The organism is Bacillus stratosphericus (genome assembly GCF_020524495.1).
GTDB lineage: Bacteria > Bacillota > Bacilli > Bacillales > Bacillaceae > Bacillus > Bacillus stratosphericus_B.
The window spans coordinates 1-57,671 of sequence record NZ_JAIVLB010000020.1 but is presented as its reverse complement, the minus strand read 5'-3'; the positions used below and the strand labels follow the sequence as shown (position 1 = coordinate 57,671).

Here is a 57,671-nt window from a genome sequence, read left to right as displayed (position 1 = left end):
CACCTGCTCATGACCCGAATGACTTTGAGCTTGGAAACCGCCATCAACTAGAACGAATTCTTGTGATGAATGAAGATGGTACAATGAATGAAAATGCAATGCAATACAAAGGGATGGACCGTTTCGAATGCCGTAAACAGCTTGTGAAAGATTTACAAGATGAAGGTATTTTGTTCAAAATTGAGGATCACATGCATTCAGTTGGTCACAGTGAGCGGAGCGGAGCTGTTGTTGAGCCATACTTATCTACACAATGGTTTGTAAAAATGCAGCCGCTGGCGGATGAAGCCATCAACCTGCAAAAAGGTGATGAGCAAGTCCAATTTGTCCCTGATCGATTTGAAAAGACGTATTTACACTGGATGGAAAATATCCGCGACTGGTGTATTTCTCGTCAGCTATGGTGGGGACACCGCATCCCGGCTTGGTATCACAAAGAAACGAAAGAAGTATACGTTGGGCTGGAAGCGCCAGAAGATATCGAGAACTGGGAGCAGGATCACGATGTCCTTGATACATGGTTTAGTTCAGCGCTTTGGCCTTTCTCTACAATGGGCTGGCCGGATGCAGACAGTGAAGATTTCAAGCGTTACTATCCAACAAATCTGCTTGTAACCGGCTATGACATCATCTTCTTCTGGGTGTCTCGTATGATCTTCCAAGGTCTCGAATTTACAGGAGAAAAACCATTTAAAGATGTCCTTATTCATGGGCTCATCCGCGACGAACAAGGACGTAAAATGAGTAAATCGCTTGGCAACGGAATCGATCCGATGGAGGTCATCGACAAATACGGTGCGGATTCATTAAGATATTTTTTAGCCACTGGAAGTTCACCAGGTCAGGATCTACGTTTTAGCTTTGAAAAGGTTGAATCCACTTGGAACTTTGCGAACAAAATTTGGAATGCTTCCCGTTTTGCTTTAATGAATATGGATGGTTTTACGTATGATGAGCTTGTTTTGACAGGTGAAAAATCAGTTGCTGATCAATGGATTTTAACACGCTTAAATGAAACAATTGAAAGTGTCACACAGCTTGCTGACAAGTATGAATTCGGAGAAGTGGGCAGACATTTATACAACTTCATTTGGGATGATTTCTGTGATTGGTATATTGAAATGGCGAAGCTTCCGCTTTATGGAGAGGACGAAGCAGCGAAGAAAACCACTCGTTCAATCCTAGCATATGTATTAGATCAAACGATGAGACTTCTTCATCCGTTTATGCCGTTCTTAACAGAAGAAATTTGGCAGCATCTTCCGCATGAAGGAGAATCCATTACCGTTGCGAAATGGCCTGAAGTGAAGCCGGAGCTTTCAAACGAACATGCTTCTGCTGACATGAAGCTGCTTGTTGAACTCATTCGCACTGTTCGTAACATTCGCAGTGAAGTGAACACGCCAATGAGCAAACAAGTCGATCTTTACATCAAAGCATCCACTTCTGATGTACAAGAACGTTTAGAGAAAAATCGTTCATATATTGAGCGCTTCACGAATCCAAGTGTTCTTGAAATTGGCACAGATGTCCCGGCTAGTGATAAAGCGATGACGGCTGTTATTTCTGGAGCAGAACTCATTCTACCGCTTGAAGGCTTAATCAATTTAGACGAAGAAATCGCTCGACTGCAAAAAGAGCTTGATAAGCTGACAAAAGAAGTAGAACGCGTACAGAAAAAGCTTGGGAATGAAGGCTTTATGAAAAAAGCACCCGAAAGTGTCGTAGAAGAAGAGCGTGCAAAAGAACGTGATTATGTCGCAAAACGCGAAGCTGTTCAAAAGCGTATTGAAGAGCTGAAAGCATAATGTTGAAAAGACGGCTCCTGACTGAATGGAGTCGTTTTTTTTGAAAATTTCGTATGAAAGGGGAGATGGCATTGTTTACAACTTATCATGAAGCCATTGAGTGGATTCATAGCAGACTAGCCTTCGGCGTAAAACCGGGTATTGAAAGAATGAAGTGGTTAATGAACAGACTAGGCCATCCTGAACAAAAAATAAAAGCGGTACATGTTTCAGGGACAAATGGAAAAGGGTCAACCATTGCGTTTGCTCGTTCCATTTTACAGGCAGCCGGCTATACAGTCGGAACCTTTACCTCTCCGTTTATTTTAACGTTCAATGAACGAATCAGTGTAAATGGGGAACCTATTCAGGATGAAGAGTGGCTGAGTTTGGTGAATGAGATCAAGCCTTTTGTCGATGAATTAGATAATACAGAGCTTGGCGCAGCAACAGAATTTGAAATCATTACAGCATGTGCCTTTGTTTATTTTGCCCATGTGCACCAGGTAGACTTTGTCCTCTTGGAAACAGGGCTTGGAGGTAGACTTGATTCTACAAATGTGGCAGCACCCATCTTAACAGCAATTACGTCGATTGGTCACGATCATATGGCCATTTTAGGCGACACACTTGACCAGATTGCAGCAGAAAAAGCTGGCATTATTAAAGCTGGGATTCCGATGATCACGGCCGTTCATCAAGTGGAAGCTCTTACTGTGATTCAACACAAAGCCAAAGAAAAGAATGCGCCGTTTATCTCGTTACATGATACTTGTACATTTAAGGACCAGCATCCGACTGAAACAGGTGAACGCTTCACATTCACTACCCCAAAAAGGGAGTATCGGCATCTAGAGACTGGGTTAATCGGAACGCATCAAAGGCAGAACGCCTCCCTTTCCGTTCTATTGATCGAATGGCTGGAGCAAGAAGGATATATCCATGTGCTAGATGAGCAAGTGTATGAAGGAATTCGGCAAGCGGTGTGGGCTGGAAGATTTGAAAAGATCCAAGATCAGCCTCTTGTTTATTTAGATGGTGCTCATAACGAAGAAGGAATGGACCGTTTAATCGAAACCGTACAAGCTCATTTTTCCAGTAAACAAGTTCATGTATGTTTTAGTGCGTTAAAAGATAAACCTTACAAACAAATGATCGAAAAGCTTGAAAGGATTAGTTCATCGATTCATTTTGTTTCATTTGACTTCCCAAGAGCTGAATCCGCGGAAAAGCTTTATACATGCGGTCTATTAGAAACAAAATCGTATGACGATGATCCTTCTACAGTGCTTGAATTGATTCAAAAAAGAAGCGATGATCCTTCAGCAATGATTCTTGTGACTGGCTCTCTGTATTTTATTTCAGAGATACGAAAACGCATTTTAGGTTAATGAAAAGACGCAATTGCTTCTATGCAATCTGCGTTCTTTTTTCTTTTGATATGTAGAAGAGGAGATTAAAATCACATTTTCGCTAGATGCTCAAGATGAATGGCTATGGTACAATCCGGTCTATTCTATCCCCGGAAGGAGTCAATGAATATGATTGACATACTTGTGTTTCTTGCAGGCATCACTATGGGCTCTTTTTTCCACCTAGTTGGCGAAAGGCTGCCAATGAAGCGGTCTATTCTTCTTCCGCGTTCTCACTGTGGTGCTTGTAAACAGACGCTCTCTCTGTATGAAATGATCCCGCTCGTTTCGTATGTTGTATTGAAAGGATCATGTAAGCATTGCGGCACCCGGTTGTCTTTGCTTTACCCAATGGTTGAACTGCTATTAGGTAGCCTTTTTTTGCTCATTTATAGGGTCACTGGTTTATCGTTTGAAGGTCTTTTTCTTGCGATTCTTTGTAGTTTATTCGTGATTGCTGTCGTGAGTGATCTTCTATATATGAGGGTGCCAAACGAGTTGTTTTTCTTCTATTTTCCACTTTTCGTCATATACCGCACGCTGGAACCGCTTTTTATTTGGTGGGAAGGAGTGTCTTCACTGCTTTTTTCTTTTCTTTTGTTCTATAGTATAGATCGTTTCAAGCCAAATAGCATCGGCGGAGCTGACATAAAGCTTTTCGCTGTTCTTGCGTTTTGCTTTGGTTTCAAGGCATTCCTCATCATTCTTTTCCTCTCATCTGTCACGGGAATGGTCTATGCGAAGGTATTTTCCTTTCGATTAGACGAGCCGTTTCCCTTTGTTCCTGCGATCGCCTTTTCTTTTTTGCTTTATCTCTTTGGTCCTTTTATCTTGACCCTATTCACCAAATTGATCGGATGAGAAAATTGGCGAACACTTTTTTAGACTGCCGACAAAAGTCTTGTTCTTTTTTTTACATGCTATGTTAAAGTGTGAAACAGAAAGAAGGACGGGTTATATTCGCGCTGATTCATTGGACAGAAAGGTCTTTCTTATAAACAATGTCAGAAAGCGGGGAATGAAAGTGAAAAAAAGGCAGGCAAAAAAGCAAGGCTTAAAGGTCAATATTAATGGGAAAGAAGAAGTGCTTCATGAAGATGAGCATCAGCCCCAAAAACAGCAAGAGGATCATGTGACGTTTTCAAACTGGGAGGAAAAAAGGCAATCGGAACAGGAGACAGCAGCTTCTCAGGAAGAACCGTCTAAACCGAAAGAAGGAGATTTCCAGTGGGACGACGCAGCTGATCATATTTACCACTCTGATCCAAAGGTTGTTACACCTTATCAAAAGAAAAAAGGCTCATTCGATCAGAAGTTCAGTAAAAACCATGGTCCCTTCAAGAGAGTAATAACAACGATTGTATTTGCAGTGGTCCTTGGGACAGGTCTCGGTGTGTTTGCGCTAAGTTTAAGTCAAGATGGTTCAGACAATCCGTCCGGCGGAGATCATATTAGTGTCTCAGCATCTGGAAGCCAACCTTCGATGAAAGCTGGAGAGGATTCGCAACCAGCGGGTACTACAGATAAATCAAAAGAGAATAAAGATGAAAAAAGTGTCTCTGGCAGTTTTTCAACCTTTGTCGTACAGGCTGGGAAGTTTTCTTCTGAAAAAGGAGCAGATGACTTGGTTGGCAGTTTAAAAGATGCAGGATATGCGGGAAAGAAAGTATCAATAGATGATGGATATTACGTGATTGCTGGGCTTGCCAAAGAACAAGGGATGACAAGCGCTGTTGGGAAAAAGCTAATTGATCAGCACTTTGAAGCATGGGGAGGCAAGAAGCTCTCGTTTCAAGTGCCAGATGAGCTGACAGGATTGATCGAAAAGGCATCCGTTTTATCCTCTAAGGTCATTGCAGGGGATGAAGTAGAGAAAAATGAAGTTGCGCAGCTGATCTCTGAGCTGGAAAGTACCAAAACAACTGACGCATCAGCCAAAAGCAGTTTGCTGAAAGCTGTTCAACTGTTAAATGACCCGACTGCTGAAAATGGGTGGAAATCTCAGCAAGCGCTGCTTGACCAATTAAATACGTAAAATCAATTTTTAAGAAAGCAAACTAGTCAGAAAAATGACTAGTTTTTTTCTTTTGCTTCCAACATAATGATGAAGGAGCTTGAAAAATAAATTTTCATAAATTGTCGGTAAGATGTACATTTGATAGGATGAATGGGTATCTTACTTCTTTAGGCTAAACCCTGAAAGGATGAACAAACATGAACCAGTTGATTCTCGCATCTCAATCACCTAGAAGAAAAGAATTGCTTGATTTAGCAGGTTTTTTTTATGACATTCAAGCAAGTCATTTAAAAGAAGAAATAAATCGAAACCTTTCACCTGCTAAGAACGTCCAATGGTTGGCAGAACAAAAAGCAAATGATATTCAAAAAATACATCCCAAAGCTGTGATCATTGGTGCAGATACGATTGTTGCTATTGACGGCAAATGTCTTGGGAAACCAAAAGACAAGGAAGAAGCAGCCGCAATGCTTCAATTATTGTCAGGCAAGACACATCAAGTCTTGACTGGTGTCACGATTCAATCAGAGAATAGAAAAGAAACGTTTTATGAACAGACAGAAGTGACATTTTGGGCGCTCACGCAAAACGAAATAGACCGTTATATTGAAACTGGCGAGCCGCTTGATAAAGCTGGAAGCTACGGCATTCAAGGAAAAGGTGCACTGTTTGTTCAAAAAATAGCTGGTGATTATTTTTCTGTTGTAGGACTTCCTATTGCCAAAACAGTCAGAGTGCTTGAAACATTTGGAATCACCCCTTTTTGATGACGGGAAGGAATTCTAAAAAGGAGTGTTCATCATTAACCATTTCCCTATGTTGCTTAAGCATTTCCCTCATGATGAAAAGCCGCGAGAACGATTTATTAAATATGGTCCAAGTAGTTTGTCAAACCATGAACTTGTCGCGATTCTTTTAAGAACTGGCGCAAAAAAGGAATCTGTTCTTCAAATATCCGCAAGACTTCTGCAAACATTTGGCGGTCTTCGTTCTGTGAAGGAAGCTTCTATTGAAGAACTGTCAAAGATTCGAGGAGTTGGAAAAGCGAAGGCGGTCTCTCTTTTAGCTGCTTTAGAACTTGGTACTAGATTACACCATCAAACGTCGGATAACCCTTATGTCATCCGAACGCCGGAGGATGGGGCGAACTTTGTCATGGAAGATATGAGATTTTTGACACAGGAAAATTTCGTTTGTCTTTATCTCAATACAAAAAATCAGGTTCTTCATAAACATACCGTGTTTATTGGAAGTCTGAACTCATCGATTGTTCACCCACGCGAAATATTTAAAGAAGCCTTTAAACGTTCGGCGGCTTCATTTATATGTGTGCACAACCATCCATCTGGAGATCCAACGCCTAGCAGGGAAGATATTGAAGTTACAAAGCGACTTTTTGAATGTGGAAAGCTGATTGGAATACAGCTGCTTGATCATCTTGTCATAGGTGATCAAAAATTTGTGAGTTTGAAGGAAAAAGGGTATTTGTAACACTTTTTTTTTCAATGTTTTACGATATAATAGAGTTTATGAGTTTTTCCCTTAAGGGAATTTTGGTTGAAGAAAGGAAGATACATACATATGTTTGGAATTGGTACAAAAGACCTTGGAATAGATCTTGGAACAGCGAATACACTTGTTTTTATTAAAGGAAAAGGCATTGTTGTGAGAGAACCGTCTGTCGTAGCTTTGGAAACTGATACGAAGTCTATAGTAGCGGTCGGAAATGACGCTAGAAATATGATTGGCCGTACACCTGGTAATGTTGTGGCACTTCGCCCAATGAAAGACGGAGTCATTGCAGATTACGAGACGACAGCAACAATGATGAAATACTACATTAATCAAGCATTAAAAAACAAAGGGCTATTTGCTCGTAAACCTTACGTGATGGTATGTGTGCCATCTGGTATTACAGCTGTAGAAGAGCGTGCAGTCATTGATGCAACAAGACAAGCTGGTGCACGTGACGCTTATCCTATTGAAGAACCCTTTGCAGCTGCGATCGGTGCTAACCTGCCTGTATGGGAGCCAACAGGAAGTATGGTTGTAGATATTGGCGGCGGTACAACAGAAGTGGCCATTATTTCACTTGGGGGCATTGTGACATCTCAATCGATTCGTGTTGCAGGAGATGAAATGGATGAAGCAATCAGCAGTTACATCCGTAAAACGTATAATCTCATGATCGGTGATCGTACTTCAGAAGCAATTAAAATGGAAATCGGCTCTGCACAGCCAGACGAACATGATGAGATGGACATTCGCGGACGTGACCTTTTAACAGGTCTTCCAAAAACCATCTCTATTACGGCGGAAGAGGTTGCAAAAGCGCTTCGTGATACGGTGGAGACAATTTTAGATGCGGTGAAAGTCACTCTTGAAAAAACCCCACCTGAGCTAGCGGCAGATATTATGGATCGCGGAATCGTTTTAACAGGCGGCGGTGCATTACTGCGTAATCTTGATAAAGCCATTAGTGATGAAACAAAAATGCCAGTCATTATTGCTGAGGACCCACTAGACTGTGTGGCGATCGGAACAGGGAAAGCACTAGAACATATTCACTTGTTCAAAGGAAAATCAAAAGATAATCGGGCGTAAATAAAGAGGTGTAAGACATGCCGCAGTTTTTTATGAATAAAAGATTAATGTTGCTCTTTGTCTGTATCATCGTACTGGTGGCCATGATTGGTTTTTCAGTGAAAAGAGAAAGAGGTGCTTCATGGCCGGAAAAATTAGTGGGGGATACGACAGGCTTTTTTCAAAGTGTATTTCATAAACCATCACAATTTATTGCCGGTATTTATGAAAACGTACAAGATTTAAAGAACACGTATGATGAAAACGAGCGTCTTCGAAAAAAACTTGATGGACAAACTCAATATGAGGCGAAAATTCAAGAACTAGAAGATGAGAACAAAAAGCTCCGCAAGCAGCTCGGATATGTGAACTCTATTCGTGATTATACGCCCATTCTCTCAACTGTCATTGCGAGAAATCCGTCCCTTTGGGATAGCTTTGTGATGATTGATAAAGGGAAAAAACAAGGCGTTGATAAAGATATGGCGGTCACAAATGAGAGTGGTGCGTTAATTGGTAAAATTGAAAGTGATAAGCTCAACAATTTCACTTCGACTGTAAGGTTGCTAAGCTCTACAGACCAAAATAATAGAATTTCAACGAAAATTTTTGCGAAAAAGGGCAAAGAAGAACTCAATGGAATTATTAATGGCTATGACAGCAAGAAAAAAATGTTGACAATGAATATTCTAAAATCCGATGCTGATGAGGATGTCAAAAAAGGAGATCTTGTTGAAACATCTGGAGCAGGGGGCGTTTTCCCGCAAGGCTTGACGATTGGTAAGGTGAGTGAAATCGAACCTGACCATTACGGACTGACAAAAATCATTTATGTAGAACCAGCTGCTGACCTCAACAATTTAGATTGCGTGATTGTTGTGAATCGCAGCACAAGTACGGCAGATGCATCTGAATTGACGAAGGGGGAAGGCTCGTGAAACGTGTCCTTCTTGCTTTTGTCATGTTGTTTATCTTCGTATTTGACAGTATTTTTGTTAATTTAGTGAAGCTTCCATTTGTTTCAGAGAATCAAGTTTTAGCACCTCATTTCATCTTACTTGCACTTGTATTTATGACAGCTTTTATGAATCAAAAATATGGTGTGATTTACGGATTTATCTTTGGACTTTTATATGATATTTCGTATACAGGCATACTTGGTGTTCATATGTTTGGCTTTGGTACTCTCTGCTATTTGTTAGCGAAAGCCTTCAAAGTCCTTCAGACGAATATTTTAGTTGTTGTCTTTCTGTCGATTATTGCTGTTTCTGTCATGGAGTTTTATGTGTACGGTGTTCAAGCAACGATTCAAACAGGGATTATGCCTTTTAATACGTATGTCATCGAACGCTATATTCCAACGATTCTTTTAAATACTGCTGCGTCTCTCATACTTGTTGTGCCGCTTAGGCTCTTTTTCATCAATGTGAAACAAGGACTGATCGACGAATAAAAGCAGGAGTTTGTCCAATTACGGAGAATGAGTATGTTGTTGAGGTGAGCATCTTGAAAACTCAAAAACAGCAATATGTGACGATAAAAGGTACAAAAAACGGTTTAACATTACAGTTAAATGATGACTGTTCGTTTGAAGACCTTCTTTCTGGCTTGCGTGAGATTCTTTTACTTGAGCAATACTCAGATGGAAGAGACGGGCATAAAGTCAATGTGCATATTAAACTTGGTTTACGGTATTTAACAGAGGATCAGGAGACACGTTTGACTGAAGCGGTGTCTGAAAATGAACATCTTGTGATTCATTCCATTGAAAGTGACGTCATGTCAACTGAAGAAGCGAGACGATTAAAGGCAGAGGGTGAAATAACGTCTGTAGCGAAAATTGTCCGCTCTGGACAGGTGCTTTACGTTGAAGGAGATCTTCTATTAATAGGAGATGTCAATCCTGGCGGAACCATTCGCGCAGGGGGAAATATTTTTGTGCTCGGTGCGTTAAAAGGCGTGGCGCATGCTGGATGTAATGGAAACAAACAAGCTGTCATTGCGGCATCTCATATGATTCCAACACAGCTGCGCATCGCACAAGTTTTTAACCGTGCACCAGATCAAAAAGAAGATGGAAATGAAATGGAATGTGCTTATTTAGATATAGAGGGCAATATGATCATTGAACGCCTGCAGCAATTGGCTCATATAAGACCTAATCTGACAAGGCTTGAGGGAGGAATGTGAAATTGGGCGAGGCTATTGTGATTACCTCAGGAAAAGGCGGCGTTGGTAAAACAACAACATCTGCAAACTTAGGCACGGCACTAGCAATTCAAGGGAAAAAAGTGTGTCTAGTTGATACCGATATTGGCCTTCGGAATTTGGATGTCGTGATGGGGCTTGAAAACCGCATTATTTATGATCTAGTCGATGTAGTAGAAGGGAGATGCAAAATCCACCAAGCGCTTGTAAAAGATAAGCGTTTCGAGGATCTTTTGTATCTTTTACCTGCTGCTCAAACAAGCGATAAAACCGCAGTAGAGCCTGAGCAGATCAAAGAATTAATTCAATCATTGAAACAAGACTTTGATTATGTTGTCATTGATTGCCCTGCTGGAATTGAGCAAGGCTTTAAAAATGCTGTGTCAGGTGCGGACAAGGCAATTGTTGTTACGACGCCTGAAATCTCGGCTGTGAGAGATGCGGACCGAATTATCGGCTTGCTAGAACAAGAAGATATCGAACCGCCACGTTTAATTGTAAACCGAATTCGTACACACATGGCGAAAAATGGTGATTCAATGGATGTTGATGAAGTTGTTCATCATTTATCAATTGATCTTCTTGGCATTGTAGCAGATGATGATGATGTCATTAAGGCATCAAACAATGGTGAACCCATTGTAATGGATGCCAAAAACAAAGTATCGATTGCGTATCGTAATATTGCTCGCCGCGTACTAGGTGAATCAGTTCCACTTCAATCATTTGAAGAAGAAAACAAAGGTATGTTTGCAAAGCTCAAAGCATTTTTCGGCGTCAGAGCATAATCGTTTACGTGAAAAAGACCGATTCGATGAGAATCGGTCTTTTTGTTGCATATCACATGAGCTCCCCACATAAAATGTACAAACTGTTTGTATGTAAAGGGTGATCTCATGAAAAGAGTGGACGAGTATCGAAAGAAGGTAGCACAGCGCCGGAAAACGAAGAATCCGGCTGGTTCTCCCAAAAAGACGGTTTTCAAGAAAAAAGACGATATCCCGCCGTGGGTCATGCTGTCAGAGGAAGAAAAGCATTCTGGATCATCTTCCTATGAGACGTCTCACCAGACACAAAAGTATCGGCATCCGCTATTTAACCCCAATACCTTTGTGCTCAAATGCTTACTTTCTTCTTCTCTTGTGTTGATTGCAGCCATTTCATTTAAAGGTCAGACTGGCCCTTTTCAGCAGCTAAAGCCGATGATCAGTCAAACCTTTGAACAAGATTTTCAATTTGCGGCTGCCAATCGTTGGTTTGAGAAAATCTTGGGGAACCCACTTGCCTTTTTCACCGAGAAAAAGGAAGGCCAAAAAGACGCACAAGCCAATCAAGAGCTGGCTGTACCTGCTTCTGGAAAGGTGCAAGAATCATTTACACAAAATGGTGCAGGTGTCAAAATTGAAACATCCGCTGAAGCCATTGATAGTATGAAAGAAGGCTATGTTGTAGAGGTGAAAAAGAAAAGCGACACAGGGCTAACAGTGGTTGTGCAACATGCGGATAACAGCTACAGTTGGTACGGTCAATTAAAAGATGCTTATGTGGCCTTATACGATTTTGTCGATAAGGGTGAAAAAGTTGGTCAAATTTTGCTTGATAATAAAGGGAAGGGCACTTATTACTTTGCCATTAAGCAAAATGAACAGTTCATCGACCCCATTCAGGTGATGACCTTTGAATAGATGGCTGCTCATGCTGACGAAAATTCACATTCATCCGCTTCTTTGGATTGTGATGGCGTTTGCGATTCTTTCAGGTCAAATCAAGCCGCTGCTTTGTCTGCTCATTATCGTCTGTGTCCATGAGCTTGGCCATGCAGCGGTTGCTTGCTATTATCATTGGCGTATTCGGCGGGTTTTTTTACTGCCCTTTGGCGGGGCTGTAGAAGTAGAAGAGCATGGTAACCGTCCGCTAAAAGAAGAGCTGGTAGTCATTTTATGCGGACCGCTTCAGCATGTGCCGCTTCAACTAATGGCATGGCTTCTCATGGAAGCCTCTCTTCTTTCATATGATGTCTTTACGATGTTCACTTTTTATAATATGACGATCTTTCTTGTGAACCTTCTTCCTATTTGGCCACTTGATGGCGGGAAATTATTCTTTTTGCTCTTATCTGCTTTTTACCCTTTCCAACGTGCGCATGCCCTTGCGATAAAAGGATCACTTGTCTTTTTCATTCTTTTGACAGTAGGGTTACTCTGTTTTGCTCCGCTGCAATTCAATGGCTGGGTGCTGCTCACTTTTTTAGCGTATTCCCTTGTGATGGAACACCGGCAGCGGCACTACGTCAGGCTTCGTTTTTTATTAGAACGATATTACGGTAAAAAAGAGCAAAAGGTAGAAAAACTCATTCCGCTGAAAGCCAGTGCTGAGGAGAAAATATACGAAGTGATGGCTCGTTTCCAAAGGGGCTGTAAGCATCCGATTATTATCGAAAGAAACGGTGTGAAAATGAGCCAGCTTGATGAAAATGAACTGCTCCATGCTTATTTTTCAGATCGGAGAACCACCTCCTCGATGGAAGAGCTTCTTTTACCGTACTAATGGTAAAATACATTGACATTCTGCGTCTAGTTTGGTATATTTTTTAATGTTATGGATATGTAGCACCCGTGCTACAACCGCGCGGAGCAGGTGTAAAGTGCCTATGGCCCCCTGTATTCGGCGAGTCTGAGTTTATTAGGAGGTGCAGAGATGTACGCAATTATCGAAACTGGTGGTAAACAAATCAAAGTTGAAGAAGGCCAAACTGTCTATGTTGAAAAACTAGCTGCTGATGCAGGTGAAACAGTTACTTTCGAAAACGTATTGTTTGTCGGCGGAGACACTGTCAAAGTGGGTAACCCTTCAGTTGCTGGAGCAACAGTAACGGCTAAAGTTGAAAAACAAGGTCGTGGTAAGAAAATTACTGTGTTCAAGTACAAACCGAAGAAAAACAACCACAAAAAACAAGGTCATCGTCAACCTTACACTAAAGTTGTTATTGAAAAAATCAACGCTTAAGGCGTGTGAGTGATATGATCAAAGCAATCATTACTCGGTCAACAGCAGATGAAAGCATTACGTCTTTTCAGATGACTGGACATGCCGAGTTTGCTGAAAAAGGTCAGGATCTCGTTTGTGCAGGTGTATCTGCTGTTGTTTTTGGCTCTGTCAATTCAATTATTGCATTGACACGAATTGATCCACTGCTCGATATAGGAGACGAAGGCGGGTATTTCTCTTTTGACTTGCCGGCTGATACAGATCCAGTATCCTTTGAAAAAGCCCAGCTGCTTTTAGAAGGCATGGTCGTTTCTTTAGAGACAATCGAACGAGATTATCACGATTATGTGAGAATATTAACAAAAAAATAGGAGGTGAAACTTCATGCTTAGATTAGATCTTCAATTTTTCGCATCTAAAAAAGGGGTAGGTTCTACAAAGAACGGACGTGACTCTGAGTCTAAACGATTAGGCGCTAAACGTGCTGATGGTCAATTCGTAACTGGTGGTTCTATCCTTTATCGTCAACGTGGAACGAAAATCTATCCAGGTGAAAACGTTGGACGAGGAGGCGACGACACTCTTTTCGCTAAAATCGACGGAACGGTTAAATTCGAACGTTTTGGTCGTGACCGTAAAAAAGTGAGCGTATATCCTGCGGCACAATAATTGCTAAAAACTCCGGTCATTGACTGGAGTTTTTTTCACTATTCAGGAAAATTTTGCACTTTTTACAAGTGGTACCGAAGATGATAAAAGAAGATGCACTCCATAAATATCAAAGAACGTTTGCTGACTTTGCCTCATTTTCTCCTATTCGATCAGAAAAAACAACCTTTCCTCACATAACTATTGTTTTTCTAAGCTGACTTCTCTGTTATAATTCAGAGAGACATAGTGATGATAAGACTCCTAAAAAAGAGACCAAACGATTGGGAGTGCGATAATGGAAGAGATACCAAGTAAACAAAACGAAAAATTAACTCACATTGCATTAACAAATGATTTGATCTATCTGCTTAGTCGTTCAAGACACGACTGGATGAATAAACTGCAGCTGATCAAAGGAAACTTAACATTAGAAAAATATGACCGAGTGTTTGAAATTATAGAAGAAATGGTCATTGAAGCACAGCATGAATCCAAACTCTCAAATTTAAAAATTCCCCAATTGGCCCATTATTTTCTAACATTTAATTGGGAGTCGCATTTTATCACCCTAGAATATGAAGTGCTTGGTGAAACACGAGACTTATCAGCATATGAATCGCAGCTGCTAACGGTATCAAGGGAGTTGTTTACGATATTCGATCAATCAGTTTGCCAAAAAACTGAAAATCATTTAACGGTCACGCTCCAAACAGATCATGAAGAGAATGATGTGGTCTTATATTTTGATTTCAAAGGGAAAGTAACAACTTTGAATGGGTTAAATGCATTTCATGACGCAAACTATCCATATATGAATATAACGCAATTTCATGTGACGTCTCATGAGTCCATGATTGAGCTTTGTTTGAGGCAAGAACGAGATATGTGATGCAGAGAAACGGAGGAAGTTATGTTTGTAGATCAGGTTAAAGTGTATGTTAAAGGCGGTGACGGCGGAAACGGTATGGTGGCGTTCCGTCGTGAAAAATATGTACCAAAAGGCGGGCCTGCAGGTGGCGACGGCGGAAATGGCGCAGATGTTGTATTTGAAGTGGACGAAGGGCTCAGAACGTTGATGGACTTTCGTTATAAACGCCATTTCAAGGCTGATCGCGGCGAGCACGGGATGAGTAAAAACCAGCATGGCCGAAATGCGGAAGAAATGGTCGTTAAAGTTCCACCGGGCACGGTTGTGACTGATGCAGAGACAGAACAAGTATTAGCTGACTTAACAGAGCATGGGCAGCGGGCAGTCATTGCAAAAGGCGGACGAGGCGGACGTGGAAATACACGATTTGCTACACCAGCAAACCCTGCACCACAGCTTTCTGAAAACGGTGAGCCAGGTAAAGAACGTGACGTAATCTTAGAATTAAAAGTGCTTGCAGATGTGGGACTCGTTGGTTTCCCAAGTGTTGGTAAGTCGACGCTACTTTCGATTGTCTCTTCTGCGAAACCGAAAATTGCAGATTATCATTTTACAACGATTGTGCCGAACCTAGGAGTTGTCGAGACAGATGATAACAGAAGCTTTGTCATGGCGGATCTGCCAGGACTGATTGAAGGAGCGCACCAAGGTGTTGGCTTAGGTCATCAATTTTTACGTCATATTGAGCGGACACGTGTTATTGTCCATGTCATTGATATGTCTGGACTTGAAGGACGTGACCCATACCAAGACTACGTGACGATTAATGAAGAGCTTGAGCAATACAATATGAGATTGACAGAGCGTCCGCAAATTATTGTTGCCAACAAAATGGACATGCCAGATGCAGCTGATAATTTACCCTCATTTAAAGAAAAACTAACCGATGACCATCAAGTGTTTCCGATTAGTTCGATCACAAGAGAAGGGCTTCGTGAGCTCTTATTTGAAATCGCCAATCAGCTTGAAACAACACCGGAGTTCCCGCTCTATAATGAAGATGAGCTATCTGATAACCGTGTGATGTACAAGTTTGATGAAGGAGAAGCACCATTTAAAATCTCAAAAGATTCTTGTGGTACGTTTGTCTTAACTGGTAAGGCACTTGAGAGACTGTTTAAGATGACAGACTTCTCAAGAGATGAATCAGTTAAACGTTTCTCCAGACAATTGCGCGGAATGGGTGTCGATGATGCCTTACGTGAGCGTGGTGCGAAAGATGGCGACATCATTCGTCTGCTTGAATTTGAATTTGAATTTATTGATTGATCTCAAGGAGGGTCCAGTCCATGGGCTCTCCCGTTTTTAAAAGGGGAGAAAACAGGTGAAAGAAGAAACGTTCTATTTAGTGAGAGAGGATGTACTTCCAGATGCGATGCGAAAAACGCTTGAAGTCAAAAAGCTGCTTGATCGCAAAAAAGCGGATTCAGTCGCCGATGCTGTTCAAATAGCGGATTTAAGCCGTAGTGCTTTTTATAAATATCGAGATGCTGTTTTTCCGTTTTATACGATGGTCAAAGAGCAGATCATCACATTGTTTTTCCATCTTGAGGACCGGTCTGGAGCTCTGTCTAGGCTGCTTCAAATTGTGGCTGACTCTGGCTGTAATGTGCTATCCATTCACCAAACCATTCCGCTGCAAGGAAGAGCGAATGTCACCCTATCGATCAGTACGGCTGGCATGGCAGATGATATCAATACAGTCATGAATCAATTAAGAAAACTTGAGTTTGTCGAAAAAGTTGAAATTCTAGGTTCTGGGGCGTAAAAGGAGAGATCATAGCAAATGAAGCAATTAACTGTAGGTTATTTTGGACCAGAGGCAACATTTACTCATTTGGCCGTATGCTCTTGCTTTCCAAAAGATTCAGTGCAGCGGGCCTATGCAACGATTCCGCAATGTATGGATGCTGTGTCAAAGGGTGAAGTAGATTTGGCTGTCGTTCCGCTTGAAAATGCACTTGAAGGATCTGTGAACTTAACGATTGATTATTTAATCCATGAAGACGCACTGTCCATTGTTGGTGAAATGACAGCACCGATTCGGCAGCACCTGCTTGTCCATCCGTCAAGAGCGGAGAGCTGGGAGACATTAGATGTCATTCAGTCACATCCACATGCGATTGCTCAATGTCATCAATTTTTGAAAAAGCAGTACCCTGAAATTCCGCACAGACCAGTGGAATCAACAGGCTTTGCAGCGAAATACATTAGTGAGCATCCAGATGAAGCTGTTGGTGCGATTGCCAATGAGATTGCCGCAAAAACGTACGGATTGACCATTGCGAAAAAAGACATTCATGATTATCCACACAATCATACACGCTTTGTTATTTTACATAAACATCTTAAGGCATCGTTCCCAATGAATTTGGGGTTTATTTCAAAGCCCAAAACCACTATTGTTGTTAGTCTGCCAAAGGATGACCAATCAGGCGCATTACATCGCGTGTTATCTGCTTTTTCTTGGCGGAATCTCAACTTGTCAAAAATTGAATCTCGTCCGACAAAAACAGGTCTTGGACACTATTTATTTATCATTGATATCGAAAAAGAGATGGATGATGTACTTGTCCCTGGGGCGATTCAAGAATTAGAAACGATTGGCTGCGAGGTTAAGCTGCTTGGCAGCTACCAAACATATGAGTTAATGAATGAAAAATAGTGTCCTGTTTAGGACACTATTTTTTAATCTGTAATCAGAAATCCAGCTTCATCTAGCGTTTGTATCGCTTGGTCTAGTTGCTTTTGACTATAGGAAGTGAGGGTATGTAAATGTACGCCACCTGTAAGCTCTGACAAGTAGGAGGCGCCTGTGTTTGAAATGTGATGAACGAAGTCAGCTACTTGTTTGCGTGTGCTGACGCAAATAGAGGCGGTCAGCTCACCGTAGACTGGGTGCTCTATGATGACGTCTTTCACTGTCACGCCAAAATCGACTATCAGTGTCAGCTCCTCTTCTGTACGATGAGGATCGTGCTTGCAAGCAATAATTTGTTCAATTTCAGTTTCAGGTGCATGCTTTGGCGTCAAATACACATAGCCTTGGCTTGTGGCAAAAATGGGTTCGTTTTTTGCTTTTAGTAATGAGATATCTTGTACAATCACTTGTCGTGATACAGCGGCTTTTTTAGCTAAAAAACTTCCTGTGAGGGGTGTATCTGTTTCTTTCAGCCACTCTAAAATGGCACTTCTTCTTTCTTCGCCAATGAGTTTCTTCTCATGCTCCACGTCTTATTCTCCTTTCTTCTCCTTTTGCAGGTTCTCAAATGTATGCAAAAGCTGATCGATGTCATCTTTTGATGACCGTCGTCCAAATGATATGCGAATGAATTGAAGGGCATCACGATGTGATAGACGCAGTGCCTTTACAGCAGGGGAAGGATGATGGTAACCAGAAGCACATGCGCTTCCGGTGGATATACAAATCCCATGCCGGTTACATGCTAACATTACATATTGTCCTTCAAACCCTTCAAAAAAACAACCAATAATATGAGGCAACATACGGCGTTCGTCATCGTATTGAAACGTACGGACAGGTAGCTGTCGTTTTTTTAGCTGCTGAAGAAAATAATCACGAAGCTGCCCATCCATCTTGTGCTGCTCATCTAGCTTCAACATGGTTTGTTCGCTCGCAGCAACAAAAGCACCAATGCACGGAACGTTCACAGTACCCGGTCGAAAGCCGTTTTCCTGCACAGAACCTGCATATAGAGGCTTCCAAGGGACACACGTGCCCATATAGACAGCCCCAGCGCCCTTAGGGGCATACACTTTATGACTAGAGATGGACATAGCATCAACTCCAAGCTCCTTTACGGACACACGAATCTTCCCAAATGTTTGAACTGCATCTGTATGAAAAAGAACTTGTCTTTCTTTTAAAAGAGGCGATAATTCAGCTAACGGCTGGATAATACCTGTTTCTGAGTTTGCATGCTGGATGGATACTAGTCCTGTTTCAGGCAATAAAGCTTTTTTAAGGATGTCCTGTGTGATGATCCCATCTTGATTCGGTTCTATGATCGTGACCTTCACGCCTAGGCGATGTAAGGCATTGACCGCGTGATGAACGGAAGGGTGCTCTACTGATGTTGTGATGACATGCTGTTTATGTGGAAGCAGTCCATTCATAATGGATTGAATCGCAAGAATATTCGATTCAGTTCCGCCGCTTGTAAAGTAAATGCCTCCAGGTTCGGCCTCAAGTATCGTAGCAAGTGATTGTCTGCTGTAGGCTAATATTTCATTTGCTCTTCCCCCAGCATCATGAAGGCTGCTTGCATTCCCGTAACAATCTTTGCTTAGCTGCTGGAATACATGAAGCGCTTCTTCAGAAACAGGTGTAGAAGCTGCATAATCTAAATAGACCAAACCGATCCATCTCCTGTATGAAAATTTTTTCTTGTATTTATTGTAGTCTTGTGTAATGATATGTGTCAAGACAGGTGTAAATGACAGGGGGGTTGATTGTGTCATCAATCAAAAAAGTCATTGTGGTGGGGGCAGGCATTGCTGCACTTTCCTTTGCGAAAACCATCTCAGAAAACTGCCAAGTTATCATGATGACAAAAAAACAATTTTCCTCTAGTAATTCCATGCTGGCACAAGGAGGCATTGCTGCTGCCTTTTCAGCCCAAGATTCAGTCCAGCAACATGTGCAAGATACGCTAGCTGCTGGATGTGATCATAATGATGACAAAACCGTACAGGAGTTGCTGCTTCTTGGAAAACATCTTGTGAAGGAGCTAGTGGCGGAAGGCTGTCTATTTGATCTCAATGAGGAGGGACTCCCGCAGCTAGGTAAAGAGGGAGCTCACACATCTAACCGCATTCTACATGCAGGAGGAGATCAAACAGGGAAAGCCCTCGTGCAGTTTCTGAAAAGTCAGCTTGGCTCACATATTCATTTATACGAATATCATCATGTCATGGATCTACTAGTCCATGAAGGGAAATGTACTGGAGTAGTGTGGAAAGACGAGAAAGGACATGTGCATACAATGACCGCAGATGTAGTTGTTCTATCGACTGGTGGCTGTGGAAACCTCTATGAGATGAACACAAATGATCCTTCTGTAACAGGCGATGGTCTACTGCTGGCTTATCGCGCTGGAGCACAATTAGTGGATCTTGAATTTGTTCAATTTCACCCGACCCTTTTGACGATCGCTGGAAAAGCAGTTGGTCTCGTTTCAGAGGCAGTGCGAGGTGAGGGAGCATACTTAGAAGATGAAACAGGCAGGCGGATTATGGAAGGCATTCATCCACAGAAAGATTTAGCTCCTAGGGACATCGTCGCTAGAGCTATTTTTCATGAGCAGCAGGCGGGTCATCATATTTATCTCAATATACATGATATTCCGCACTTTCCTACGCGTTTTCCAGTAATCTATGAGATGTGTTTGCGGGCAGGAATCGATATGGTAAGCGGTCGGCTACCAGTCTCCCCCGGCATGCACTTTTTAATGGGAGGAATCAAGGTCAATGAACATGGTGAAACGACCGTTCAATCGTTGTTTGCTATTGGTGAAGCGGCTTGTACAGGATTACATGGCGCCAACCGGTTGGCGAGTAATTCTCTTTTAGAAGGTCTTGTGTTAGGAAATAAAGCGGCTAGGCGAATTGAGCATATGTCAAAACGGCAAAAAGCGATCCCAACTTTTCCTCTTCAAGAAGTGTGGTCTGTTCCAAATATCTCAGAGGCTCAGCTCAGAAACTGGATGACAGTATATGCCGCAATTGTTAGGGATGAAAAAGGCTTGCAAACCTTGCTGGATAAATTGGAACGTGTCTCTTTTCAGCAAATTAATGTGAAAGATATCACAAATGAGCAGATAGAATTAAGCAATCAATGGTCATTAGCTATCTGCCTTGCAAAGTCTGCACTACTTCGTACAGAAAGCAGAGGCGGGCATTATCGCATGGATTATCCATATAGAGATGATGTCTTATGGCGAGGAAAACAGATTGTACATGAAAAGGGCCACATTCACATCATGGAAAATGAAAGGATCAGTGCCAAATGGAACGTTTACAGTTAAAACAAATGCTTACTCATTTTTTAAAAGAAGATATTGGCTTTGGAGATGTGTCAGCTGATGCCATCTTTGGAGACAAGAGAGGAACAGCTTACATCATCGCCAAACAATCGGGGGTATTGGCAGGATCACAAGTCATTGAAACAGGGTACCATCTGCTGAATGAAAAGATTCATACTGAGCTCTTTCTCCAGGAAGGAGACTGGATTCATTCAGGGGCTGTACTGGCTCAAATAAGAGGTTCGGTCAATGACTTGCTAAAAGGGGAGCGGGTCATTCTCAATATGTTGCAGCGAATGACAGGTATTTCCACATTGACGCATGAAGCGGTGCAAAGATTAGCTGATCCGTCTATTATGATTTGTGATACGAGAAAAACGACACCCGGATTACGCATGTTAGAGAAATACGCCGTGAAAGTAGGGGGCGGAAAGAATCATCGCTTCGGCTTATCGGATGGTGTCATGATTAAAGATAATCATATTGCTGCATGTGGATCTATTCGGGAAGCTGTAGAAAAGGCAAGAGCATACGTTGGTCATATGGTGAAAATTGAAGTGGAAATTGAATCAGAAGCGCAGCTCAAGGAAGCAATTGCAGCAAAAGCAGATGTCATCATGTTTGATAACTGCTCCCCAGCCCAAGTAAAGCACTTTAAACAAATGACACCTGAAACAATCCTCACAGAGGCATCAGGAGGAATTACGTTAGAGACTTTGCCAAGCTACCGGGGAACCGGTGTAGACATCATTTCCCTTGGTTTCCTGACACATTCTGCTCCATCTTTTGACTTTAGTATGAATATGGAATTTAGCCACAAAGGGGGAACGACTCATGTCCATGCTTGATGTACTAGCGAATCAACACGCGGCCATGATGCCAGATGAATATAAACACCGCTCTTATGAAGAGATGAAACAGCGTGTTTTAGATATCAAACGAGCTTTCGGTTCAAAGCTATTTATACCGGGGCATCATTATCAAAAGGATGAGGTCATCCAGTTTGCAGATGCAACAGGAGATTCATTGCAGCTAGCGCAAATAGCAGCTGACAATCAGGAGGCAGAATACATTGTGTTCTGTGGTGTCCATTTTATGGCGGAAACGGCTGATATGCTGTCAAAAAAAAATCAGCATGTTTTATTGCCAGATATGAGAGCAGGCTGCTCGATGGCAGATATGGCGAACATGAAACAAACGGAAAGAGCATGGGATAAGCTCACTGATTTGTTTGGGGATACGATACTCCCGCTTACTTATGTGAACTCAACAGCTGATATTAAAGCATTTGTCGGTAAGCATGGTGGATCGACCGTTACATCTTCAAACGCTAAAAAAGTAATGGAGTGGGTGCTTACGCAAAAAGAGAGGGTTCTTTTTCTCCCAGATCAGCATTTAGGGCGTAATACGGCCTTTGATTTAGGTATACCGCTAGAAGAAATGGCTGTCTGGGATCAAATAGAAGAAAAGCTTATCACCGATCAGCCGCTTCATCACATTAAAATGATTTTATGGAAAGGGCATTGCTCAGTACATGAGAAGTTTACAGTTCAGAATATTGACGAAACAAGAAAAAAGGATCGTGACATTCAAATTCTTGTTCATCCAGAGTGCACGCATGAGGTGGTAAGGGCTTCTGATCTAGCTGGTTCAACGAAATTTATTATCGATACCATCAATCAGGCTCCAGCCGGTAGTAAGTGGGCGATTGGAACAGAAATGAATTTAGTTAAACGCATCATGGACCAGCATCCAGACAAACAAATTGAATCCCTCAACCCAGATATGTGTCCATGTTTGACAATGAACCGTATTGATTTGCCTCATTTGTTATGGTCACTGGAAAGCATTGAGAAGGGTAAGCCGGTCGGTTTGATTCAGGTCAATGAAGACATCACAAAAGACGCTTTGCTTGCATTGAATAAAATGCTCAACATGAAATAAAAATGAAGCCTCCCCTCCTATCAGAAACAAGTTTTTATCATATCGGCTTGTAAATATGCATAAATTTATGTTGAAACATAATGTACTTCTGACATAACCGCTACGTTCACGTTTTGCATAGGAGGGGAAAACGTTGAAAATTCATATTGTGCAAAAAGGAGACTCCCTTTGGAAGATTTCAAAGAAATACGGAGTTGACTTTCAAGAATTAAAAAAGCTAAATTCACAGCTCAGTAATCCAGATTTGATCATGCCTGGTATGAAAATCAAGATTCCATCTAGTGGTGTTCCTGTAAAAACAGATCATCACAAAGCGAAAGAAATGCCAAATCTGAAAGAACATCCGTATGTGAAAGAAAAGCCAAAGGATGTCGTGCAAGTGCAAGATACGAAGCCGAAGGAAAAGCCTAATGAACCGGTACCTTATGTACCGCCAGTCCCAAAGGTCGAGCAGCCCGTTTTTCCGCAAGTGGATGTGAACTATTATCAGACCAATCTCTACCAGCCATTTACGCCTCCTCCCAAAAAAGAACATGAGAAAAAAGATCACATTCATGAGAAGAAAGACCACAAGGACCATTCTCATCATGAAAACAAGGATCATATGAAAGATGAAGTTGTGAAGGGGTATGATCCATTCATTCATATTCCTCATCAAAAAGAGGAGGGAAAAGATATGGAACACGACAATAACCTAAACAATAACTTAAATATTCCTAATTTTCCACAGATGCCGAATGTTGGAGGGGCAGCAGTAGGGGGAATGGCTGATAACAAAGAACATCATCAGCAGCATCTTCATGAGCATTATGATCCATATTATGGTTATGGTCAATACATGCCTGCTATGTATCCATGTCCGCAGCAAATGATGCCAGCATCACCTATTTTACCTGGATCAGGACTTTGTTATCCGGTTCAGCCATATTATCACCATCATATGATGATGCCGTTTCCATACCCTGCTCAGCCGTATTACCCTGCCTATCAAGCACCAGTTTTCAACGGGGAAAATCATGAGCATCATGCGAACGACGGACAACACTGGCACCACCATATGCATCCAAATGCCAACGCAAATGCGAACGTCAATCAAGGGTTTTATCCAAACGCTTCAAATGAAGCATATGTCAAGGAAGACTGCGGTTGCGATGACGGCATGAAGCACCATCACCAGCCATGGCCTGGATATTATCCAAATTCTGCTACTCATGGCCAAATGGGTGATCCAGCACAGCCTTACATGCAGTCATATCCCAATCAGTCTGTATTCGCAAGACCAGAAGAAGACAAAGAAGATTAATGACAGAAGGGACGATCTCAATCGTTCCTTTTTTTGTTTATAAATGACAGCTTGTTTTTCCCCTTAACTGTACATGCTAAAACAGAGCCTGTTTCTCGCTCATAAGATTGAATTTGTACAGGGGGTTTTTCGTTTGAGACAAAAATGGCAAAAAACGATCGCATTAGTGCTTCTTCCTATTGGATTAACTGCATGTGGTACAAATGACAATGCTGGTGTAGATACACGCTATAATCAATCAGGCCAGCCGGTTGGTTATTACTCAAATCAACAAGCGACAGACAACAATCAAGATCATCAAGGCCCAATTTCTGAACTCATGGAAGGAATGAACGGAAATACAACGAATATTGATTATCGTTCACGTCCTCAAGCCAATGATCGAATACCTCTCACAGGCGGCGATGGTCGCTACAGTCATGGAGATATGAATTATCATGATCAAATGTCGTTCTCTGGCTACGACAAACAAGAGAATGTGCAGCGTTCACGAAAAATCGCAAATCGCGTAAATAAAATGGACCATGTAGCAGACTCACAAGTCATGGTCACGGATGAAAATGTGTATATTGCCATTAAATCAGATGGGCGCTTGACATCAGAGGGAGTATCACAAGTAGAAGAAGCAGCGACTCGTTATGCGGATGGAAGAGCTGTCCAAGTCATCAAAGACGAAGGTACATTTACACGCTTTAGAGATATGAGAAAAACACAATTTGAATCAGGCCAAGCAGGCATGACTCGATAGTTATTTCAGATTTGATCGAAATGAGAAGGAAAGATGATGATGCATAGAAATCTGGATATCATGATCATCGGTGTAGCTAGGGGAAAGGAACTATTTTCCTGAATCTTCTAGGGGTGCCCCTTCAAGTGGGCTGAGAGAGAAGTAGAGCTTCTTGATTTGGCTCGTACCAGCGTGAGGAAGTCGAAGATGATTACATGTGAATGACAATCATGTTTTTTTCTGACGAAGAAACCAGGTTCTCAACATAGAGCCTGGTTTTTTGCTGGTCCTGATTCCATCCTGTCCCATGACAAGAAGAGAAGGAGAGACAGCAAATGAAAGAAAAGAAAGATGTTCTATCAAACCAAACATTTCGATCAAGCTTTGATGGCATTCAAACAGGACAAAGTTTGTTTTTCTGTAGATGTTCGTTTCTTCTTTTTTTCAATACTTTGAAAAAAATTTAAGCGTCTTGTGTTTGAAAGGAAAGAAGCAGGGGAAACAAGTTGTATAGAGAATGAATGAAAAGAGCTGACCTATCCGGTGAGCGAACAAGAAGGAGTGGAAGGTGATCTTATGATGAAAGTATTTAAGGTAACATTTCATATGAACAATGGGGAAGTGCTTGAATTCGAGCTGAAACGGCCAGCTACCTATGATGTGTATAAAAAAATTGAGGAAGCCAATCATTGGTTTAAGCTGAACGATGACATCATTAACTTATTAAATGTAAATAGTATCCATGTGGAAACAGAATAAAAACAGACAAGCCGCTTGAAAGGAGAGCGGCTTTTGTTATGCGGAGTAATCATTTCGATTGTTAAGCTGGCCACGAGAAAACCAATTCTTTTTGTACAAGTATGCAATCACTTCAAGCGAACCTGACGGGGCCTTCCTTTGTTAAAATCAGATTTCGCAGATGGATATCTGAAGGGATTAACCCTTTCTGACGTGCTTCTTCTAAAGCATCATCTACCTGTTCAATCATTTGTTTTTTGATCGGAATTCCCTTCGTCAGGCATTCAGAATGTGTAGCCTTTAATATATTCCATTAAAATAAACTGATCCCCAGACTCATATATCTCAGGGTAGTATAAGGAACCGAAAAGTTTTTCGTAAATTGCTGCCTCTTTGTAGGCTATATTTTGATAAGCAGGGAAAAAGACTTTTAGCGCCATTTTCATACCGTCTTTCTTTTATGAAAATACATAGGCACTTCTTCCTTTGCCGCACAGCTCAAGCTCTGCCGGTTTTAAGGCGAGCTTATTAATGAAAAACGGTCATCCGGTAGAGAAATGGGTGATATAAAACATAACATATCAAATGAAGAATATAACGAGTGACCCTTAAAACATGACCGTGTGATTGATTTGGTTAATGTTTAGAAAAATGGGTCAAACTACATATGTCAATGCATCGATCTCAAGTTCTAAAGAGGTGTAAATAGTGAAAGTGAAGATGAAATGTTTCGTTACAGGACTTATCATGACAAGTGTGCTTTTTTTTGCTGCGGATATGGAAGGAAAAGAACACTTGCAAAGAGAGTCAAAAACCATGAACGTTCAGCTTGAAAAGGTCTATCTTGACGGCGATGTGAGTATTGAAAGACACCGGGCATCATTAGAAGACAAAGACACATTTTGGGCGCGTTATAAAGGCTGGACATTGGTAGAACAGCGAGAGGATTTTGCCCTTTTTAGAAAGCAAATTGATGATATATCCCCATTAAGTAAAGCAAATGGATATATCGGATTATCAGAGGACGGTGTGATTTCTACGTTTCATGGAAGGCCTGACGGGTGGGCGGAGCCTATACATCTTTTTTTTCAAATTGATACGTCCCGTTTAGAAAGTCATGTGGAGGAGCAGCTTGAGCAAGGCATTCCTTTTCGAACAAAAGATGAATTTGAGCAGGTGCTTGAGGTCATGAAACCTTATCGAAATGAAAGATCGTTTTAAAGCGTGTGACAGCTTGCCGGTGGGAAACCGCAGGCTGTTTTTCATGGTTTCACCATAAAAATGAACTGAGCGAACGTATGTTAACTTTTATTGCGGTTTTCTTTTCGATTTATGTTACAATGAAGAACAGTCAAAGAGGTGAAAACGGTGATAGAGTTTGTGAAAGGGACCATTGATTATGTGTGTCCCCAATATATTGTCATTGAAAATGGCGGAGTGGGATATCAAGTCTATACCCCAAATCCGTTTATCTATCAAGTAAATAAACAAGAAAAAATTTATACGTATCATTACATAAAGGAAGACGCGTTTTCGTTATATGGATTTCAAACAAGAGAAGAAAAAGCGTTGTTCACAAAACTGTTAAATGTCACAGGCATTGGACCAAAGGGTGCGCTTGCGATTCTTGCTTCCGGTGATCCTGGAGCTGTCATTTCAGCGATAGAACGTGAGGATGAAGCTTTCCTTATTAAATTCCCTGGTGTTGGTAAAAAAACAGCACGTCAGATCATTCTGGATCTGAAAGGAAAGCTCGGAGATGTGGTGCCAGAAATGATTGGCAACTTATATAACCACGAGGATCATATTCAGGTCGAAACGCAGCAAACCACATTAGATGAAGCGCTTGAAGCCTTAAGTGTTCTTGGGTACGGTGATCGTGAAATCAAAAAGGTTCTTCCATTATTAAAAGAAGAAAAGAATCTCACAACCGATCAATATGTAAAAAAAGCTTTACAAAAAATGTTGAAATAGGGTGATGTCTCATGGATGAAAGACTCGTCTCAACTGAAGCAGACAACCATGAATCAGCCATTGAGCAAAGTCTACGGCCACAGACGTTAAGCCAATATATTGGTCAGCAAAAAGTAAAGGATAATCTCAGCGTATTTATTGAAGCTGCCAAAATGAGGCAGGAAACGCTGGATCACGTCCTTTTATATGGGCCGCCTGGACTCGGGAAAACAACGCTTGCGTCGATTATTGCCAATGAAATGAATGTTCAGCTGCGTACAACGTCTGGACCTGCGATTGAGCGTCCTGGAGATTTGGCGGCCATCTTGACATCTCTTGAACCTGGCGATGTTCTTTTTATTGATGAAATCCATCGCTTGCAGCGTTCAATAGAGGAAGTGCTATATCCGGCGATGGAGGATTTTTGTCTAGATATCGTCATTGGAAAAGGGGATACAGCTCGTTCCGTGCGGCTTGATTTACCGCCGTTTACGCTTGTGGGTGCAACGACGCGTGTCGGGCTTTTAACGGCGCCGCTTCGTGACAGGTTTGGCGTGCATGCAAGATTGGAATACTATGAGCAAAGAGATCTGGCTCACATTGTGGCAAGAACAGCCGAGCTGTTTGAGATTGGTATTGACATTCGCTCGGCTGTAGAGATAGCGAGACGTTCTAGGGGAACGCCGAGGGTCGCCAATCGTTTGCTTAGAAGAGTGAGAGATTTTGCACAGGTGCTTGGGAATCATGCCATCACACAGGACATTGCGGAAGATGCCCTTGAGCGCCTTCAAGTCGACAGACTCGGATTAGATCATATTGACCATAAACTGCTGTTAAGTATGATTGAAAAGTTTAGAGGCGGCCCTGTTGGACTTGATACGATATCAGCGACAATAGGAGAAGAATCACATACGATTGAAGATGTGTACGAACCCTATTTACTTCAAATTGGTTTCCTCCAAAGGACACCAAGAGGGCGGGTCGTCACAAGAGAAGTGTATGAACATTTTCATATGGAGGTTCCGATTCGTGACTGAATTCCCTAAAATATTAATGATTTTAGGTGGTGTCCTTTTTGCCGCAGGTTTATTGTTTCAATTGGTTGGTAAGCTTCCAGGTGATATTTTTGTGAAAAAAGGAAATGTGACGTTCTTTTTCCCTGTTATTACATGCATTGTCATTAGCATCGTACTAACTATTTTACTCAATCTCTTTGGACGGATGAAATAACGTTAACTAGTTAACTACAGAATAGGTGAAGGAAATGAAGCTAGAATTATTTGATTTTGATTTACCAGAAAGATTAATTGCGCAAGTCCCACTTGAAAAACGAGATGCATCAAGACTTATGGTTTTAAATAAACAAACGGGTGAGATCACACACGATACATTTTCACAAATCACGGATTATTTCCAAAAGGGTGACTGTCTCGTTTTAAATAATACTCGAGTTCTGCCTGCACGTCTGTTTGGGATGAAAGAGGATACAGGTGCAAAGGTAGAACTTCTTCTCTTAAAACAAGAAGAAGGGGATAAATGGGAAACGCTCGTGAAGCCAGCAAAACGTGTGAAAAAAGGAGCGGTCATCACGTTTGGTGATGGACGGCTAAAAGCGGTGTGTACAGAGGAACTGGAACATGGCGGTAGAAAAGTCGAGTTCCAGTATACAGGCATTTTTTATGAAGTGCTTGAATCTCTTGGAGAAATGCCGTTGCCTCCATATATTAAAGAGCAGCTTGACGATCGTGAGCGCTATCAAACCGTGTATTCAAAAGAGATTGGATCCGCTGCCGCTCCTACTGCCGGTCTTCACTTTACAACCGAGCTACTGGATTCCCTAAAAGCGAAAGGTGTGCATATTGCTTTTATCACCTTACACGTAGGGCTTGGCACGTTTCGTCCAGTCAGTGCTGACCGCATTGAAGAACATCAAATGCACGCAGAGTTTTACGAAATGAATGCAGAAACGGCTGAAGAGCTTAATCGAGTGCGCAAAGAAAGCGGAAGAATTATTTCCGTTGGAACGACGTCAACAAGAACGCTCGAAACCATTGCAAGTGCACATGATGGCGAATTCAAGGCGTCAAGTGGCTGGACGTCAATCTTTATTTATCCCGGATACACATTCAAGGCGATTGATGGGATGATCACGAATTTCCACCTGCCGAAATCGTCGTTAATTATGCTTGTCAGCGCATTAGCTGGACGAGAGCACGTGCTGAAAGGGTACAATGAGGCTGTAAAAGAGGAATACCGATTCTTCAGCTTTGGCGATGCCATGCTGATTCAATAACATCATACAACAAAGATAGGAGGGCTCATTTTTGTCGCAATTACCGATTCGCTATGAGTTCATTAAATCATGCAAACAAACAGGTGCACGTCTTGGACGGGTTCATACACCGCACGGCTCCTTTGAAACACCTGTATTTATGCCAGTAGGTACACTGGCTACAGTCAAAACAATGGCGCCTGAAGAATTGAAAGCAATGGATGCAGGAATTATCTTAAGTAATACTTACCATCTATGGCTTCGCCCGGGGTATGACATTGTGAAAGAGGCAGGCGGCCTGCACAAATTTATGAACTGGGATCGAGCGATTCTGACCGATTCGGGCGGATTCCAAGTGTTTTCTTTAAGTGAATTTAGAAAGATCGAAGAGGAAGGCGTTCACTTCCGTAATCATTTAAACGGAGATAAGCTGTTCCTATCTCCTGACAAGGCTATGGAGATTCAAAATGCGCTCGGCTCTGATATTATGATGGCATTTGATGAATGTCCTCCATATCCAGCAGAGTACGATTACATGAAACGTTCTGTGGAACGGACTAGCAGATGGGCAGAACGTTGCTTAACAGCACACCAGCGTTCAGAGGACCAAGGTCTGTTTGGAATAGTGCAAGGTGGAGAATATGAGGAGCTTCGTAAACAAAGTGCACAGGACCTTGTTTCACTTGATTTCCCAGGTTACGCAATTGGAGGATTATCTGTTGGTGAACCAAAAGATGTCATGAATCGTGTGCTAGAGTTTACAACGTCATTTTTACCGGCAGATAAGCCAAGATACTTAATGGGTGTTGGCTCACCAGATTCATTAATTGACGGGGCTATTCGCGGTGTTGATATGTTTGATTGCGTACTGCCGACGAGAATTGCAAGAAACGGCACTTTGATGACAAGTGAAGGGCGACTTGTCGTAAAAAATGCAAAGTATGAGCGTGATTTCAGACCAATCGACGAGAACTGTGACTGCTATACATGTAAAAACTACACACGTGCATATATTAGACATTTAATCCGTACAAATGAAACCTTCGGAATTCGATTAACAACTTATCATAATCTTCATTTTCTGTTAAAATTAATGGAGCAAGTGAGAGAAGCTATCCGTGAGGATCGTTTAGGTGATTTTAAAGAAGAGTTTTTTGAGCGTTATGGCTTTAACAAACAGAATGCGAAAAACTTTTAACGCATAAACGAAAGGCTTTACAATCTTTTAGAAAGGGGTGAGATAGAATGGATGGTGGTATGGGTTCAATCATTATGATTGTTGTCATGTTTGCTGTGCTTTACTTCTTGTTAATCCGTCCACAGCAAAAGCAACAAAAAGCTGTGCGTCAGATGCAACAATCTTTATCAAAAGGCGATAAAATTGTCACAATCGGTGGATTACACGGTGAAATCGACTCAATTGATGAATCAAAAGTAATCATCAAAACAAGTGAAAACAACCGTTTAACTTTCGACCGTCGTGCTATTAGAGAATTAGCTGACAAAGGCTAATCCTCAGATACATAGCCATAAAAAAAGAGCGATGTTATCCGCTCTTTTTTTATTTGCCTCGAATATTGACGCCGATCATTCCCCCTAACATACAAATCCCCAAAAAGGCTGCATGATAGATAAATTGTTCTGGTGAGAAGGTTTCCCCAAATCCTAAATATTGAAACAAGAATACAGTGAGAGAAAAGATAAAAGAAGTGATGGCCCCAATGAGCCAGCCTCGCTCCTTTGCTTTCCCTCCAGAAATGATCCCTCCTAGAAAAAGTGCCACAAAGGATAATATCATAATCATCCATTTAAACGATGCTTCCTGCATACTTGTCAAGGTAAGCATGAGTGACACAAGTAAGCTTGTGACAATCATCACGATAAAAATGGCAATTAAGCCGGATACAATGCCTTTTCCTATTTGTTTGGTTTCCCGCATGTGATTAATCTCCTCTCCAATTGACCGAAGCTTGTCTTTTACTAAAATGTATTCATGGAAAAGAAAAAATAGACATGTTTCTCTCGATAAAAACAAGGGCTTTCTTTTCTACATAAATAAAGTGTTTTGACACAAGCTATGATGGAAGAAGGAGGGGTTACACCACATGCAGGACATCTTAATCATCTCCGTTAGAACAGTTATTTTATATTTTCTCATATGGTTTATCTTTCGATTAATGGGAAAGAGGGAGATTGGCGAACTTAGTATTTTAGATCTTGTCATTTTTATGATGATCGCTGAAATTGCGGTGCTGGCCATAGAAGAAGTAGAGGAGCACATGTTACATACGGTATGGCCGATCCTGCTGTTAACCTGCATTCAAATCATACTTGCCTACCTGTCATTAAAGTTTCAAGGTGTTCGGCGTTTTCTTGACGGCAAGCCGACCTTGCTCATCATTAATGGAAAAATAGACGAGGGTGCGATGAGAAAGCAGCGATATAATTTTGATGATTTGCTTATTCAATTAAGAGAAAGCAACATCGACAGTATTCAGGATGTCTCCTATGCCATTTTAGAGCCATCAGGTAAGCTCGCCGTCGTCAAAAAAGAAAGCAAGCGCAAACATGCTACGCTTGAGCTTCCTCTTATTGCAGACGGTGTTGTTCAACATGACCATCTCAAACAGATCAATCAAAATGAACAGTGGCTAAAAGAGGAGCTTGCCAAAAGGGGATATCATGAACTTGATCAAATCTCCTATTGCAGCTTTAATCAAAAGACTTTTTATATTGATTTGAAAGATGAAGTGAGAAAGAAGAGATGAGCTAAAGTAGCTTTCCAATGAACGGGATGCGGCGCAGCTCTTCCCGTTTCACTAGTCCTAGACAGATTAATAGAATGACATAGAGCATGCATGTTAAAAAGATCAGCATCACAAGCTCAGCAGGGGCAGAAAAAAGTCCGCTGACTTGATGCTTCAGCCACAAGCTGACAGCCCCCGTTCCTAAGATCACAAGGACGCATATACCATACTCCTTCAATGGTAAATGAATAGGCAGAACCTTTCCAACAGTTGCTGCATGGAGCAATGTGACGAGGACGATGCCAATTAATATCGCAAGTGCTGCACCCATAATACCAAAGCGTGGCTGGGAAGCAAGGACGAAGATCATTCCTGTTTTCACAACAGCTCCTATTAGGCTATTGGTCATCGCGGCACCAGCTAAATTCAATGCTTGAAGAACGGCTTGGAGTGGACCTTGAAAATAATATAGTAAAAAAAATGGTGCCATGAATTTTACATAGATGGCCGCATGCGATGAACCATACATGAAGAGCGTTAAATTTTCTGCATAAACGAAAAGAATAATGCACGAAATTCCTCCGCTTAGTAAACAAAGGCGCATGGCCTGCTTCAGCCGATATTCCACCGTTTTGCGTTTGTTCTGTTCCATTCCTTCACTAATCGCTGGGACTAATGCGGTGGAGAGTGAATACGTAATAAAACTAGGTAGTGTTAAAAGGGTGAGCGCAAGACCGGTTAACTCACCATACTGCCTTGTCGCTTCAACAGCTGCATATCCAGCTATGGCGAGACTTTGCGCAACAACAATCGGCTCTAAAAACCACGAAATATTGCCTATAAAACGGCTTCCTGTCGTTGGCAGGGCAATACTCATTAGCTGCTTAAACGTGTCCTTCCCATCATGAATCGCCTTGAAAAACCGCTTTCGGATACGGATGGTCTTTTTATAACGAAAGGCGATCATTAAGTAAGCAAGTGAAATCATCTCTCCAACCACTGATGAAATCATGGCACCAGCAGCCGCATATTCAATCCCATAAGGCAGGAATGCTGTTGTACACACCGCTACAAGAGAAATTCTTGCGACCTGTTCCAGTACTTGCGACATCGCAAGTGGACTCATTTGCTGTTTTCCTTGGAAGTAGCCTCTTAACACACTGGAGATGGCGATCACAGGTACGACTGGTGTAATGGCAAGCAGTGGGTAGACCGTTCTAGGATCTGTCAGCATATTTTCCGCCATAATTGGTGCAAACCATAAAAAGAGCGGCGTGAAAATGAGACTAAGTGATCCTGTTATGGCAAGGGACATAACCAAAATACGTTTTGTTTTCTGTTTGTCACCCCGGGCTTCTGCTTCTGCGACAAGCTTACTAATAGCAACAGGCAGTCCAAATTGTGTCAGCGTCACGGCAAGAAAAAAGGTAGGTGCAGCCATCATATAAAGCCCGACCCCTTCTTCGCCAATGAACCTTGCGATGACAATTCGATTGACAAAACCTAATATTCTCGTGATAAAACCTGCTAAAATTAAAATAATCGTCCCTTTTAAAAACGTTTGCTTCGTCAAATCAGAGATCACCTGCCTTTTCAAACGACATAGAATCATATACAATAAGATATGCGTGTATATCGTCCAAGCATGACAAGTCAATCGATAAAAAACTGAAAAGGGGGAGCCTCATATTGACACAACATCCGGCTGCTATATATAAAGACCATTTAAAGCCTTTTCTGTTCAGTAAGCTTGAAGAATTCATCGTTTTGGGCTATAAAGATGTAGATTTAGAGGAATTATGGTCATACTTAGAGAATAAGAAGTGGAAGAAAAAACAAGAGCATCCGATGCATGAAATGGTTGCAGATATTTTATCTGTGAAAATTGGTGAATTTATGAACTATGCAACCGTTCAGTCGTTTAAAACGTCTGCTTTTTTGGACAGTGAAGATGGCAAGAATATGCTAGATGAACTGTTGAAATAAGCCATCGTAATGGATTCAAGTGTTTAAGGAGGAAATACATAATGAAAAAAGGGCGCATACTTGCGTTTTTCTTAGTGGTTCTGTTAATCGGAACGGGTGTGGGCTATTTGACAAAGCCTGTTGCCAATAATATTACGCTAGGACTGGATCTACAAGGCGGATTTGAAGTCCTGTATGATGTACACCCAGTGAAAAAAGAGGACAAGATTACAAATAGTGTTCTTGTCAGTACTGTTGAAGCTTTAAACCGCAGAGCCAATGTACTTGGTGTAAGTGAGCCGAACATCTCAATTGAAGGCAACAATCGAATCCGTGTGCAGCTTGCAGGTGTAAAAGACCAAAACAGGGCAAGGGAGATACTTTCGACTGAAGCGCAGCTTTCCTTCAGGGATACGAATGATAAAGAGCTGCTAAATGGCTCCGATCTTGTAGAAAACGGGGCAAAGCAAACATTCAATCAAACGAATGAGCCGATTGTCACAGTTAAGCTAAAAGATGCGAAGAAATTTGGTGACGTGACGAGAAAAGTAGCAGCTATGGCACCGAATAACCAGCTTGTCATTTGGCTTGATTACCATAAAGGCGATTCTTTCAAAAAAGAAGTCACAAAATCGAATCATAAGTATGTGTCTGCTCCTAATGTCAATCAAGAGATAAACAGCAGTGACGTACAAATCGAAGGAAACTTTACTGTCCAAGAAGCAAAAGACCTTGCAAGCATTTTAAATGCCGGGGCATTGCCTGTAAAATTAACTGAAAAATATTCAACATCAGTGAGTGCACAATTTGGTGAACAGGCACTAAATGAAACAGTATTTGCAGGGATTGTAGGAATTGCTATCATTTTCTTATTCATGCTGCTTTATTACCGAATACCTGGTCTTATTGCTGTTATTACATTATCTACGTACATCTATATTACCTTACAGGTGTTTGACTGGATGGGGGCTGTTCTCACACTGCCTGGAATTGCAGCACTGATTCTTGGAGTAGGAATGGCTGTTGATGCCAATATCATCACATATGAACGGATAAAAGAAGAGCTCAAGCTTGGTAAGTCTGTCCGTTCTGCTTTCAGGTCTGGGAACCGCAGATCATTTGCGACCATCCTTGATGCCAACTTAACGAGTATTATTGCAGGGGGTGTCCTTTTCTTCTTTGGGACAAGCTCTGTAAAAGGGTTTGCGACCATGCTCATCCTATCGATCTTAACAAGCTTTATCACGGCCGTATTCTTATCAAGATTCCTCCTTGGACTGCTTGTTGAAAGCCGCTTTCTTGACCGTAAAAAAGGCTGGTTTGGTGTTCGTCAGAAAGACATCATCGATATCCATGAAACAACAGAAGATACTGAACCAAAAACGCCATTTGATAAATGGGATTTTGTCAGCAAGCGAAAAGGTTTTATGATTTTCTCAGTAGCTGTCACTATTGCTGGAATCATTGTGCTTTCTATCTTCAAGCTGAATGTGGGAATTGATTTTGCAAGTGGTACAAGAATTGATATCCAAAGCGATCACAAGCTGTCAACTGAGCAAGTGGAGCAAGACTTTAAAAAGCTAGATCTTGAGACAGACAGTGTCGTGTTATCTGGTCAAAAAGAAAATCAAGCAGGGGCACGATTTGTTGGGGTGCCGAATAAAGAAAAGATTGCTGAAGTGAAAGATTACTTCAAAGACAAATATGGAACAGAACCGAACGTCAGCACCGTGTCTCCGACTGTTGGAAAAGAGCTTGCGCGCAATGCATTATACGCACTGATCATTGCTTCAATTGGGATCATTATTTATGTATCTATTCGTTTTGAATATAAAATGGCCATTGCAGCCATTGCTTCACTTTTATATGATGCATTCTTTATTGTGGCATTCTTTAGTATCACTCGGTTAGAGGTAGATGTCACCTTCATTGCGGCGATTCTCACGGTTATCGGGTACTCGATCAATGATACGATCGTAACGTTTGATAGGGTTCGTGAACAAATGAAAAAACGCAAACCGAAAACGGTTGAAGATCTATCATATATCGTCAACTTGAGTTTACAGCAAACCTTTACACGATCTATCAATACGGTGCTCACTGTGCTGATCGTCGTGATTGCACTACTCATCTTCGGATCAGCGTCTATTACAAACTTCTCCATTGCTTTACTCGTCGGCTTATTAACAGGGGTGTACTCATCTCTTTATATTGCGGCGCAAATTTGGCTTATATGGAAAGGTCGTGAGCTGAAAAAGCCGGCTCAAATAGACACAGAACAAGATATTTAACCTAGAAAGACTGCCTTCTTGGTCAATCCCTGTCAAGTAGACAAATATAAAAAGCCTAAGCAGCCAGTGTGAGACGGTATTCTATCGGGGCACACTGGTTTAATTTTTTCTGGTATTGATCGTGATTAAAGAATATAGTTTCTGTTTCCTTCCTCATACATTTTCACGGCTTTCATCTTAAATTTTTTTCGTATAGTATTGAAAATGTTGTCCTTTACGTGCCATAAAAAATCCCCTCCAAGTATAGTACTTAAAGGGGAAAATATCATCTTGCCAGTCTTTTTCCTTTAGATGGTCAGTAAGTTCCACTAGGAAAAGTCGATTTGAAAAAACATTTCAGGTTTCATTGATCTTGAAATGGTCTTTTGCTATAATGACATACGTTTAATCAGTTTCCTTTCTGTGTTTAGAAAGGATAAGAGATAGGGAAGAATAAAAGAAAAAGCTTGGGGGATATGTGGATGAATAAACAACAATGGACCATCATACTCGCATTTATTTTCGTATTAATTGTCTCAGTATTTGCCGTGATCAATGTACGGCCTGTGCAAGTAGACTACTTATTTGGAACGGCTGAATGGCCGCTGATCCTTGTCATTATTAGTTCTGTTCTAATGGGCGGACTCATTGTGGCTTTTGCAGGGATATTCCAAATTATCAAGCTTAAACGTGAACTAAAAGCATTAAAAGCTGAGCGTGCAGCCGTACCGTCTCCTTCTACTCTTCCTACGAAAAAGGGGGACAAAGACGTTCAACAGAAATCGAATGTCACACCCTCAAAAGAACAGCAGTCGTTTTTTAACCGAAAGGAAAAATAATTTCTCATTACAATTTTATAAAATAAAAATTGAAACCCCTCAGGCCACTCTAGTATAATAGTGTGGTTGAGGGGTGAATTTATGTTATTATCTAAAATGCGCTGGGAATATGAACATCCAAGCGAAGAAAAAGTGATATCACTCTCTGAAAATCTGAATATTTCAGCGCTGACTGCATCGCTTCTTGTAAAAAGAGGGCTCGAAGAAGTAGAAGAAGCGAGGTCTTTTTTATTTGATCAAAAAGCCGAATGTCATGATCCATTCTTATTAAAAGGAATGAAAGAAACAGTAGAGCGCATCAACAAAGCGATCGAAGAGCAGGAATCGATTGTGATTTTCGGAGATTATGATGCAGATGGTGTGACAAGTACGTCTGTGCTTTTACATACATTAAAAGAGCGATCTGCGAAGGTAGACTTTTATATTCCGGATCGATTTAAAGAAGGCTATGGGCCTAATGAACAGGCTTTTCGATATATCAAAGAGCAAGGAGCATCGCTTGTTATCACGGTTGATACAGGCATCGCTGCTGTAAATGAAGCACGAATTGCAAAAGAAATAGGATTAGACCTGATCATCACAGATCACCATGAACCAAGTGATGAGTTGCCTGAGGCACTTGCGATCGTACATCCTAAGCAGCCGGGCTGTGAGTATCCGTTTAAAGAGCTGGCCGGTGTTGGTGTGGCGTTTAAAGTGGCGCATGCACTGCTTGGGAAGCTGCCAGTTCAGTTATTAGATCTTGCTGCAATCGGTACAATTGCGGATCTTGTCCCACTACATGATGAAAATAGATGGCTCGCAAAAAAAGGGCTTGTGCAGCTTCGCCAGTCTAATAGACCGGGGCTAAAAGCGTTAATGAGAGAAGCAGGAGCCACTCTTGAAGAAGCAAATGAGGAAACGGTTGGCTTTCAAATTGCTCCAAGGCTGAATGCCGTGGGACGAATTGAGCAAGCAGATCCGGCTGTTCATCTTTTGATGACAGAGGATATGGACGAAGCAGTAGAGCTGGCTCGTTTTGTACAAGAACTCAACAAAGAACGACAGAAAATCGTCAGTACGATCACCGAAGAAGCCATTCAAATGGTTGAAGCGGTTGACGGAGATGAGTTTGCGATCGTGGTAGCTAAGGCTGGCTGGAATCCAGGCGTTGTCGGTATTGTTGCCTCGAAATTGACTGATACATTTTCTCGCCCGGCGATTGTGCTGGGAATAGACGAAGAAACGCAAATGGCAAAAGGATCAGCTCGGAGTATTCCTGGCTTTGATCTATTTTTCCATCTGAGCAAATGCCGCGACATCCTGCCGCATTTCGGTGGACACCCAATGGCGGCAGGTATGACAATTCAAGCGGATGATGTCCCTTTACTTAGGGAAAGGTTGAATCAATATGCAAATGAAATGCTAACAGAAGAAGATTTTATTCCGATTCAGCGGATCGATGCGGTGTGCAAAATAGATGATATTACGGTTCAAGCGATTGAAGAAGTGGGGATGCTGTCACCATTTGGGATGCTGAACCCTAAGCCGTTCATTATGATTGAAGACGCCAAGATCGAAGACATCCGAACAATTGGGGCCAATCATCACCACATTAAAATGTCGCTGAAAGACGAAGACAAGCTGCTTGACTGTGTCGGTTTTCACCAAGGGGAATTAAAAGAAGAGCTCGTCTCGGGAAGCCACATTTCCGTCATTGGCGAAATCTCGATTAATGAATGGAATAATCGAAAAAAACCTCAGCTTATGCTAAAAGATGCTCGAGTAGATGAATGGCAGCTGTTTGATTTGAGAGGGAAAAAGGATTGGGCACAAAACGTATCGACACTTGATCCAGACAAATGTCTTGTTATTTGTTTTGATGAAGAAACAAAACATGAAGCGGAGCTAGTGGATATTCCGATTCATCTTATTCATGCAGAAAATGTTTCAACGTTTGAAGTACATGATAAGTATGTAGTCTTTTGCGATGTTCCTGCAGATGCGCACTTAATCGAACTGCTCTTAGAAAATCAAAAACCAGCAAGAATTTATACGGTGTTTCAAAGGAAAGTAGATCACTTTATGTCCGCTTTTCCTAGTCGTGACCAATTCAAATGGTTTTATGGGTTTTTATTAAAACGGGGAAGCTTCCCTCTCAAAGAACAAGGGATGGAGCTTGCCAAACATAGAGGTTGGACAAAAGATACAATCATTTTTATGACAAAGGTGTTTTTTGAACTCGGTTTTGTTAGAATAGAGAATGGTGTGCTGTCAATAGTACGTGATGCCCCTAAAAAAGATTTAACTGCATCATCGTCCTATACAGCAAAACAACGATTGATGGAACTTGATCAAACACTAACATATTCCTCAGCCAAAGAGTTGAAGGAATGGCTGAATAGCATGATGAGCGAAGTCTCACCTGTGCTTTGACGTACGAGGAGGAAAAGGAAAAGATGGATTTAAAACAATATGTGACAGTTGTACCTGACTACCCAAAGGAAGGTGTACAATTTAAAGATATTACAACGTTAATGGATAAAGGTGAAGTATACCGTTATGCCACGGATCAAATCGTTGAATACGCGAAGGAAAGAGACATTGATCTCATTGTTGGACCTGAAGCGCGTGGATTCATTATTGGCTGCCCTGTATCATACGCACTTGGTGTAGGTTTTGCACCAGTTCGTAAAGAAGGAAAGCTTCCTCGTGAAGTCATTAAAGTTGATTACGGCTTAGAGTATGGTAAAGATGTATTAACGATTCATAGAGATGCGATTCGTCCTGGTCAGCGTGTACTGATTACAGATGACTTACTTGCGACTGGTGGAACGATTGAAGCGTCCATCAAACTTGTAGAGGAATTAGGCGGCATTGTCGCAGGGATTGCATTCTTAATCGAGCTGACGTATCTTGACGGCAGAAAGAAGCTTGACGGTTACGACATCTTGACGTTAATGCAATACTAATGGAGTTTTACGCAAAAAGCACTCAGTAAGAAGGGTGCTTTTTTCCTATCAAAAATCTTTTAGCGGACTCTCTTTACATCTATCGATTTTTTCTTGATAATAAAATACAATACAGTTTTCAATTAAAAAGGTGATTCCATGGCGAACGAACAAGTTTTAACGGCGCAGCAGGTCATTGACAAGGCAAGAGAATACCTGTCCGCTGAACATATTCAATTTATAGAGCGAGCATATGAATATGCTGAGAATGCCCACAAGGAGCAATACCGGAAATCTGGTGAGCCCTATATTATCCATCCCATTCAAGTGGCGGGAATTCTTGTTGATCTTGAAATGGACCCATCGACCATTGCTGGCGGCTTCCTGCACGATGTCGTAGAGGATACAGATGTGACATTAGAGGATTTAAAAGAGCATTTTAATGAAGAAGTGGCAATGCTTGTTGATGGTGTGACAAAGCTCGGGAAGATTAAATATAAATCACAAGAAGAACAGCAGGCCGAAAACCACCGAAAAATGTTTGTTGCAATGGCGCAGGATATTCGCGTGATTTTGATTAAGCTGGCAGACCGTCTTCACAACATGAGAACGCTCAAACACCTTCCGCAGGAAAAGCAGCGAAGAATTTCAAATGAAACGCTTGAAATCTTTGCACCGCTTGCGCACAGATTAGGGATTTCAAAGATTAAGTGGGAGCTCGAAGATACAGCACTCCGCTATTTAAATCCGCAGCAATATTACCGGATTGTGAATCTTATGAAGCGCAAAAGAGCTGAACGTGAGAAATACTTGGACGAGGTTGTCGATGAAGTGAAAGAACGCGTGTCTGAGGTGAACATCAAGGCTGAATTTTCAGGCAGACCAAAACATATTTATAGCATTTATCGCAAAATGGTTATACAAAATAAGCAATTCAATGAAATTTATGATTTGCTGGCGGTTCGTATTTTGGTTGACAGCATTAAAGACTGCTATGCAGTTCTTGGGATTATTCACACATGCTGGAAGCCGATGCCAGGTAGATTTAAGGATTATATTGCAATGCCAAAGCCGAACATGTACCAATCCCTTCATACAACGGTAATCGGTCCAAAAGGTGATCCGCTTGAAGTTCAAATCCGTACAGTGGACATGCACGAAATTGCAGAATACGGGATTGCGGCACACTGGGCATACAAAGAAGGCAAAGAATCAGCAGAATCTACGGAAGAAGCCGTTTTCCAGAAGAAGCTGTCTTGGTTTAGAGAAATCCTTGAGTTCCAAAATGAATCCACAGATGCGGAAGAGTTTATGGAGTCGTTAAAGATCGATCTCTTCTCTGATATGGTGTTTGTGTTTACACCGAAAGGAGACGTCATCGAACTTCCGTCTGGCTCAGTCCCTATCGACTTTTCTTATCGGATTCACTCGGAAATTGGGAATAAAACGATTGGAGCCAAGGTCAACGGCAAGATGGTCACGCTCGATCATAAACTAAAAACAGGTGACATTATTGAAATTCTGACGTCAAAGCATAGCTATGGACCAAGTCAGGATTGGGTAAAGCTTGCCCAAACCTCCCAAGCGAAGCACAAGATCAGACAGTTTTTCAAAAAACAGCGACGTGAAGAAAATGTCGAAAAAGGCCGAGAGCTCGTAGAGAAAGAAATCAAAAACCTTGATTTTGATGTCAGAGACATTCTCACAGCTGAAAACTTGCAAAAAGTCGCAGATAAATTCAATTTTTCAAACGAAGAGGACATGTATGCGGCCGTTGGTTATAACGGTATTACAGCACTCCAAGTGGCGAACCGTTTAACAGAAAAAGAAAGAAAACAAAGAGATCAGGAAGAACAGGAGAAAACGGTCCAAGAAGTGACGGTGGAGCCAAAGCCGTATCACGGGAAAAAACGCGAAGCTGGTGTACGAGTCAAAGGGATTGATAACCTGCTTGTCCGTTTATCTAAGTGCTGTAATCCTGTTCCTGGTGATAACATTGTTGGTTTTATTACGAAAGGACGAGGCGTATCGGTTCACCGTGAGGACTGTCCGAACGTGAAGACAGGAGAAGCGCAGGAACGCTTAATCCCGGTAGAGTGGGAGCATGAACAGCCTGCTCAAAACCGTAAAGAATACAATGTGGAAATCGAGATATTAGGATACGATAGACGCGGCTTACTCAATGAGGTACTTCAAGCAGTCAATGAAACGAAAACAAACATCTCCTCTGTTTCTGGGAAGTCTGACCGTAACAAAGTGGCAACGATCCATATGGCCATCTTTATCCAAAATATTAACCATTTGCACAAAGTAGTGGAACGCATCAAACAAATCAAAGACATTTACTCTGTTCGCAGATTTATGAATTAGAAAAGGAAGTATATCGTCTATGAGGCTTGTTGTGCAGCGTGTGACACGCGCATCTGTAAAGGTAGATGAAGAGATCACAGGTGCCATCAATGAAGGATATATGGTGCTCGTTGGTGTCACACATGGAGATACTGAAGCAGATGTGCATTACTTAGCTGAAAAGCTTGCCCATTTACGTATTTTTGAAGACGAAAGTGGGAAAATGAATCGTTCTTTATTGGGTGTAAAAGGAAGCGTTCTGTCTGTGTCTCAATTTACCCTTTATGGTGATACAAGAAAGGGCAGACGGCCGAATTTTATGAAAGCAGCCAAGCCTGATGTGGCAAACTCACTTTACGAATGTTTCAATGAAACCCTTAGAAAAAAAGGCATCCATGTAGAAACGGGCCGTTTTGGGGCGATGATGGACGTGTCATTGACCAATTCAGGGCCTGTGACCATATGGATGGATAGCAAAGAATAGACTTACCCTAGACTGTAGATAAACTCTTGCACGAGTTTGTTTAGAGTCTTTTTCTTTTGGCCTAAAACAAAAAAAGAGGCGTCTGCACCTCTTTTAGCGGAAATATTGTTTTAATCCTTCTGTCATTCCTTCTGTGACTCGTTCTTGGTAGGAGGCGCTGTAAATAATCGCTTCCTCTTGAGGGTTGCTTAAATAGCCGAGTTCATATAAAAGGGAAGGCCGTTTATTTTCTCTTAAAACAAAATAATCTCCGAATTTTACACCCTTATCTGGGATTTGTGAGCGTTTTGCGACTTCAGTATGAACGTTTGTCGCAAGGCTTTGATCCTTTGATGCCTGATAATAATACGCTGTACTTCCTCTGACACTGGGATCCATAAAACTATCATAATGAATACTAATGAAAGCATCTGCATTCCGGTAATGAGATGTGGCAACCCTCGATTGAAGGCTGATAAATGTATCATCACTTCTTGTTAAATAGACATTTGCACCAGAAGCCCTTAATTTTCCTGCCAGTAAATTGGCGGTTTTGATGGTAATGTTCTTTTCAAATGCACCGTCTGCGCCAATCGTGCCACTATCTCTCCCGCCATGGCCAGGATCAAGAACAAATGTTTTCCCTTCTAAAGACCCAGTTCCAGACGATGAATCCTGCTGAGGCCTTGGTGCTTCGATGCTATTTTTCTTTGTTTGAACGACCCAGCTCGCCACATATCCTGTTCCGCCGTTTGGTAGGGTCACTTCATACCAGTCACCTTGCGTGCGAACAATTTGATAAGCAGCTCCTTTCGTTGCTGTTTCTGCGATCGCAGCAGAAGTAGAAGCGCTTTTTCTAATATTGGTTCCATCATAGACAATATATGCTTTCTGATGAGAAGTCGAAGAGGACGGACTCTTTTCATGTACTGAGCTTGATCCTTGGCTGGTAACAATATAATAACTCGCAACCCATCCTTTTACACCTCTGGAATTAATTTCATACCAGCCATTTTGCTCTCGTAAAATGGTGATCTTTGTATTGCGGACAAGTGAAGCCACCACTGGTGCATTGGGTGCTGCCGATTTTCGAACATTCAAGTTAGAGACGCCAACCGTACCTGTATGTTTAGAACGAGAGGACTCACTTGAGCTTGATCGCCCCGCTTTTTGTCCCCCGGATACATATTCAGAGTGAACCCAGCCTTCCACCTGTTTATACGAAATTTTTGTCCACGCGCCGCTTGTTTCCATCTTTTTAGCGGAAGCGCCTTGAGGGAAAGTCCCAATGACTTGATAGGAAGTCCCTGGGCCTGTCCGGATGCGTAGATCGGAGGCTGTCGACGTAATCGTACTACTTCCTTGCGCACTTTGACCTTGCGTCTTTGGCTTAGCAGGCTTTTGTGTGTCAGATGATTTGGTAATCAGCCATGAGACGACCCAGCCTTTTTGTCTGTTCGATAACCCAATCTGCACCCATTCTCCTTGTTCAGAGAGAATCGGATAGCTTTCTCCTCGTTTTACAACAGCTGCGATCCCGTAGCTTAAACCAGGTCCGGTTCGCACATTGATTTCATCTGTTGCAACCACAGCTTGATCTGTTTGAGCAGTCGCATGTGTCATTGGCCAAGTGCTGGCAATGAGGACAAAACAGGTGAGCAGCAACATCATGTGATTGTGTTTTTTCAGATTCAAAACGGTGTTTTCCCCTCCCTTGTAAAACCGATGAATATTAATTCGTTATGTAATGGACTAATTCCTTGCAGTTTCCCTAATAAAAATGAATCAATCTGTTTATACTAGATAAAAATGTGATAAAAGGATGCACAAACATGAGATTAAGCAGAAAATTAGGACGAGTGCAATATAATGGACATCGTGATATCGATCGCTGGCAGCACGACGAAATGGATCAACCAGGCTTCCTTGAAGAAACGGCATCTGAATACGGATGCACGTCAAAAGATGAGCTGGAAAAGAAAAAGAGACACAGCAAGGGTTGACAGAGTGGCAGCACCGACCTTATTATAATATAAATCAACACACTTGAAAATTTAAAATGTGGAACTGATGATAGAGAATAGTAGGGTAATTTGCGTGAGCAGAGAGGAATCGCCTTAGGCTGAAAGCGAATCCGCATGGCATTTATCCCGAAAGAACACTCTGTAGGTTTCCTGCTGAACGCTCTAAAAATGAGTCATTAGGCGGAGAACGTGAATCTGCGTTAAGGATTTGAGCGGGAACATGGCTAGATCATGTTCCAACTAGGGTGGCACCACGGGTATAACTCTCGTCCCTACTATTCACTTAGTAGAGGCGGGGGTTTTTTATATGTCCACATAAAAAATGAATGATGGTCGTAGGAGGACGAAAAATGAGCTTTAATATTCCAAGAGGCACACAGGATATTTTACCTGGAGAGTCAGAACGCTGGCAGTATGTTGAACAAATTGCGAAAGAAACATGTGCAGCCTTCCAATACAAAGAAATTCGCACACCGATTTTTGAGCATACGGAGCTGTTTGCACAAGGAGTAGGCGAATCAACAGATATCGTTCAAAAAGAAATGTACACATTTGAAGACAAGAAAGGACGCAGCATCACACTTCGTCCAGAGGGAACGGCTTCAACAGTGCGATCTTATGTTGAAAATAAACTGTTTGCACAGCCGGCGCAGCCAACAAAGCTCTATTACATTGGACCAATGTTCCGCTATGAGCGTCCCCAGACGGGAAGATATCGTCAATTTTATCAATTCGGGATTGAAGCGATCGGTTCAAAGGATCCTGCCATTGATGCAGAGGTCATTTCACTTGCGATGAGTGTCTATGAGAAAGCAGGTCTTTCCAACTTAAAGCTCGTCATTAACAGCCTTGGTGACAAAGAGAGTAGGGCAGATTACCGCAAAGCACTTGTTGAGCACTTTGAGCCAAGAATTGAAGAATTCTGTCATGACTGTCAAACTCGTTTACATCAAAATCCATTACGTATTCTTGATTGTAAAAAGGATCGTGACCACGAACTGATGACAACGGCACCATCTATTCAAGATTACTTAAATGAAGAATCACGGACTTATTTTGAAAAAGTGAAACAATACTTAACCGATCTAAGCATTGAATACGTCGTCGATCCGAACTTAGTGCGCGGCCTTGATTATTACAATCACACGGCATTTGAGATCATGAGTAATGCAGAAGGCTTTGGCGCAATCACAACATTAGCCGGCGGCGGCCGTTATGATGGACTCGTTGAAGGAATTGGCGGTCCTGAATCCCCAGGTATCGGTTTTGCGATGAGTATTGAGCGTTTCCTATCAGCGATTGATGCAGAACATATTGAGCTTCCAGTACAGGACGGCATTGATTTATATATTGCGGCATTAGGAGATCAAGCAAAAGATTATGCTGTTTCCTTATTGAATCAATTAAGAAAAGAAGGAATTTCAAGTGAAATGGACTATACCGGGAGAAAGCTAAAATCACAATTTAAATCGGCTGATCGCTTGAAAGCCAAATTTATTTTGGTTCTTGGTGAAGATGAGCTGGCGCAGCAAATTGTGAATGTAAAAGATACGGCAACGGGTGAACAAATTGAAGTGAAGCTTGATGAGCTGATTCAAATGATGAAAGCCCACCAGAAAGCGTAAAGAAGGAGTGGAATGTTTGTGTTTGGTAGAACTTTTTATTGTGGAGAAGTAACAGAAGACCAAATCGGTCAGACAGTTGTATTAAAAGGATGGGTTCAAAAGAGGCGTGACCTTGGCGGATTAATCTTTATTGATCTGCGTGACCGCACAGGCATTGTACAAGTTGTCTTCAATCCAGATCTATCAAAAGAGGCGCTTCAGACAGCAGAATTGATTCGTAATGAATATGTCCTTGATATTAAAGGAACGGTTGTTGTAAGAGAGGAAGCAACCATCAACCCAAATTTAAAAACAGGCAAAATTGAAATTCAAGTGGAAACGGTCACCGTTTTAAATGAAGCAAAGACTCCACCATTTGTCATTTCAGATCAAGCAGACGAGGTATCCGAAGATGTACGGTTAAAATATCGTTACCTAGATCTTCGCCGTCCTGTGATGTTTGAAACGATGAAAATGAGACATGAAGTAACAAAAGCATTCCGCCATTTCTTAGACGACAACGGCTTTCTAGATATTGAAACACCAATTTTAACGAAGAGTACTCCAGAGGGTGCACGTGACTATCTTGTCCCAAGCCGTGTACACGAAGGAGAGTTCTATGCCTTGCCTCAGTCTCCGCAATTGTTCAAACAATTGCTGATGGTTTCAGGGATGGATCGTTACTACCAAATCGCACGATGCTTTAGAGATGAGGACTTGCGTGCTGACCGCCAGCCGGAATTCACACAAGTCGATATTGAAATGTCCTTTATGAGTCAAGAGGACATCATGACGCTTGCTGAAGAGATGATGGCAAAGGTTATGAAAGATGTCAAAGGTGCTGACCTTACATTGCCATTACCACGTATGACATACGATGAAGCGATGAATTCTTATGGATCTGATAAACCAGATACGCGTTTTGAGATGAAGCTTGTGAATATTTCAGACACGGTGAAGGATTTAGATTTCAAAGTCTTCAGTGGAGCTGTGAAAAATGGGGGAGCGGTCAAAGCCATTAATGTAAAAGGTGCTGCATCGAGCTACTCAAGAAAAGACATTGATGCACTTGGTGCATTTGCAGCCAATTACGGCGCAAAAGGTCTGGCTTGGTTAAAAGCTGAAGGAACAGAACTAAAAGGACCAATTGCCAAATTCTTTGATGAGTCAAAGCAAGAAGAATTAAAAGAGCAGCTTCAAGTGGAAGAAGGTGACCTTTTACTCTTTGTCGCCGATAAGACATCTGTTGTACATGATGCGCTAGGTGCACTTCGCCTAAAACTCGGCAAAGAGCTTGGGCTCATTGATGAGTCTCTATTCAATTTCTTATGGGTGGTCGACTGGCCGCTGCTTGAAAAAGATGAAGAAGAAGGCCGCTTCTATGCTGCCCATCATCCTTTCACAATGCCAGTTCGTGCTGACCTTGAATTAATTGAAACAAGCCCAGAAGACATAAAGGCACAGGCTTACGATCTTGTGCTCAATGGCTATGAGCTAGGCGGAGGTTCTATTCGTATTTTCGAAAAGGACATTCAAGAAAAAATGTTTGGTTTACTTGGCTTTTCGAAAGAAGAAGCATACGAACAGTTCGGCTTCCTTCTGGATGCTTTTGAGCATGGTGTTCCTCCGCACGGCGGAATCGCGCTAGGTCTTGACCGCTTAGTGATGCTGCTTGCCGGCCGCTCTAACCTAAGAGATACCATTGCATTCCCGAAAACGGCAAGTGCCAGCTGTGTTCTTACAGATGCTCCTGGCGGAGTGAGCAAAGCACAGCTTGATGAGCTGAGTTTAGCCATTAAAACAAAAGTAAAACAGTAAAATAGGCGCATGTTTTTATAGGCATGTAAACGCTTGAAAAAGCGACATGCCTATGATATGCTTTCATCAATCAATAAATAAAGTCCTGATACGTACGGTGGTTACCTAGTTTTGACCGAACATTTTTTTATCCGGGAGCTTGCCTTTCCTTTCTGCATACAAGCCTCATCAGAGGACGTATAAAGTCAGGAAGAAAGCACCCACCTGCATGGTGCGGGGTTCAAAACGAAGGAAAAGCTGGCGGCGTCATCGGGACTTTTTTGTGTTTTTTTCTTTTGGAGAAGGATGACGGAGAAGTCTGAATGTGATATGATTCTTTCGATTCATTTTAAATAAAGGTGGAGTGAGGCGTTTGTTACATCAGTTTTCAAGAAACGAGCTTGCCATTGGCAAGGAAGGCTTAGATATATTAAAGAACAGTACAGTTGCAGTGCTTGGTGTGGGTGGCGTTGGTTCATTTGCTGTTGAAGCATTGGCCCGTTCAGGTGTTGGCCGTATTGTTCTTGTTGATAAAGATGATATTGATATTACAAATGTGAATCGTCAGCTGCCGGCACTATTGTCAACAGTTGGTCAGCCGAAGGTTGATTTAATGCAAGCGAGAATCGCTGATATTAACCCTGAATGTGAAGTTGTTGCTCTCAAGATGTTTTATACAGAGGAAACATATGAGCAATTTTTTGAGTATCCACTTGATTATGTCATTGATGCGTCAGATACAATTCATTATAAAATTCATTTGATGAAAGAATGTTTAAAGCGCAATGTGAACATCATTTCTAGTATGGGTGCTGCAAATAAAACAGACCCTATCCGCTTCAAAATTGACGATATATCAAAAACACATACGGATCCTATTGCAAAAGTCGTGAGAACACGTCTGCGTAAGGAAGGCATCCGTAAAGGGATTGAAGTCATTTTCTCAGACGAAAGTCCAATAGTGATTCGAGAAGATGTCAGAAAAGAAGTTGGAAATGATGAAGCGAAGATTCGTAAGGCGCAAATGCCACCATCATCCAATGCATTCGTTCCTTCTGTTGCTGGGCTGATCATGGGTGGTCATGTGATTATGAAGCTTTTAAAAGACATTCCGATTACACGTGTGAAAGATAAATAAAAAGCCCGCCTGCTTTTTGATATGATCCCCTCCATTATAGATAGAAAAAAGAAAGCATACTAATCTGTCTATAATGGAGGGGGTTTTTTATAGGGAAAACACGGAAACTCATGAGGTATGGTTGAAAAAATGTATGGATTACATATCAACCATAAACGTATGCTACGCACATGTAGTAGACAAAACGAAATGTAAAAGGAGTACTCCTGCATAGCGACCAGAGTTACCAATATACATCCCGCCTCTACCACTATCTACTCAAAAAATATCAAATGAAAGACAGTATGTCGAGAAAAGGAAACTGTTGGGATAGTGCTTGCAAAGAAAGTTTCTTTAGCCATTTTCACAACCATCAACGGTCCTGAAACAACAACCTGAGCCCATATCAATATAGGACTTAGGCCGCTTAGTGTCTTTTAACACTGTCTACTTGACAGGGGTTACTTCAAATTGGCGGGGTTTTTCATTTCTGCCGTTTTAAATTCTCATAGACCTGCTTCAGTGCACCTTCAAATTTCCCTGTTTGCTTTGGTTCATAATATTGCTTATGTTTAAGTGGATCAGGTAAATATTGCTGCTTCACCCATCCATTTTCATAGTCGTGTGGATATAAATAATCAACGCCTCGCCCGAGTGCTGTCGCCCCTTTATAGTGAGCGTCTTTTAAATGAACAGGAACTTCACCAATTTTTCCAGTGTGAATGTCATGCAGCGCCGCATCAACGGCTGTATAAGCCGAGTTTGATTTTGGAGAAAGACATAGCTCAATGACGGCATTGGCTAGCGGAATACGTGCTTCCGGGAAACCGATCCTCTCAGCTGTTTGAACAGCACTTAACACCCGTGGGGGTGCCTGCGGGCTGGCTAAACCAATATCCTCGTAAGCTATCACGAGTAATCTCCTTGAGATGCTTTCGAGATCTCCCACTTCAATCAGTCTGGCTAGGTAATGAAGCGCCGCATCTACATCAGATCCTCTAATGGATTTTTGAAAAGCGGACAGGACATCATAATGAGCATCACCGTTTTTATCATGCAAGAAGCTCTTTTTTTGTAAACATTCTTCTGCTGTGGCCAGGGTGATGAAGATGCTTCCAGTGTCATCAGCTTTTGTCGATAAGACGGCTAGTTCTAGCGCGTTTAAAGCAGAACGCACGTCACCGCCGCACCCGCCTGCAAAATGATTCATCGCTTCCTCATCGACTGTTACCGAATAGCCGCCAAGCCCCCGATGTTCATCCTGTAAAGCTTTTGTTAACGCGACTTTGATTTGCTCTGTTTCAAGCGGCTTTAGCTCAAATATTTGTGTTCGGCTTCGGATGGCGGGATTGATCGCATGATACGGGTTGGCTGTAGTTGCCCCAATTAGAATGATCATGCCATTTTCTAAATAAGGCAGGAGGAAATCCTGCTTCCCTTTATCTAGCCTGTGGACTTCGTCTAAAATAAGGATGACTTGACCGCTCATTTTCGCTTCAGCGGCGACAGCTTCCATATCTTTTTTGTTATGAATGACCGCATTTAATGTGCGAAAGGCAATGCTTGTACTGCCAGCGATCGCAGTCGCAATCGATGTTTTGCCGATGCCCGGCGGTCCGTATAAAATCATTGAGAATAAATGTTTCGCCTCCACCATTCGTCTAATAATTTGACCTTCTCCAACGAGATGCTCCTGCCCAATGATGTCTTCAATATGACTTGGGCGCATCCGATACGCTAAAGGTTTCATGATTATCTCTCCTAAAGCAATGTCTTGTTTGTATAGCGTACCGAAATTTCTTCAAATAGAAAAGGGATGCGTGCTCCTATAGAGCTCAGAACCCACAAATGAAAGTTGGCTGAAAGTATGATATAATTGCTTTTGGTCTATATATCAGCGTATATGAAATCAGCAAAATAATTGATGACATAGAATAGAAAACGCAGAGGTGTTTAACTTGAAAATTTCAACTAAAGGCAGATATGGTCTGACGATCATGATCGAATTAGCCAAAAAACATGGCGAAGGCCCTACATCATTAAAATCAATCGCTCAAAACAACGATTTGTCTGAGCATTATTTAGAGCAGCTTGTATCACCCCTTCGCAATGCGCGTCTTGTGAAAAGTATCCGCGGGGCTTATGGCGGCTATGTTCTTGCTCATGAGCCAAACAAAATCACAGCTGGTGATATTATTCGTGTATTAGAAGGACCTATTAGTCCTGTTGAAGTCATCGAAAACGAAGAACCAGCAAAGCGTGAGCTATGGATTCGTATTCGTGATGCAGTAAAAGAGGTACTAGACAATACAACTCTTGAAGACTTGGCAAGCTATACAGGTGACGGGGATCAAGAGGCGTATATGTTCTATATTTAGATCAGAGGTGTACCGGAAATGGAACGTATCTATTTTGATCATGCGGCCACAACCCCTATGGATCAGCGTATTGTGGACAAGATGATGCCTTACTTTACAGAGATATTTGGCAATCCTTCTAGCATTCATTCATATGGGCGCGAGGCAAGAAAGAGTCTTGATGAAGCAAGAGAAGTGATTGCAGGAGAATTACACTGTAAACCGCAGGAGATCATCCTCACAAGCGGGGGAACAGAGGCAGATAATTTGGCGATCACAGGTGTTGCAATGGCAAGGCAGCATGAAGGAAAACATATCATCACAGTGAAAACAGAGCATCATGCGGTTTTGCATACATGTGAACGGTTAGAGAAGCTTGGATTTGACGTGACTTATTTAGATGTTGATGACACAGGATTGATTTATCTTGATCAATTAAAACAAAAGCTGAGAGATGATACGATTCTTGTCACCATCATGTACGGCAATAATGAAACAGGTGTGATTCAGCCAATCAAAGAAATCGGTGAACTTTTAAACGATCACACTGCTTATTTTCATACAGACGCGGTACAGGCGTTTGGGACAATGCCGATTGATGTAACAGATCTTCATATAAATCTCTTATCTGCTTCTGGCCATAAACTAAATGGACCGATGGGAACAGGATTTTTATATGTCAACGAATGCGTAAAACTTTCTCCGCAGTTATTCGGAGGAGAACAAGAAAAAAAACGCCGTGCTGGCACTGAAAATGTGGCGGGAATCGTTGGGCTGGCAGAAGCTGTTCAATTAACAAAACAAAATAGAAGAGAAAAAGCAGTGCATTATGGTAAGCTCAAAGAAACTATGCTCCAAGTATTCGAAGAGGAATCACTAGATTTCTCTATCAATGGACATCCGAAAGAGACATTGCCACACATTTTAAATGTTCATTTCCCGGGAGTCTCCATTGAATCGTTACTTGTGAACTTAGATATGGAAGGGATTGCTGTTTCAAGCGGATCAGCATGTACGGCTGGATCTGTCCTTCCTTCGCACGTATTAAGCGCCATGTATGGCAAAGAAGCAAAAGAGCTGACATCCTCAGTCAGAATAAGTTTCGGTCTTGGAAATGAAGAGGAACATGTGAAGCAGGCGGCGCATAAGATGGCGGCTGTTGTCAAACGTCTAGCCAAATAAATGCTCCCCTTTGTTCTTGTGTGAGGAATGAAACAGTCAGGCACCTGAAGAACGAAACGCGCACGTTGTTTCATTGAAATTGGAGTTGATGAAGATGACAAAAAGACCAGAAGACACAAGAGTTGTGGTCGGTATGTCCGGAGGAGTCGATTCATCAGTTGCTGCTCTTATATTAAAAGAGAAAGGCTATGATGTGATCGGCATATTTATGAAAAACTGGGATGACACAGATGAAAATGGTGTATGTACAGCAACGGAGGACTATGAGGATGTCATACGCGTTTGTAACCAGATTGGAATCCCTTATTATGCAGTAAATTTCGAGAAGCAGTATTGGGACAAAGTGTTTCATTATTTCCTTGATGAATATAAAGCGGGCAGAACGCCAAACCCAGATGTCATGTGTAACAAAGAAATTAAGTTCAAAGCATTCCTTGAGCATGCGTTGTCACTCGGTGCAGATTATTTGGCAACAGGTCACTATGCCCGTGTCGACAGAACTGGCGATGAAGTCAAAATGCTAAGAGGTCTTGATGCAAATAAAGACCAAACCTATTTCTTAAATCAGCTGACTCAAAAGCAGCTTGATAAAGTGATGTTCCCAATCGGTGATTTAGAGAAAAAAAGAGTTCGTGAATTAGCAAAAGAAGCAGAGCTCGCTACAGCTACGAAAAAAGACTCGACGGGCATTTGCTTTATTGGTGAGCGGAACTTTAAGACATTCCTAAGTCAATATTTGCCTGCACAGCCTGGCATGATGCGGACAATGGACGGAGAAGTAAAAGGTGAACATGATGGACTGATGTATTACACGATCGGTCAGCGTCAAGGACTTGGCATTGGCGGAAGCGGTGATCCTTGGTTCGTCGTTGGGAAGGACCTAGAGCAAAATGTATTGTTTGTTGAACAAGGCTTCCACAATCCACTTTTATATTCTGAACGTATTTCAGCTGTCAATATGAGCTGGACCCGTCCTCATATTGTCGGCGAAAACGGTGAATTAACATGCACAGCAAAATTCAGATACCGTCAAGAAGATCACCATGTGAAAGTCAAAATGACAGGTGAGCAAGAAGCGATGGTCATCTTTGATCAACCTGTTCGTGCTGTCACCCCAGGACAAGCGGTAGTTTTTTATGATGGCGACGAATGTCTTGGCGGCGGTACAATTGACGATGTCTTCAAAGACGGTCATAAGCTGTCGTATGTGTAACATGTTTTAAAAACCTCAACGTCGCTGTTGAGGTTTTTTAATGAAAGGATGATGAAAGCAAATGAATCATAATGAGATCGGCATAGAATCATTAAATCAAGGGAACATCGAAAAGGCAGCGGAAGCTTTTACAAAAGCCATCGAAGAAAGCCCGAAAGACCCAGTTCCATATATCAATTTTGCGAATTTACTTTCAAGTATCAATGAATTTGAACGCGCTTTAAACTTCTTTCAAAAAGCGATTGAACTTGATCACACGGCAGCTGCAGCCTTTTACGGAGCAGGAAATGTGTACACATTAAAAGAAGACTTTATGAAAGCCAAAGACTATTTTGAACTAGCACTAAAAGCTGGAATGGAAAATAGTGATTTGTTTTATATGTTAGGGCAAACACTCATCAAATTAGAGCAGCCAAAGCTTGCGATGCCATATCTTCAGCGGGCAATTGAACTAAACGAAAAAGATAATGAAGCAAGATTCCAATTTGGTATGTGTTTAGCGAATGAACACATGCTGGAAGAAGCGGTTACGACCTTTACCCAAGTGGTCTCGCATGATCCGCAGCATGCAGATGCCTTTTATAATTTGGGGGTTGCGTATGCGTATTTAGAGAAAAAGGAAGAAGCACTTGAGATGCTAGGAAAAGCGATTGACGTGCAGCCTGATCATATGCTGGCACTGCATGCACAAAAGATGATTCAAGACGCAGAATAGACGGAAGGAGGGAAGACCTGTGCAGGAACATCCAGATCAAATGAAGCTTGAGGATGAGCCGTTTTTAAAAGGTACGGTTCAAGCCGTTATTTTCCATAACGAAAGTAATTTATACTCGGTGTTAAAAGTAAAAGTCATTGAAACATCAGAAAACTTAGAGAAAAAAATGGTATCTGTCACAGGGTACTTCCCAGCACTTCATGAGGAGGAAACCTACACCTTTTATGGCAAAGTCACAAGCCATCCGAAATTTGGTGAGCAGTTTCAGGCCACTCATTTTCAAAAGGAAGTGCCAACAACGAAGCAAGGAATCATTCATTACCTGTCAAGTGATTTATTCAAAGGGATAGGGAAAAAGACGGCTGAAGAAATAGTGGAAAAGCTCGGCAATCAGACGCTTCATAAAATGATGCGTGACCCGTCTGTTTTGTATGACGTCCCGCGCCTATCAAAAAAGAAGGCAGATAAGCTGGCGGCAGCACTTCAGGAACATCAAGGGCTGGAACAAATTATGATCAACCTGAATCAATATGGCTTTGGTCCTCAGCTCAGTATGAAGATTTACCAAGTATACGAGAGCAAAACCATGCAGAAGATCGTGGAAAACCCCTATCAACTTGTCAAAGATGTAGAGGGAATTGGATTTATTAAAGCAGATGAGCTTGGCGCTAGAACAGGCATATTAGGAAATGACCCAGAGCGAATTCGTGCAGCACTGCTTTATACAGTGGAGACTGCGAGCCTTCAGGAGGGTCATACGTACATACAAACGAAAGATCTGATCGTCGAAACCCGTAAGTTGCTCAATCAAACAGGTAATGATTACAAAGTGACTGAAATGGACGTCGCCAATCAGATTATTGCTTTTGGCGAAGGGAAAGAGATGATCATTGAAGATGACCGTTGCTATCACCCGTCCTTGTTTTATGCGGAGCTAAGTGTTGCTAAACGAATTCAAAAAATCGTCTCCCAAACCGAATATGCAGATCAATTTCCTGAATCAGAATTCCTTCTAGCACTTGGTGAGCTGGAGGAACGGCTAGGTGTCCAGTATGCTCCGACCCAAAAGGAAGCGATTCAAAAAGCGCTTATGTCTCCGATGCTGCTATTAACAGGCGGGCCTGGGACAGGGAAAACAACGGTGATCAAAGGGATTGTGGAGCTTTATAGCGACCTTCACGGTGTATCTCTTGATCCAAGCGATTATAAAAAGGATGAAACATTTCCATTTGTGCTTGCGGCACCAACTGGACGGGCAGCTAAACGCATGACAGAATCAACTGGGCTTCCGGCTGTGACGATTCATCGGTTGTTAGGCTGGAATGGATCAGAAGGGTTCTCACATGATGAGGATCAGCCGATTGAAGGAAAGCTTGTCATCATTGATGAATCAAGTATGTTAGACATTTGGCTTGCAAATCATTTGTTTAAAGCAATCCCTGACCACATTCAGCTCATTATGGTAGGAGATGAACATCAGCTTCCATCTGTCGGACCTGGTCAAGTCTTAAGGGACTTACTCGTGTCACATGCCGTACCAGCTGTTACATTAACAGATATTTACCGTCAGGCAGATGGCTCGACCATTGTAGAGCTTGCACATGATATGAAAAATGGCGTAATACCAAAAGATATTACCGCACGCTCAAAAGACAGGTCCTTTATTCAATGTTCAGCTGATCAAATGAAAGAAGTCATTAAGAAAGTAGTCAGCAATGCTGCTCAAAAAGGCTATTCAGCAAAAGATATTCAAGTACTTGCTCCGATGTATAAAGGGAAAGCAGGCATCAATGAGCTCAATAAAATGCTGCAGCACATTTTGAACCCTAAAAAGCCAAAAGGTAGAGAAATCCCATTTGGTGATGTAGTATACCGGACTGGGGATAAGGTGCTTCAGCTTGTGAATCAGCCGGAGAACAATATTTTTAACGGTGATATTGGAGAAATTGTCTCGATTTTTTATGCGAAAGAAAATACAGAAAAAGAAGACATGGCTGTGATTTCCTTTGATGGACACGAAATCACTTTTACGAAAAAAGATTTTCATCAATTTACCCATGCCTATTGCTGCTCCATCCATAAATCACAAGGTAGTGAATTTCCAATTGTTGTGCTGCCAGTCGTGAGAAGTTATTATCGAATGCTTCGGCGAAATCTTCTTTATACAGCCATCACAAGAAGTAAAAAATTTTTAATTCTTTGCGGGGAAGAATCAGCACTTGAGTGGGGTGTGAAAAATAATGGGGATTCCCTTAGACAAACGTCCTTAACGATGCGCCTTGTCCAAACCGAACAGGTCATGGATGCTGAGCTTGAAGCACTCCAAAAAGAGCTTCCGTTTAGCGTACATGACGCAAATATTGGCATGGAGGGAATTACTCCGTTTGATTTTATGCAAGAGTAAATGGCTTCCTCTTTGGAAGCCATCAGACCGTAGACAAACCCCACCTTTACTTCAAGTAAAAGTGGGGTTTTCACTTATTTTGATAAAATTTATCAGTTGTCTTACGCTGGACATGGTCCTTTCCATGTCCAGTTTGCTAG

General features: G+C 41.8%; 56 protein-coding genes, 1 other RNA gene, 2 pseudogenes and 2 other annotated features (1 of these 61 running past the window's edge). Of the genes and pseudogenes, 52 read left to right on the top strand and 7 right to left on the bottom strand.

Annotated elements, in window-relative coordinates; translation table 11 throughout:
• From LC033_RS09820 to pheA, 20 genes are all read left to right on the top strand, one after another.
• A protein-coding gene (locus LC033_RS09820) for a valine--tRNA ligase (RefSeq protein WP_226568076.1) crosses the window boundary here: on the top strand, window positions 1-1,808 show its 3' portion. The gene continues 835 nt to the left of window position 1, outside the view; only the last 1,808 of its 2,643 coding nucleotides appear in the window; its start codon lies beyond the left edge, outside the window; the stop codon is at window positions 1,806-1,808.
• A gap of 65 nt (window positions 1,809-1,873) precedes the next feature.
• A complete protein-coding gene (locus LC033_RS09815; RefSeq protein WP_281430322.1) occupies window positions 1,874-3,178 on the top strand; it encodes a bifunctional folylpolyglutamate synthase/dihydrofolate synthase in 1,305 nt (434 codons plus the stop codon).
• A gap of 150 nt (window positions 3,179-3,328) precedes the next feature.
• Entirely contained in the window at window positions 3,329-4,060 is a 732-nt protein-coding gene (locus LC033_RS09810) for a prepilin peptidase (RefSeq protein WP_226568074.1), read from the top strand.
• Window positions 4,061-4,217: 157 nt separating this feature from the next.
• Window positions 4,218-5,234: an SPOR domain-containing protein gene (locus LC033_RS09805; RefSeq protein ID WP_226568073.1), complete on the top strand. Its 1,017-nt coding sequence runs from the start codon at window positions 4,218-4,220 to the stop codon at window positions 5,232-5,234.
• A gap of 179 nt (window positions 5,235-5,413) precedes the next feature.
• On the top strand, window positions 5,414-5,983 hold the full coding sequence (locus LC033_RS09800) for a Maf family protein (RefSeq protein WP_226568072.1): 570 nt from the start codon (window positions 5,414-5,416) through the stop codon (window positions 5,981-5,983).
• A 49-nt stretch (window positions 5,984-6,032) separates the two neighbouring features.
• The gene (gene radC / locus LC033_RS09795; protein ID WP_226568080.1) at window positions 6,033-6,707 is read left to right on the top strand and encodes a RadC family protein; all 675 of its coding nucleotides are present in this window, start codon (window positions 6,033-6,035) and stop codon (window positions 6,705-6,707) included.
• Between the two features lie 90 nt (window positions 6,708-6,797).
• Entirely contained in the window at window positions 6,798-7,820 is a 1,023-nt protein-coding gene (locus tag LC033_RS09790) for a rod shape-determining protein (protein WP_226568071.1), read from the top strand.
• Window positions 7,821-7,837: 17 nt separating this feature from the next.
• Entirely contained in the window at window positions 7,838-8,737 is a 900-nt protein-coding gene (mreC, locus tag LC033_RS09785; protein ID WP_226568070.1) for a rod shape-determining protein MreC, read from the top strand.
• Window positions 8,734-9,252, top strand: a complete 519-nt coding sequence (gene mreD, locus LC033_RS09780; protein ID WP_226568069.1) for a rod shape-determining protein MreD — start codon at window positions 8,734-8,736, stop codon at window positions 9,250-9,252. Before mreC ends, mreD begins: the two co-directional genes overlap by 4 nt.
• Before the next feature lie 53 nt (window positions 9,253-9,305).
• Window positions 9,306-9,989, top strand: a complete 684-nt coding sequence (minC, locus tag LC033_RS09775) for a septum site-determining protein MinC (RefSeq protein WP_226568068.1) — start codon at window positions 9,306-9,308, stop codon at window positions 9,987-9,989.
• Between the two features lie 2 nt (window positions 9,990-9,991).
• Window positions 9,992-10,795, top strand: coding sequence for a septum site-determining protein MinD (gene minD, locus LC033_RS09770; protein WP_017358134.1), 804 nt, complete (start codon window positions 9,992-9,994; stop codon window positions 10,793-10,795).
• A gap of 108 nt (window positions 10,796-10,903) precedes the next feature.
• Window positions 10,904-11,692: a M23 family metallopeptidase gene (locus LC033_RS09765; RefSeq protein WP_226568067.1), complete on the top strand. Its 789-nt coding sequence runs from the start codon at window positions 10,904-10,906 to the stop codon at window positions 11,690-11,692.
• Window positions 11,685-12,554: a M50 family metallopeptidase gene (locus LC033_RS09760; RefSeq protein ID WP_226568066.1), complete on the top strand. Its 870-nt coding sequence runs from the start codon at window positions 11,685-11,687 to the stop codon at window positions 12,552-12,554. The genes LC033_RS09765 and LC033_RS09760 overlap by 8 nt, the downstream gene beginning before the upstream one ends.
• A gap of 65 nt (window positions 12,555-12,619) precedes the next feature.
• Window positions 12,620-12,692, top strand: a sequence feature (ribosomal protein L21 leader region).
• A 12-nt stretch (window positions 12,693-12,704) separates the two neighbouring features.
• Window positions 12,705-13,013 carry a 50S ribosomal protein L21 gene (gene rplU, locus LC033_RS09755; protein ID WP_008357905.1) on the top strand — a complete coding sequence of 103 codons (309 nt, stop codon included), beginning with the start codon at window positions 12,705-12,707 and terminating at the stop codon, window positions 13,011-13,013.
• Between the two features lie 14 nt (window positions 13,014-13,027).
• The gene (locus LC033_RS09750; protein WP_226568065.1) at window positions 13,028-13,366 is read left to right on the top strand and encodes a ribosomal-processing cysteine protease Prp; all 339 of its coding nucleotides are present in this window, start codon (window positions 13,028-13,030) and stop codon (window positions 13,364-13,366) included.
• Between the two features lie 13 nt (window positions 13,367-13,379).
• Window positions 13,380-13,664: a 50S ribosomal protein L27 gene (rpmA, locus tag LC033_RS09745; RefSeq protein ID WP_003216586.1), complete on the top strand. Its 285-nt coding sequence runs from the start codon at window positions 13,380-13,382 to the stop codon at window positions 13,662-13,664.
• A 277-nt stretch (window positions 13,665-13,941) separates the two neighbouring features.
• Entirely contained in the window at window positions 13,942-14,535 is a 594-nt protein-coding gene (locus tag LC033_RS09740) for a sporulation initiation phosphotransferase B (RefSeq protein ID WP_226568064.1), read from the top strand.
• A gap of 21 nt (window positions 14,536-14,556) precedes the next feature.
• Window positions 14,557-15,843, top strand: a complete 1,287-nt coding sequence (obgE, locus tag LC033_RS09735; RefSeq protein WP_226568063.1) for a GTPase ObgE — start codon at window positions 14,557-14,559, stop codon at window positions 15,841-15,843.
• A gap of 55 nt (window positions 15,844-15,898) precedes the next feature.
• The gene (thrR, locus tag LC033_RS09730) at window positions 15,899-16,342 is read left to right on the top strand and encodes a transcriptional regulator ThrR (RefSeq protein WP_226568062.1); all 444 of its coding nucleotides are present in this window, start codon (window positions 15,899-15,901) and stop codon (window positions 16,340-16,342) included.
• Window positions 16,343-16,360: 18 nt separating this feature from the next.
• Entirely contained in the window at window positions 16,361-17,239 is an 879-nt protein-coding gene (gene pheA / locus LC033_RS09725; protein WP_226568061.1) for a prephenate dehydratase, read from the top strand.
• Between the two features lie 23 nt (window positions 17,240-17,262).
• Here the strand turns inward: pheA and LC033_RS09720 are convergent, their stop codons facing one another.
• Window positions 17,263-17,805, bottom strand: coding sequence for a transcription repressor NadR (locus LC033_RS09720; protein ID WP_226568060.1), 543 nt, complete (start codon window positions 17,803-17,805; stop codon window positions 17,263-17,265).
• A 3-nt stretch (window positions 17,806-17,808) separates the two neighbouring features.
• Window positions 17,809-18,951, bottom strand: coding sequence for an IscS subfamily cysteine desulfurase (locus tag LC033_RS09715; protein WP_226568059.1), 1,143 nt, complete (start codon window positions 18,949-18,951; stop codon window positions 17,809-17,811).
• A gap of 98 nt (window positions 18,952-19,049) precedes the next feature.
• Between LC033_RS09715 and nadB the strand changes: the two genes are divergently transcribed.
• From nadB to LC033_RS09685, 6 genes are all read left to right on the top strand, one after another.
• A complete protein-coding gene (nadB, locus tag LC033_RS09710) occupies window positions 19,050-20,621 on the top strand; it encodes an L-aspartate oxidase (protein WP_226568058.1) in 1,572 nt (523 codons plus the stop codon).
• On the top strand, window positions 20,603-21,466 hold the full coding sequence (nadC, locus tag LC033_RS09705; RefSeq protein WP_226568057.1) for a carboxylating nicotinate-nucleotide diphosphorylase: 864 nt from the start codon (window positions 20,603-20,605) through the stop codon (window positions 21,464-21,466). Before nadB ends, nadC begins: the two co-directional genes overlap by 19 nt.
• Complete coding sequence (nadA, locus tag LC033_RS09700) at window positions 21,453-22,562, top strand: quinolinate synthase NadA (protein ID WP_226568056.1); 1,110 nt, start codon at window positions 21,453-21,455, stop codon at window positions 22,560-22,562. Before nadC ends, nadA begins: the two co-directional genes overlap by 14 nt.
• 133 nt (window positions 22,563-22,695) lie before the next feature.
• Complete coding sequence (gene safA / locus LC033_RS16945) at window positions 22,696-23,865, top strand: SafA/ExsA family spore coat assembly protein (RefSeq protein WP_281430321.1); 1,170 nt, start codon at window positions 22,696-22,698, stop codon at window positions 23,863-23,865.
• 133 nt (window positions 23,866-23,998) lie between these two features.
• Window positions 23,999-24,613: a YhcN/YlaJ family sporulation lipoprotein gene (locus LC033_RS09690; protein WP_226568055.1), complete on the top strand. Its 615-nt coding sequence runs from the start codon at window positions 23,999-24,001 to the stop codon at window positions 24,611-24,613.
• Window positions 24,614-25,168: 555 nt separating this feature from the next.
• Window positions 25,169-25,351 carry a hypothetical protein gene (locus tag LC033_RS09685; protein ID WP_180272883.1) on the top strand — a complete coding sequence of 61 codons (183 nt, stop codon included), beginning with the start codon at window positions 25,169-25,171 and terminating at the stop codon, window positions 25,349-25,351.
• Between the two features lie 36 nt (window positions 25,352-25,387).
• Here LC033_RS09685 and LC033_RS09680 read toward each other — a convergent pair.
• Window positions 25,388-25,863: pseudogene (locus tag LC033_RS09680) on the bottom strand (protein kinase family protein).
• Window positions 25,864-26,050: 187 nt separating this feature from the next.
• On the opposite strand from LC033_RS09680, the gene LC033_RS09675 reads away from it, so the two are divergent.
• From LC033_RS09675 to yajC, 7 genes are all read left to right on the top strand, one after another.
• Window positions 26,051-26,551 (top strand): intercompartmental signaling factor BofC, encoded by a 501-nt coding sequence (locus LC033_RS09675; RefSeq protein WP_226568079.1) that lies wholly within the window; start codon window positions 26,051-26,053, stop codon window positions 26,549-26,551.
• Window positions 26,552-26,698: 147 nt separating this feature from the next.
• Entirely contained in the window at window positions 26,699-27,304 is a 606-nt protein-coding gene (ruvA, locus tag LC033_RS09670; RefSeq protein WP_226568053.1) for a Holliday junction branch migration protein RuvA, read from the top strand.
• Window positions 27,305-27,315: 11 nt separating this feature from the next.
• Window positions 27,316-28,320, top strand: a complete 1,005-nt coding sequence (gene ruvB / locus LC033_RS09665; RefSeq protein ID WP_226568052.1) for a Holliday junction branch migration DNA helicase RuvB — start codon at window positions 27,316-27,318, stop codon at window positions 28,318-28,320.
• On the top strand, window positions 28,313-28,513 hold the full coding sequence (locus LC033_RS09660) for a DUF2905 domain-containing protein (protein WP_226568051.1): 201 nt from the start codon (window positions 28,313-28,315) through the stop codon (window positions 28,511-28,513). The genes ruvB and LC033_RS09660 overlap by 8 nt, the downstream gene beginning before the upstream one ends.
• Before the next feature lie 34 nt (window positions 28,514-28,547).
• On the top strand, window positions 28,548-29,576 hold the full coding sequence (gene queA / locus LC033_RS09655; protein ID WP_226568050.1) for a tRNA preQ1(34) S-adenosylmethionine ribosyltransferase-isomerase QueA: 1,029 nt from the start codon (window positions 28,548-28,550) through the stop codon (window positions 29,574-29,576).
• Between the two features lie 31 nt (window positions 29,577-29,607).
• A complete protein-coding gene (tgt, locus tag LC033_RS09650) occupies window positions 29,608-30,753 on the top strand; it encodes a tRNA guanosine(34) transglycosylase Tgt (protein WP_226568049.1) in 1,146 nt (381 codons plus the stop codon).
• Window positions 30,754-30,800: 47 nt separating this feature from the next.
• Window positions 30,801-31,067, top strand: coding sequence for a preprotein translocase subunit YajC (gene yajC / locus LC033_RS09645; RefSeq protein WP_226568048.1), 267 nt, complete (start codon window positions 30,801-30,803; stop codon window positions 31,065-31,067).
• A gap of 49 nt (window positions 31,068-31,116) precedes the next feature.
• On the opposite strand, the gene LC033_RS09640 is transcribed toward yajC, so the two are convergent.
• Window positions 31,117-31,494 (bottom strand): TIGR04086 family membrane protein, encoded by a 378-nt coding sequence (locus LC033_RS09640; RefSeq protein WP_226568047.1) that lies wholly within the window; start codon window positions 31,492-31,494, stop codon window positions 31,117-31,119.
• A 166-nt stretch (window positions 31,495-31,660) separates the two neighbouring features.
• On the opposite strand from LC033_RS09640, the gene LC033_RS09635 reads away from it, so the two are divergent.
• Complete coding sequence (locus LC033_RS09635) at window positions 31,661-32,323, top strand: DUF421 domain-containing protein (protein ID WP_226568046.1); 663 nt, start codon at window positions 31,661-31,663, stop codon at window positions 32,321-32,323.
• Window position 32,324: 1 nt separating this feature from the next.
• Here LC033_RS09635 and spoVB read toward each other — a convergent pair whose 3' ends face one another.
• The gene (gene spoVB, locus LC033_RS09630; protein WP_226568045.1) at window positions 32,325-33,875 is read right to left on the bottom strand and encodes a stage V sporulation protein B; all 1,551 of its coding nucleotides are present in this window, start codon (window positions 33,873-33,875) and stop codon (window positions 32,325-32,327) included.
• 116 nt (window positions 33,876-33,991) lie between these two features.
• On the opposite strand from spoVB, the gene LC033_RS09625 reads away from it, so the two are divergent.
• From LC033_RS09625 to dtd, 7 genes are all read left to right on the top strand, one after another.
• Window positions 33,992-34,288 carry a post-transcriptional regulator gene (locus tag LC033_RS09625; RefSeq protein WP_226568044.1) on the top strand — a complete coding sequence of 99 codons (297 nt, stop codon included), beginning with the start codon at window positions 33,992-33,994 and terminating at the stop codon, window positions 34,286-34,288.
• 41 nt (window positions 34,289-34,329) lie between these two features.
• A complete protein-coding gene (secDF, locus tag LC033_RS09620; protein WP_226568043.1) occupies window positions 34,330-36,558 on the top strand; it encodes a protein translocase subunit SecDF in 2,229 nt (742 codons plus the stop codon).
• Window positions 36,559-37,019: 461 nt separating this feature from the next.
• Window positions 37,020-37,376, top strand: a complete 357-nt coding sequence (locus tag LC033_RS09615) for a LapA family protein (protein WP_226568042.1) — start codon at window positions 37,020-37,022, stop codon at window positions 37,374-37,376.
• Window positions 37,377-37,457: 81 nt separating this feature from the next.
• Window positions 37,458-39,791, top strand: coding sequence for a single-stranded-DNA-specific exonuclease RecJ (gene recJ / locus LC033_RS09610; protein WP_226568041.1), 2,334 nt, complete (start codon window positions 37,458-37,460; stop codon window positions 39,789-39,791).
• 23 nt (window positions 39,792-39,814) lie between these two features.
• Window positions 39,815-40,327, top strand: a complete 513-nt coding sequence (locus LC033_RS09605) for an adenine phosphoribosyltransferase (RefSeq protein WP_226568040.1) — start codon at window positions 39,815-39,817, stop codon at window positions 40,325-40,327.
• A gap of 138 nt (window positions 40,328-40,465) precedes the next feature.
• Window positions 40,466-42,676, top strand: a complete 2,211-nt coding sequence (locus LC033_RS09600; RefSeq protein WP_226568039.1) for a RelA/SpoT family protein — start codon at window positions 40,466-40,468, stop codon at window positions 42,674-42,676.
• A gap of 19 nt (window positions 42,677-42,695) precedes the next feature.
• Window positions 42,696-43,139, top strand: coding sequence for a D-aminoacyl-tRNA deacylase (gene dtd, locus LC033_RS09595; RefSeq protein ID WP_226568038.1), 444 nt, complete (start codon window positions 42,696-42,698; stop codon window positions 43,137-43,139).
• 93 nt (window positions 43,140-43,232) lie between these two features.
• Here the strand turns inward: dtd and LC033_RS09590 are convergent, their stop codons facing one another.
• Entirely contained in the window at window positions 43,233-44,813 is a 1,581-nt protein-coding gene (locus LC033_RS09590; protein WP_226568037.1) for an N-acetylmuramoyl-L-alanine amidase family protein, read from the bottom strand.
• Between the two features lie 137 nt (window positions 44,814-44,950).
• On the opposite strand from LC033_RS09590, the gene LC033_RS09585 reads away from it, so the two are divergent.
• From LC033_RS09585 to LC033_RS09560, 6 genes and pseudogenes are all read left to right on the top strand, one after another.
• On the top strand, window positions 44,951-45,121 hold the full coding sequence (locus tag LC033_RS09585) for a YrzK family protein (RefSeq protein WP_226568036.1): 171 nt from the start codon (window positions 44,951-44,953) through the stop codon (window positions 45,119-45,121).
• Window positions 45,122-45,179: 58 nt separating this feature from the next.
• Window positions 45,180-45,419: a binding site (T-box leader), on the top strand.
• 73 nt (window positions 45,420-45,492) lie between these two features.
• Window positions 45,493-46,767: a histidine--tRNA ligase gene (gene hisS / locus LC033_RS09580; protein WP_226568035.1), complete on the top strand. Its 1,275-nt coding sequence runs from the start codon at window positions 45,493-45,495 to the stop codon at window positions 46,765-46,767.
• An 18-nt stretch (window positions 46,768-46,785) separates the two neighbouring features.
• On the top strand, window positions 46,786-48,564 hold the full coding sequence (aspS, locus tag LC033_RS09575; RefSeq protein ID WP_226568034.1) for an aspartate--tRNA ligase: 1,779 nt from the start codon (window positions 46,786-46,788) through the stop codon (window positions 48,562-48,564).
• 79 nt (window positions 48,565-48,643) lie between these two features.
• Window positions 48,644-48,824, top strand: a non-coding RNA gene (gene ssrS / locus LC033_RS09570) — 6S RNA.
• A 92-nt stretch (window positions 48,825-48,916) separates the two neighbouring features.
• Window positions 48,917-49,681 carry a tRNA threonylcarbamoyladenosine dehydratase gene (locus LC033_RS09565; protein WP_226568033.1) on the top strand — a complete coding sequence of 255 codons (765 nt, stop codon included), beginning with the start codon at window positions 48,917-48,919 and terminating at the stop codon, window positions 49,679-49,681.
• Window positions 49,682-49,881: 200 nt separating this feature from the next.
• Window positions 49,882-50,016, top strand: a pseudogene (locus LC033_RS09560) (IS3 family transposase); the annotation flags it as partial.
• A 128-nt stretch (window positions 50,017-50,144) separates the two neighbouring features.
• Here the strand turns inward: LC033_RS09560 and LC033_RS09555 are convergent.
• Entirely contained in the window at window positions 50,145-51,410 is a 1,266-nt protein-coding gene (locus tag LC033_RS09555; protein ID WP_226568032.1) for a replication-associated recombination protein A, read from the bottom strand.
• A 208-nt stretch (window positions 51,411-51,618) separates the two neighbouring features.
• On the opposite strand from LC033_RS09555, the gene cymR reads away from it, so the two are divergent.
• From cymR to recD2, 5 genes are all read left to right on the top strand, one after another.
• Window positions 51,619-52,038, top strand: coding sequence for a cysteine metabolism transcriptional regulator CymR (gene cymR / locus LC033_RS09550; RefSeq protein ID WP_226568031.1), 420 nt, complete (start codon window positions 51,619-51,621; stop codon window positions 52,036-52,038).
• A gap of 18 nt (window positions 52,039-52,056) precedes the next feature.
• Window positions 52,057-53,199 (top strand): cysteine desulfurase family protein, encoded by a 1,143-nt coding sequence (locus tag LC033_RS09545; RefSeq protein ID WP_226568030.1) that lies wholly within the window; start codon window positions 52,057-52,059, stop codon window positions 53,197-53,199.
• A 94-nt stretch (window positions 53,200-53,293) separates the two neighbouring features.
• Window positions 53,294-54,412 carry a tRNA 2-thiouridine(34) synthase MnmA gene (gene mnmA, locus LC033_RS09540; RefSeq protein WP_226568029.1) on the top strand — a complete coding sequence of 373 codons (1,119 nt, stop codon included), beginning with the start codon at window positions 53,294-53,296 and terminating at the stop codon, window positions 54,410-54,412.
• Window positions 54,413-54,473: 61 nt separating this feature from the next.
• Window positions 54,474-55,127, top strand: a complete 654-nt coding sequence (locus tag LC033_RS09535; protein ID WP_226568028.1) for a tetratricopeptide repeat protein — start codon at window positions 54,474-54,476, stop codon at window positions 55,125-55,127.
• A 19-nt stretch (window positions 55,128-55,146) separates the two neighbouring features.
• A complete protein-coding gene (gene recD2, locus LC033_RS09530) occupies window positions 55,147-57,531 on the top strand; it encodes an SF1B family DNA helicase RecD2 (RefSeq protein WP_226568027.1) in 2,385 nt (794 codons plus the stop codon).
• The last annotated feature ends 140 nt before the right edge of the window (window positions 57,532-57,671 follow it).

Bases quoted from the DNA above. Each gene is read 5' to 3' on its own strand.
- LC033_RS09545 (WP_226568030.1), top strand. From the start codon at position 52,057: ATGGAACGTATCTATTTTGATCATGCGGCCACAACCCCTATGGATCAG.
- LC033_RS09635 (WP_226568046.1), top strand. From the start codon at position 31,661: ATGCAGGACATCTTAATCATCTCCGTTAGAACAGTTATTTTATATTTT.
- mreC (WP_226568070.1), top strand. From the start codon at position 7,838: ATGCCGCAGTTTTTTATGAATAAAAGATTAATGTTGCTCTTTGTCTGT.
- recJ (WP_226568041.1), top strand. From the start codon at position 37,458: ATGTTATTATCTAAAATGCGCTGGGAATATGAACATCCAAGCGAAGAA.
- LC033_RS09585 (WP_226568036.1), top strand. From the start codon at position 44,951: ATGAGATTAAGCAGAAAATTAGGACGAGTGCAATATAATGGACATCGT.
- mnmA (WP_226568029.1), top strand. From the start codon at position 53,294: ATGACAAAAAGACCAGAAGACACAAGAGTTGTGGTCGGTATGTCCGGA.
- LC033_RS09605 (WP_226568040.1), top strand. From the start codon at position 39,815: ATGGATTTAAAACAATATGTGACAGTTGTACCTGACTACCCAAAGGAA.
- nadC (WP_226568057.1), top strand. From the start codon at position 20,603: ATGGAACGTTTACAGTTAAAACAAATGCTTACTCATTTTTTAAAAGAA.
- dtd (WP_226568038.1), top strand. From the start codon at position 42,696: ATGAGGCTTGTTGTGCAGCGTGTGACACGCGCATCTGTAAAGGTAGAT.
- LC033_RS09600 (WP_226568039.1), top strand. From the start codon at position 40,466: ATGGCGAACGAACAAGTTTTAACGGCGCAGCAGGTCATTGACAAGGCA.
- queA (WP_226568050.1), top strand. From the start codon at position 28,548: ATGAAGCTAGAATTATTTGATTTTGATTTACCAGAAAGATTAATTGCG.
- LC033_RS09640 (WP_226568047.1), bottom strand. From the start codon at position 31,494: ATGCGGGAAACCAAACAAATAGGAAAAGGCATTGTATCCGGCTTAATT.
- LC033_RS09675 (WP_226568079.1), top strand. From the start codon at position 26,051: ATGAAATGTTTCGTTACAGGACTTATCATGACAAGTGTGCTTTTTTTT.
- LC033_RS09740 (WP_226568064.1), top strand. From the start codon at position 13,942: ATGGAAGAGATACCAAGTAAACAAAACGAAAAATTAACTCACATTGCA.
- LC033_RS09790 (WP_226568071.1), top strand. From the start codon at position 6,798: ATGTTTGGAATTGGTACAAAAGACCTTGGAATAGATCTTGGAACAGCG.
- obgE (WP_226568063.1), top strand. From the start codon at position 14,557: ATGTTTGTAGATCAGGTTAAAGTGTATGTTAAAGGCGGTGACGGCGGA.
- LC033_RS09810 (WP_226568074.1), top strand. From the start codon at position 3,329: ATGATTGACATACTTGTGTTTCTTGCAGGCATCACTATGGGCTCTTTT.
- LC033_RS09750 (WP_226568065.1), top strand. From the start codon at position 13,028: ATGATCAAAGCAATCATTACTCGGTCAACAGCAGATGAAAGCATTACG.
- LC033_RS09615 (WP_226568042.1), top strand. From the start codon at position 37,020: ATGAATAAACAACAATGGACCATCATACTCGCATTTATTTTCGTATTA.
- rpmA (WP_003216586.1), top strand. From the start codon at position 13,380: ATGCTTAGATTAGATCTTCAATTTTTCGCATCTAAAAAAGGGGTAGGT.
- hisS (WP_226568035.1), top strand. From the start codon at position 45,493: ATGAGCTTTAATATTCCAAGAGGCACACAGGATATTTTACCTGGAGAG.
- LC033_RS09800 (WP_226568072.1), top strand. From the start codon at position 5,414: ATGAACCAGTTGATTCTCGCATCTCAATCACCTAGAAGAAAAGAATTG.
- ruvB (WP_226568052.1), top strand. From the start codon at position 27,316: ATGGATGAAAGACTCGTCTCAACTGAAGCAGACAACCATGAATCAGCC.
- LC033_RS09555 (WP_226568032.1), bottom strand. From the start codon at position 51,410: ATGAAACCTTTAGCGTATCGGATGCGCCCAAGTCATATTGAAGACATC.
- LC033_RS09815 (WP_281430322.1), top strand. From the start codon at position 1,874: ATGGCATTGTTTACAACTTATCATGAAGCCATTGAGTGGATTCATAGC.
- nadA (WP_226568056.1), top strand. From the start codon at position 21,453: ATGTCCATGCTTGATGTACTAGCGAATCAACACGCGGCCATGATGCCA.
- LC033_RS09765 (WP_226568067.1), top strand. From the start codon at position 10,904: ATGAAAAGAGTGGACGAGTATCGAAAGAAGGTAGCACAGCGCCGGAAA.
- rplU (WP_008357905.1), top strand. From the start codon at position 12,705: ATGTACGCAATTATCGAAACTGGTGGTAAACAAATCAAAGTTGAAGAA.
- yajC (WP_226568048.1), top strand. From the start codon at position 30,801: ATGGATGGTGGTATGGGTTCAATCATTATGATTGTTGTCATGTTTGCT.
- pheA (WP_226568061.1), top strand. From the start codon at position 16,361: ATGAAGCAATTAACTGTAGGTTATTTTGGACCAGAGGCAACATTTACT.
- radC (WP_226568080.1), top strand. From the start codon at position 6,033: ATGTTGCTTAAGCATTTCCCTCATGATGAAAAGCCGCGAGAACGATTT.
- LC033_RS09805 (WP_226568073.1), top strand. From the start codon at position 4,218: ATGAAAGTGAAAAAAAGGCAGGCAAAAAAGCAAGGCTTAAAGGTCAAT.
- secDF (WP_226568043.1), top strand. From the start codon at position 34,330: ATGAAAAAAGGGCGCATACTTGCGTTTTTCTTAGTGGTTCTGTTAATC.
- LC033_RS09685 (WP_180272883.1), top strand. From the start codon at position 25,169: ATGATGAAAGTATTTAAGGTAACATTTCATATGAACAATGGGGAAGTG.
- LC033_RS09535 (WP_226568028.1), top strand. From the start codon at position 54,474: ATGAATCATAATGAGATCGGCATAGAATCATTAAATCAAGGGAACATC.